Annotated in this window: 59 protein-coding genes, 2 tRNA genes and 1 riboswitch (1 of these 62 only partly in view); of the genes, 36 read left to right on the plus strand and 25 right to left on the minus strand. The window is 44.2% G+C overall.

Annotation, left to right across the window (positions count from 1 at the left end; translation table 11 throughout):
- Nucleotides 1-10, minus strand: the beginning of a protein-coding gene (locus KNQ12_RS15255) for a hypothetical protein (protein ID WP_023467130.1). 176 nt of this gene lie to the left of the window's left edge; the window shows 10 of its 186 coding nt (coding positions 1-10); the start codon lies at nt 8-10; the stop codon falls past the left edge of the window.
- A 111-nt stretch (nt 11-121) separates the two neighbouring features.
- Complete coding sequence (locus tag KNQ12_RS15260) at nt 122-661, minus strand: gamma carbonic anhydrase family protein (RefSeq protein WP_087682101.1); 540 nt, start codon at nt 659-661, stop codon at nt 122-124.
- 124 nt (nt 662-785) lie between these two features.
- On the opposite strand from KNQ12_RS15260, the gene ade reads away from it, so the two are divergent.
- Both ade and KNQ12_RS15270 read left to right on the plus strand, forming a co-directional pair.
- Nucleotides 786-2,519: an adenine deaminase gene (gene ade, locus KNQ12_RS15265; RefSeq protein ID WP_214749735.1), complete on the plus strand. Its 1,734-nt coding sequence runs from the start codon at nt 786-788 to the stop codon at nt 2,517-2,519.
- Nucleotides 2,520-2,781: 262 nt separating this feature from the next.
- A complete protein-coding gene (locus KNQ12_RS15270; protein ID WP_023467133.1) occupies nt 2,782-3,039 on the plus strand; it encodes a hypothetical protein in 258 nt (85 codons plus the stop codon).
- Nucleotides 3,040-3,155: 116 nt separating this feature from the next.
- On the opposite strand, the gene KNQ12_RS15275 is transcribed toward KNQ12_RS15270, so the two are convergent.
- Entirely contained in the window at nt 3,156-4,790 is a 1,635-nt protein-coding gene (locus tag KNQ12_RS15275) for a peptide ABC transporter substrate-binding protein (RefSeq protein WP_023467134.1), read from the minus strand.
- Between the two features lie 109 nt (nt 4,791-4,899).
- Nucleotides 4,900-5,583: an MgtC/SapB family protein gene (locus KNQ12_RS15280; protein WP_023467135.1), complete on the minus strand. Its 684-nt coding sequence runs from the start codon at nt 5,581-5,583 to the stop codon at nt 4,900-4,902.
- A 111-nt stretch (nt 5,584-5,694) separates the two neighbouring features.
- Between KNQ12_RS15280 and KNQ12_RS15285 the strand changes: the two genes are divergently transcribed.
- The gene (locus KNQ12_RS15285; RefSeq protein ID WP_200864055.1) at nt 5,695-7,092 is read left to right on the plus strand and encodes a basic amino acid/polyamine antiporter; all 1,398 of its coding nucleotides are present in this window, start codon (nt 5,695-5,697) and stop codon (nt 7,090-7,092) included.
- A 57-nt stretch (nt 7,093-7,149) separates the two neighbouring features.
- On the opposite strand, the gene KNQ12_RS15290 is transcribed toward KNQ12_RS15285, so the two are convergent.
- The gene (locus KNQ12_RS15290; protein ID WP_214749732.1) at nt 7,150-9,177 is read right to left on the minus strand and encodes an EAL domain-containing protein; all 2,028 of its coding nucleotides are present in this window, start codon (nt 9,175-9,177) and stop codon (nt 7,150-7,152) included.
- Nucleotides 9,178-9,362: 185 nt separating this feature from the next.
- Here KNQ12_RS15290 and KNQ12_RS15295 point away from each other — a divergent pair, with 185 nt between their 5' ends.
- The 3 genes from KNQ12_RS15295 (at nt 9,363) to nagE (ending at nt 12,637) form a co-directional block, all read left to right on the plus strand.
- Nucleotides 9,363-10,565 (plus strand): ornithine--oxo-acid transaminase, encoded by a 1,203-nt coding sequence (locus KNQ12_RS15295; RefSeq protein WP_023467138.1) that lies wholly within the window; start codon nt 9,363-9,365, stop codon nt 10,563-10,565.
- 153 nt (nt 10,566-10,718) lie between these two features.
- Nucleotides 10,719-10,916 carry a CsbD family protein gene (locus KNQ12_RS15300; protein WP_023467139.1) on the plus strand — a complete coding sequence of 66 codons (198 nt, stop codon included), beginning with the start codon at nt 10,719-10,721 and terminating at the stop codon, nt 10,914-10,916.
- Nucleotides 10,917-11,128: 212 nt separating this feature from the next.
- The gene (gene nagE / locus KNQ12_RS15305) at nt 11,129-12,637 is read left to right on the plus strand and encodes an N-acetylglucosamine-specific PTS transporter subunit IIBC (protein ID WP_064300856.1); all 1,509 of its coding nucleotides are present in this window, start codon (nt 11,129-11,131) and stop codon (nt 12,635-12,637) included.
- Nucleotides 12,638-12,660: 23 nt separating this feature from the next.
- On the opposite strand, the gene KNQ12_RS15310 is transcribed toward nagE, so the two are convergent.
- The 4 genes from KNQ12_RS15310 to yhfH form a co-directional block, all read right to left on the minus strand.
- On the minus strand, nt 12,661-13,563 hold the full coding sequence (locus KNQ12_RS15310; RefSeq protein WP_214749729.1) for an EamA family transporter: 903 nt from the start codon (nt 13,561-13,563) through the stop codon (nt 12,661-12,663).
- Nucleotides 13,564-13,663: 100 nt separating this feature from the next.
- Nucleotides 13,664-14,305 (minus strand): YkyA family protein, encoded by a 642-nt coding sequence (locus KNQ12_RS15315; RefSeq protein WP_214749726.1) that lies wholly within the window; start codon nt 14,303-14,305, stop codon nt 13,664-13,666.
- Nucleotides 14,306-14,320: 15 nt separating this feature from the next.
- A complete protein-coding gene (locus KNQ12_RS15320) occupies nt 14,321-15,166 on the minus strand; it encodes a polysaccharide deacetylase family protein (protein WP_214749723.1) in 846 nt (281 codons plus the stop codon).
- 191 nt (nt 15,167-15,357) lie between these two features.
- Nucleotides 15,358-15,504 (minus strand): protein YhfH, encoded by a 147-nt coding sequence (gene yhfH, locus KNQ12_RS15325; RefSeq protein WP_064505459.1) that lies wholly within the window; start codon nt 15,502-15,504, stop codon nt 15,358-15,360.
- 185 nt (nt 15,505-15,689) lie between these two features.
- Here yhfH and KNQ12_RS15330 point away from each other — a divergent pair, with 185 nt between their 5' ends.
- Together KNQ12_RS15330 and KNQ12_RS15335 are read left to right on the plus strand one after the other, a co-directional pair.
- On the plus strand, nt 15,690-16,316 hold the full coding sequence (locus KNQ12_RS15330; protein ID WP_050678080.1) for a nitroreductase family protein: 627 nt from the start codon (nt 15,690-15,692) through the stop codon (nt 16,314-16,316).
- Between the two features lie 139 nt (nt 16,317-16,455).
- Nucleotides 16,456-16,528, plus strand: a tRNA-Val gene (locus KNQ12_RS15335).
- Between the two features lie 46 nt (nt 16,529-16,574).
- Here the strand turns inward: KNQ12_RS15335 and KNQ12_RS15340 are convergent.
- On the minus strand, nt 16,575-17,126 hold the full coding sequence (locus KNQ12_RS15340; protein WP_214749720.1) for a YdhK family protein: 552 nt from the start codon (nt 17,124-17,126) through the stop codon (nt 16,575-16,577).
- A gap of 144 nt (nt 17,127-17,270) precedes the next feature.
- On the opposite strand from KNQ12_RS15340, the gene KNQ12_RS15345 reads away from it, so the two are divergent.
- The 3 genes from KNQ12_RS15345 to KNQ12_RS15355 are packed head-to-tail and all read left to right on the plus strand — an operon-like array spanning nt 17,271 to nt 19,855.
- Nucleotides 17,271-18,620 (plus strand): HAMP domain-containing sensor histidine kinase, encoded by a 1,350-nt coding sequence (locus KNQ12_RS15345; protein WP_214749717.1) that lies wholly within the window; start codon nt 17,271-17,273, stop codon nt 18,618-18,620.
- A 1-nt stretch (nt 18,621) separates the two neighbouring features.
- The gene (locus KNQ12_RS15350) at nt 18,622-19,272 is read left to right on the plus strand and encodes a response regulator transcription factor (protein ID WP_023467148.1); all 651 of its coding nucleotides are present in this window, start codon (nt 18,622-18,624) and stop codon (nt 19,270-19,272) included.
- A 16-nt stretch (nt 19,273-19,288) separates the two neighbouring features.
- On the plus strand, nt 19,289-19,855 hold the full coding sequence (locus KNQ12_RS15355; RefSeq protein WP_023467149.1) for a histidine phosphatase family protein: 567 nt from the start codon (nt 19,289-19,291) through the stop codon (nt 19,853-19,855).
- Between the two features lie 59 nt (nt 19,856-19,914).
- On the opposite strand, the gene KNQ12_RS15360 is transcribed toward KNQ12_RS15355, so the two are convergent.
- Both KNQ12_RS15360 and KNQ12_RS15365 read right to left on the minus strand, forming a co-directional pair.
- Nucleotides 19,915-21,402 (minus strand): phytoene desaturase family protein, encoded by a 1,488-nt coding sequence (locus tag KNQ12_RS15360; protein WP_023467150.1) that lies wholly within the window; start codon nt 21,400-21,402, stop codon nt 19,915-19,917.
- A 16-nt stretch (nt 21,403-21,418) separates the two neighbouring features.
- Nucleotides 21,419-21,964 (minus strand): methyltransferase family protein, encoded by a 546-nt coding sequence (locus KNQ12_RS15365; RefSeq protein ID WP_353047638.1) that lies wholly within the window; start codon nt 21,962-21,964, stop codon nt 21,419-21,421.
- Nucleotides 21,965-22,177: 213 nt separating this feature from the next.
- Here KNQ12_RS15365 and KNQ12_RS15370 point away from each other — a divergent pair, with 213 nt between their 5' ends.
- Together KNQ12_RS15370 and KNQ12_RS15375 are read left to right on the plus strand one after the other, a co-directional pair.
- Nucleotides 22,178-23,011 carry a M15 family metallopeptidase gene (locus tag KNQ12_RS15370; protein ID WP_251137755.1) on the plus strand — a complete coding sequence of 278 codons (834 nt, stop codon included), beginning with the start codon at nt 22,178-22,180 and terminating at the stop codon, nt 23,009-23,011.
- A 65-nt stretch (nt 23,012-23,076) separates the two neighbouring features.
- Nucleotides 23,077-23,553, plus strand: coding sequence for a hypothetical protein (locus KNQ12_RS15375; protein WP_050678087.1), 477 nt, complete (start codon nt 23,077-23,079; stop codon nt 23,551-23,553).
- Nucleotides 23,554-23,615: 62 nt separating this feature from the next.
- On the opposite strand, the gene KNQ12_RS15380 is transcribed toward KNQ12_RS15375, so the two are convergent.
- A complete protein-coding gene (locus tag KNQ12_RS15380) occupies nt 23,616-26,756 on the minus strand; it encodes an efflux RND transporter permease subunit (RefSeq protein WP_214749711.1) in 3,141 nt (1,046 codons plus the stop codon).
- A 185-nt stretch (nt 26,757-26,941) separates the two neighbouring features.
- Here KNQ12_RS15380 and KNQ12_RS15385 point away from each other — a divergent pair.
- A tRNA-Val gene (locus KNQ12_RS15385) sits at nt 26,942-27,014 on the plus strand.
- Between the two features lie 95 nt (nt 27,015-27,109).
- Here the strand turns inward: KNQ12_RS15385 and KNQ12_RS15390 are convergent.
- Nucleotides 27,110-28,132 (minus strand): PTS sugar transporter subunit IIC, encoded by a 1,023-nt coding sequence (locus KNQ12_RS15390; RefSeq protein ID WP_029340800.1) that lies wholly within the window; start codon nt 28,130-28,132, stop codon nt 27,110-27,112.
- A 362-nt stretch (nt 28,133-28,494) separates the two neighbouring features.
- Here KNQ12_RS15390 and KNQ12_RS15395 point away from each other — a divergent pair, with 362 nt between their 5' ends.
- Entirely contained in the window at nt 28,495-29,229 is a 735-nt protein-coding gene (locus tag KNQ12_RS15395) for a metallophosphoesterase family protein (protein WP_214749708.1), read from the plus strand.
- Between the two features lie 35 nt (nt 29,230-29,264).
- Here KNQ12_RS15395 and KNQ12_RS15400 read toward each other — a convergent pair whose 3' ends face one another.
- Nucleotides 29,265-29,543: a hypothetical protein gene (locus KNQ12_RS15400; RefSeq protein WP_214749705.1), complete on the minus strand. Its 279-nt coding sequence runs from the start codon at nt 29,541-29,543 to the stop codon at nt 29,265-29,267.
- Between the two features lie 125 nt (nt 29,544-29,668).
- On the opposite strand from KNQ12_RS15400, the gene KNQ12_RS15405 reads away from it, so the two are divergent.
- On the plus strand, nt 29,669-30,304 hold the full coding sequence (locus tag KNQ12_RS15405) for a sterol desaturase family protein (protein ID WP_058713857.1): 636 nt from the start codon (nt 29,669-29,671) through the stop codon (nt 30,302-30,304).
- A 16-nt stretch (nt 30,305-30,320) separates the two neighbouring features.
- Here the strand turns inward: KNQ12_RS15405 and KNQ12_RS15410 are convergent, their stop codons facing one another.
- From KNQ12_RS15410 to KNQ12_RS15420, 3 genes are all read right to left on the minus strand, one after another.
- On the minus strand, nt 30,321-30,875 hold the full coding sequence (locus tag KNQ12_RS15410) for a TetR/AcrR family transcriptional regulator (protein ID WP_214749702.1): 555 nt from the start codon (nt 30,873-30,875) through the stop codon (nt 30,321-30,323).
- Nucleotides 30,862-33,180, minus strand: a complete 2,319-nt coding sequence (locus KNQ12_RS15415; RefSeq protein WP_058265738.1) for a YhgE/Pip domain-containing protein — start codon at nt 33,178-33,180, stop codon at nt 30,862-30,864. Before KNQ12_RS15415 ends, KNQ12_RS15410 begins: the two co-directional genes overlap by 14 nt.
- A 152-nt stretch (nt 33,181-33,332) precedes the next feature.
- Nucleotides 33,333-34,298, minus strand: coding sequence for a quinone oxidoreductase family protein (locus tag KNQ12_RS15420; RefSeq protein ID WP_058265739.1), 966 nt, complete (start codon nt 34,296-34,298; stop codon nt 33,333-33,335).
- A 104-nt stretch (nt 34,299-34,402) separates the two neighbouring features.
- On the opposite strand from KNQ12_RS15420, the gene yidD reads away from it, so the two are divergent.
- Complete coding sequence (gene yidD, locus KNQ12_RS15425; RefSeq protein WP_058265740.1) at nt 34,403-34,687, plus strand: membrane protein insertion efficiency factor YidD; 285 nt, start codon at nt 34,403-34,405, stop codon at nt 34,685-34,687.
- Nucleotides 34,688-34,795: 108 nt separating this feature from the next.
- On the opposite strand, the gene KNQ12_RS15430 is transcribed toward yidD, so the two are convergent.
- Nucleotides 34,796-35,185 (minus strand): tautomerase family protein, encoded by a 390-nt coding sequence (locus KNQ12_RS15430; protein ID WP_035398885.1) that lies wholly within the window; start codon nt 35,183-35,185, stop codon nt 34,796-34,798.
- A 54-nt stretch (nt 35,186-35,239) separates the two neighbouring features.
- Nucleotides 35,240-36,724 (minus strand): aldehyde dehydrogenase family protein, encoded by a 1,485-nt coding sequence (locus KNQ12_RS15435; RefSeq protein ID WP_081637438.1) that lies wholly within the window; start codon nt 36,722-36,724, stop codon nt 35,240-35,242.
- A 181-nt stretch (nt 36,725-36,905) separates the two neighbouring features.
- Between KNQ12_RS15435 and KNQ12_RS15440 the strand changes: the two genes are divergently transcribed.
- From KNQ12_RS15440 to KNQ12_RS15465, 6 genes are all read left to right on the plus strand, one after another.
- Nucleotides 36,906-38,135: a DUF2254 domain-containing protein gene (locus tag KNQ12_RS15440; RefSeq protein ID WP_214749699.1), complete on the plus strand. Its 1,230-nt coding sequence runs from the start codon at nt 36,906-36,908 to the stop codon at nt 38,133-38,135.
- A 37-nt stretch (nt 38,136-38,172) separates the two neighbouring features.
- Complete coding sequence (locus tag KNQ12_RS15445) at nt 38,173-38,655, plus strand: DUF456 domain-containing protein (RefSeq protein ID WP_023467174.1); 483 nt, start codon at nt 38,173-38,175, stop codon at nt 38,653-38,655.
- Between the two features lie 192 nt (nt 38,656-38,847).
- Nucleotides 38,848-40,185 (plus strand): hemolysin family protein, encoded by a 1,338-nt coding sequence (locus KNQ12_RS15450; RefSeq protein WP_023467176.1) that lies wholly within the window; start codon nt 38,848-38,850, stop codon nt 40,183-40,185.
- Nucleotides 40,186-40,361: 176 nt separating this feature from the next.
- On the plus strand, nt 40,362-40,796 hold the full coding sequence (locus tag KNQ12_RS15455; protein WP_023467178.1) for an organic hydroperoxide resistance protein: 435 nt from the start codon (nt 40,362-40,364) through the stop codon (nt 40,794-40,796).
- Between the two features lie 32 nt (nt 40,797-40,828).
- The gene (locus KNQ12_RS15460) at nt 40,829-41,002 is read left to right on the plus strand and encodes a hypothetical protein (RefSeq protein ID WP_023467179.1); all 174 of its coding nucleotides are present in this window, start codon (nt 40,829-40,831) and stop codon (nt 41,000-41,002) included.
- 26 nt (nt 41,003-41,028) lie between these two features.
- Nucleotides 41,029-41,541, plus strand: coding sequence for a type 1 glutamine amidotransferase domain-containing protein (locus KNQ12_RS15465; RefSeq protein WP_029340809.1), 513 nt, complete (start codon nt 41,029-41,031; stop codon nt 41,539-41,541).
- 47 nt (nt 41,542-41,588) lie between these two features.
- Here the strand turns inward: KNQ12_RS15465 and mce are convergent, their stop codons facing one another.
- Nucleotides 41,589-41,999 (minus strand): methylmalonyl-CoA epimerase, encoded by a 411-nt coding sequence (gene mce, locus KNQ12_RS15470; protein ID WP_214749696.1) that lies wholly within the window; start codon nt 41,997-41,999, stop codon nt 41,589-41,591.
- A gap of 263 nt (nt 42,000-42,262) precedes the next feature.
- On the opposite strand from mce, the gene KNQ12_RS15475 reads away from it, so the two are divergent.
- The 7 genes from KNQ12_RS15475 (at nt 42,263) to KNQ12_RS15505 (ending at nt 48,527) form a co-directional block, all read left to right on the plus strand.
- The gene (locus KNQ12_RS15475; RefSeq protein ID WP_023467184.1) at nt 42,263-43,702 is read left to right on the plus strand and encodes a murein hydrolase activator EnvC family protein; all 1,440 of its coding nucleotides are present in this window, start codon (nt 42,263-42,265) and stop codon (nt 43,700-43,702) included.
- Nucleotides 43,703-43,901: 199 nt separating this feature from the next.
- Nucleotides 43,902-45,179 carry a murein hydrolase activator EnvC family protein gene (locus tag KNQ12_RS15480; protein ID WP_214749693.1) on the plus strand — a complete coding sequence of 426 codons (1,278 nt, stop codon included), beginning with the start codon at nt 43,902-43,904 and terminating at the stop codon, nt 45,177-45,179.
- 63 nt (nt 45,180-45,242) lie between these two features.
- Nucleotides 45,243-45,353, plus strand: a riboswitch (TPP riboswitch).
- 114 nt (nt 45,354-45,467) lie between these two features.
- On the plus strand, nt 45,468-46,271 hold the full coding sequence (gene thiD, locus KNQ12_RS15485; RefSeq protein ID WP_023467188.1) for a bifunctional hydroxymethylpyrimidine kinase/phosphomethylpyrimidine kinase: 804 nt from the start codon (nt 45,468-45,470) through the stop codon (nt 46,269-46,271).
- The gene (gene thiM / locus KNQ12_RS15490; RefSeq protein ID WP_214749690.1) at nt 46,252-47,019 is read left to right on the plus strand and encodes a hydroxyethylthiazole kinase; all 768 of its coding nucleotides are present in this window, start codon (nt 46,252-46,254) and stop codon (nt 47,017-47,019) included. Before thiD ends, thiM begins: the two co-directional genes overlap by 20 nt.
- A complete protein-coding gene (gene thiE / locus KNQ12_RS15495) occupies nt 47,009-47,647 on the plus strand; it encodes a thiamine phosphate synthase (protein ID WP_214749688.1) in 639 nt (212 codons plus the stop codon). Before thiM ends, thiE begins: the two co-directional genes overlap by 11 nt.
- Before the next feature lie 11 nt (nt 47,648-47,658).
- The gene (locus KNQ12_RS15500) at nt 47,659-48,102 is read left to right on the plus strand and encodes a hypothetical protein (protein WP_353047637.1); all 444 of its coding nucleotides are present in this window, start codon (nt 47,659-47,661) and stop codon (nt 48,100-48,102) included.
- A 56-nt stretch (nt 48,103-48,158) separates the two neighbouring features.
- Nucleotides 48,159-48,527, plus strand: a complete 369-nt coding sequence (locus KNQ12_RS15505; protein ID WP_214749685.1) for an ArsR/SmtB family transcription factor — start codon at nt 48,159-48,161, stop codon at nt 48,525-48,527.
- A gap of 370 nt (nt 48,528-48,897) precedes the next feature.
- Here KNQ12_RS15505 and KNQ12_RS15510 read toward each other — a convergent pair whose 3' ends face one another.
- Together KNQ12_RS15510 and KNQ12_RS15515 are read right to left on the minus strand one after the other, a co-directional pair.
- Entirely contained in the window at nt 48,898-49,536 is a 639-nt protein-coding gene (locus KNQ12_RS15510; RefSeq protein ID WP_035398843.1) for a CHASE3 domain-containing protein, read from the minus strand.
- Between the two features lie 191 nt (nt 49,537-49,727).
- Entirely contained in the window at nt 49,728-50,594 is an 867-nt protein-coding gene (locus KNQ12_RS15515; RefSeq protein WP_023467195.1) for a YitT family protein, read from the minus strand.
- Nucleotides 50,595-50,730: 136 nt separating this feature from the next.
- Here KNQ12_RS15515 and KNQ12_RS15520 point away from each other — a divergent pair, with 136 nt between their 5' ends.
- Together KNQ12_RS15520 and KNQ12_RS15525 are read left to right on the plus strand one after the other, a co-directional pair.
- Nucleotides 50,731-51,333: a hypothetical protein gene (locus KNQ12_RS15520; RefSeq protein WP_035398841.1), complete on the plus strand. Its 603-nt coding sequence runs from the start codon at nt 50,731-50,733 to the stop codon at nt 51,331-51,333.
- 183 nt (nt 51,334-51,516) lie between these two features.
- Entirely contained in the window at nt 51,517-52,353 is an 837-nt protein-coding gene (locus tag KNQ12_RS15525; protein WP_214749682.1) for a formate/nitrite transporter family protein, read from the plus strand.
- A gap of 35 nt (nt 52,354-52,388) precedes the next feature.
- Here the strand turns inward: KNQ12_RS15525 and KNQ12_RS15530 are convergent, their stop codons facing one another.
- Nucleotides 52,389-52,808 (minus strand): YkvA family protein, encoded by a 420-nt coding sequence (locus tag KNQ12_RS15530; protein WP_023467198.1) that lies wholly within the window; start codon nt 52,806-52,808, stop codon nt 52,389-52,391.
- 98 nt (nt 52,809-52,906) lie between these two features.
- Between KNQ12_RS15530 and KNQ12_RS15535 the strand changes: the two genes are divergently transcribed.
- Nucleotides 52,907-54,130 (plus strand): aminopeptidase, encoded by a 1,224-nt coding sequence (locus KNQ12_RS15535; protein ID WP_214749679.1) that lies wholly within the window; start codon nt 52,907-52,909, stop codon nt 54,128-54,130.
- A gap of 55 nt (nt 54,131-54,185) precedes the next feature.
- Here the strand turns inward: KNQ12_RS15535 and murB are convergent, their stop codons facing one another.
- Nucleotides 54,186-55,097, minus strand: coding sequence for a UDP-N-acetylmuramate dehydrogenase (gene murB / locus KNQ12_RS15540; protein ID WP_035398835.1), 912 nt, complete (start codon nt 55,095-55,097; stop codon nt 54,186-54,188).
- A 247-nt stretch (nt 55,098-55,344) separates the two neighbouring features.
- On the opposite strand from murB, the gene KNQ12_RS15545 reads away from it, so the two are divergent.
- From KNQ12_RS15545 to KNQ12_RS15555, 3 genes are read left to right on the plus strand one after another with little or no spacing between them, the layout of a single operon-like run.
- Nucleotides 55,345-55,860, plus strand: a complete 516-nt coding sequence (locus tag KNQ12_RS15545) for a GNAT family N-acetyltransferase (protein WP_035398833.1) — start codon at nt 55,345-55,347, stop codon at nt 55,858-55,860.
- Nucleotides 55,861-55,874: 14 nt separating this feature from the next.
- Complete coding sequence (locus KNQ12_RS15550; RefSeq protein WP_052017207.1) at nt 55,875-56,360, plus strand: GNAT family N-acetyltransferase; 486 nt, start codon at nt 55,875-55,877, stop codon at nt 56,358-56,360.
- A 28-nt stretch (nt 56,361-56,388) separates the two neighbouring features.
- Nucleotides 56,389-56,748: a hypothetical protein gene (locus KNQ12_RS15555; RefSeq protein WP_050678267.1), complete on the plus strand. Its 360-nt coding sequence runs from the start codon at nt 56,389-56,391 to the stop codon at nt 56,746-56,748.
- Nucleotides 56,749-56,762 lie beyond the last annotated feature (14 nt).

The following is a 56,762-nucleotide window of genomic DNA, read 5'->3' on the forward strand; positions in this document are numbered from 1 at the left end:
CTGGAATCATATAAAATCCCCTCTCTGTGTCTTGATTCATCTCTTACACTTTTAGTGTACGAAAGAATTGTAAAGACGAAAGAGGGGAGGTGTTAAGAACCCGTGAACTTTGTAAACGTTTTCACAATCTTGTCAAATCATCTTCAATGGCTTCGCAACCTGCTGCGTATTGTTGACCCCGTTTGACATATTTCCGTACTGTTCGTTCCATGATGAATCGATCATGGTCACTGATATCCCGGACGATTTTTGCAGGAACACCCATGACCATCGCGCCGGCAGGTACCTTCATTTTTGGCGGCACAAGGCTTCCGGCAGCAACGAATGCTCCTTCTCCGATTTCGGCTTCATCGAGGATCGTCGCCGACATTCCGATTAACGCTCCTTTTCGAATGATTCCGCCGTGAATCATCGCCATATGACCAATCGTCACTTCATCTTCAATGATGGTCGGATATCCTTCATACTGATGAATCATCGAACCATCTTGGATGTTGACGCGTTCCCCGATGTGAATCGGACCTTCATCTCCCCGGATGACCGTATTGAACCAGACAGATGAGTCTTTTCCGATCGTGACCTCTCCGATGACTTTAGATCCGTCTGCTAAATAAACGGATGGATCGATGTTTGGAACAAGTGAACCGACACGATATTTCATGCGTTTTTCCCCCTCAGACATTAAATCGATACTCTTTCATCTTGACGTTACAAAAAATAAATTGCAACAGCTTCCAAACTAATTGTAAGATGGTAAAAATACGCTTACAACAGGAGGAGACAGGATGGAACAAACAGTGCGTGAACGATTGATCGCGATTGCTGCCAAAAAAGAGAAAGCAGCCGTCGTCTATCAGAATATTTCAGTCATTGATGTCATGACACGTGAGACATATACAGCAGATGTAGCGATTGATTCAGGTTATATTGCTGCTGTCGGAGAGGGGTATGACGGAATCGAGAATCGTTCGGGAGAAAGACTTTTCATCGCACCAAGTTTCGTCGATGCCCATGTCCATATTGAATCATCGATGGTGCCGCCAAGTGAGTATGAGCAAGCGATTCTACCGTTAGGTGTCACGACGATTATCGCCGATCCGCATGAGATCGCGAATGTCAAAGGAGCAGAAGGATTATCCTTTATGCTAGACGATGCTGAAGGTCTCGCGCTTGATGTCCGTATGATGTTACCGAGCTGCGTACCGGCGACTTCGTTTGAACACGCGGGAGCATCACTTGATGCGGCGGCACTTGCACCATTCGTCAATCATCCTGGTGTCCATGGTTTAGGAGAAGTCATGGATTATCCAGCGGTCGAACGAGCCAATCGCGATATGCTCCAAAAAATTAAACAGATCGAAGACGCAGGAAAACTGGTCGATGGTCATGCTGCGGGACTTGGACCACGCGAAATTAACATTTATGGTGTCGCCGGAATTCGAACGGATCATGAATCTGTCAGTAAGGAAGATGCGATCGCCCGAGCGCGTCTTGGTCTGTATGTCGAAGTGCGGGAAGGATCAGCTGCCCGAAACTTGAAGGAAGTACTCGATGCTGTGACGGAAAGCAACGCGAGCCGTTTCCTCTTCTGTACGGACGATAAACATTTGGATGATACGTTACGAGAGGGGACGATCGACTATAATATCCGCTATGCGATTCGTCATGGAATTAAACGCGAAACAGCGTATGCGATGGCATCGTTGCATGCGACGAATGCCTATCGTCTGGACGATCGTGGAGCTATCGTGCCGGGACGCCGGGCGGACTTCGTCCTGTTATCCGATGCCGATAAAGTCGTGATTGACGAGGTTTATATTAAAGGTGAGTGTGTCGCACGAGCAGGAAAAACGACCCGAACAGTACGACGCGCGCATGTTCCAGAATCGTTACGAGGTGCATTGAATACAAAACCGATTACACCAGAAGTATTTGCCCTTCCACTTGAATCATCACGGGCGCATGTGATCGGAGTCATTCCGAAAAGCATCGTCACGGAACATCTGGTTCTCGACGTTCCGCTTCAAGACGGACATTTCGTGCCTGTACCGGAGCAGGATCTCTTAAAGATTGCTGTCATTGAACGGCATCACGGCACATCCTTCTCGGCAGTCGGGATCGTCAAAGGTTTCAAGATGAAACGCGGAGCGATTGCGGCGACTGTTGCCCATGATTCGCACAACCTCGTCATCGTTGGCGCATCAGACGAAGAGATGCAACTCGCTGCGGAACGTCTCGTCCAAGCGGGTGGGGGAGTCATTGCCGTCAATGGGCAAGAGGTACTTGCTGAGTTACCGCTTGAAATCGCTGGACTGATGACGAATCGTCCCTTCCAAGAAGTTGGAGATACACTCGAAGCATTGAATGATGCCCTCGATGTGTTAGAGGCGGATCGTTCCTTTAATCCCTATTTAACGATGTCATTCCTTTGCTTACCGGTCATTCCGGAATTAAAGCTGACCGACAGTGGATTATTCGATGTGAAACACTTCCAGCATATTTCAGTACAAGCAGACTGATGTCCGTCGCGAGTCTGAGTCTCTTTCCGGGACTCAGACCGTTTTGTGTTAGGAATAGATGATCTAAAATCAAAGAAAGGAACTTTACAAAACGGCTAAAATTCCTTGATGAAACTTAATAGTTTGGATGTTGAATCATTTTGGAAAGCTTGTTATAGTAAGGTCTATATCATTTGTGAGAAATCTCACTTTCTATGAAACTTTTATCTAAAAGGTTCGTAGAAAACAGTAGGACAACAAGGTTAGAAAGGAGATCATCATTATGGATAAGACATATTTTGAAGGGCACGAAGCTTTGATTGCGGATGTCTATCGTTCATTTACGCGTCAGTTCCATGCGTTACCAACACATCGACGAACAAAACGTCAGTTGCGAAATCTTGCATTCTCCGTCATTCGTCAAGCTCGACCAACGTATGAGGAACGCACCGTTCTTTATGCTTACTTCGCTGAGTTCTTCCGAGCAGTTGAGGAAGGACAGGATGAAGAGATTGCTTTTTATAAACAAATCGCACAGTAAAGACCCCCGATGGCTCCGTCAGAAGGGGTCTTTGTTGTTTTCTGAGAACCGCGTGGGAAAATAAAAAAACAAGTAGGGAACGAGATCCGCTACTTGTTCATCAATATTCTAAAGGGTTATTTTAATTCCATCCATTTAAAGCTCATATCGGCACCGAATGGGTGACGGTATAATTTATCAATGTTTGTCCGTTGCAAGTAAGCTTCACCTTTTTGGTAGATCGGCGCAATCGCGTAGTCATCTGTTAGCAAGATTTTTTCAGCTTCTTGCATATCAGACCAACGCTTCGCTTCATCGGCTTGTTGTTTCGCTCCTTTGATGAGATCATCGAACTTTTTGTTCGAGTATTCCATCCGGTTGAAGCTTCCGCCTGTCAACCACATGTCGAGGAACGTCATTGGATCCTGATAGTCAGGTCCCCATCCAGCTGCAGAAATGTCATAATCACCCTTCGATTCGAGATCGAGGAAGTTTTTGAATGGTTGTTGTTTGATATTGATCGTCAAACCAGGAAGATGTTTCTCTAGGTCACCTTTTAAGTACTCAGAGACTTTCTTGAAAGCATCTTCATCCCGTGAGAGCATGCTGAGTTCAACTGTTTTGACACCAAGTTCCTTCAAACCAGCATCCCAAGCTTTTTTCGCTGCATCTGCATCGTAGCTTTGAAGATCCGGATACTTCGTACGGAAGTCTTCGCCATCTGGTGTAAATGTGAAATCCTTCGCAACGATAAAGTTCGCTGGTTTTGATCCATCGTTTAGGATGACATCGGTAATCCCTTGCTTCTCAAAACCGAGTGCAAGTGCTTTACGAATGTTTTTGTTTTTCAATGCTTTATTCTTTTGGTTAAAGCGAAGGAAGTTGATCCGAGCATCTGGACGAGTCTTGTAATCCTCTGATTTTTCGTACTGTGAGACGAACTCCGATGTAATCGGTGCAAAATCGACTTCTTTTGATTCAAAGAGGTTGACGCCAGTCGAAATCTCTTTGACGACTTTAACGTTAATTTGATCCATCTTGACGCTTGCTTTATCCCAGTAATCCGGATTTTTCTTATATGTCCACCCAGCGTTCGCTTGCCACTTATCGAGTACGAAAGGTCCGTTGAAGACCATTGTATCAACACTTGTCGCAAACTTATCGCCTTTATCTTCGACGAATGATTGCTTTAATGGTAAGTACGTTGGGAAACTCGTTAAGCCAAGGAAGTAAGGAGCAGGAGCTTCGAGTTGTACTTCAAGTGTTTGGTCATCGACTTTCTTGACACCGAGTTCATCGAGTTCAGCGTCTCCAGCCATGATTTTATTGGCGTTTTTCAAATCTTGTAAAATGTACGCGTATTCTGCTGCTGTCTTTGGATCAAGTGCACGTTTCCAAGCATAAATGAAATCATCTGCTGTGACGGCTGATCCATCTGACCATTTCGCATCTTTACGCAATTTGAACGTGTATGTTTTTTTATCGTCTGATACTTCGACACTTTCTGCGATTCCAGGTGTTGGCTTGTTATCGCCGTCAAGACGATAGAGTCCTTCAAAGACGTTGTTCGTAACAATGATGGAAGTCGAGTCCGTCGTTTTCGTCGGATCGAGCTGAGGTACATCTGTCGTCGAAACGAGCGTGACTTCCTTTTTCTTATTTTTCGAATCCGAGCCGCTTGCATTCTCATCATTTCCTTGCCCGCATGCAGCGACAGCAAGTAGTGCAATGCTGGATAGTCCAGCAAAAGCAATTTTCGATGGTTTATTCATGGAACGATGACCCCCCGAGAGTTAGTTTTAAATATTTCAGAAAAATGTGAACATATTGTTAATTTAAGTGAAAGTGATTAAAAATGCAACATAAATTTTCAGATAATTCTTACTGATCAAGGTCTATATCCTTAATTCCAAGTGATTTTAAATAGTCATAAAGTAGGAATAGGGTCAGCGAATGAGGGGAATACATCCGTAATGTTAATCGAATTGGATTTCCTCGCATGCGTATATTCGTAATCCGAACACCTTTTTGTTCAAGGGCGAAGATGATGTCGGATGGATCAAGATCGGCGGGAAGAAGTAAATGTGCGACGAGGACGTTCGCTTCAAATCGACTATTGTTGATGTGACGCATCACCCAAGTCAGACCTTCTAATAGGAAAAAGAGAAAGAGAACGAGAAAAATCGATTCCCAAATGAATCCGGCACCGACAGCAATCCCAATCCCACTTGCACTCCATATAATGGCGGCAGTTGTTAGTCCGCTGACGATATCATGTGGTCGTCGTAAGATGACACCAGCTCCGATGAATCCGATTCCGGTAATGATTTGCGCGACAAGGCGCATCGGATCCATCTGGACATGAGTCGCCATATCGTGATAGAGCAGGACGGATTTTATAGAGACAATGGTTAAAAGACAGCTGATGAGGGTAATTACGAGGCTAGTGCGTATACCGACCGGTTTATTTTTAATTTCACGCTCGAATCCGATGAAAATTCCAAGTGTAGCAGCCAATAGGAGTTTTAGAAGGTCTTCGAGCTGAAATACATGAATCCAGTTCATTCGTCTCAAATCCTTTCTTTACTTTAGAAGGTGATTTGTTATAATGACTTTTGTGTCTTTCGAATGAATATACGTAAGATGTAATAGATATACGGAAAAAGGAAGTGTCTCATCATGAATCAGCAAAAAATCGGCTTCTTTGCGCTCGCGGCAATGGTCATCGGGTCCATGGTCGGTGGAGGAGCTTTTAACCTCCCTGGTGCAATGGCCCAAAGTGCAAGTGCAGGACCTATCCTCATCGGATGGAGTATAACGGGGATCGGAATGATCATGCTCGCGTTAGTATTCCAGCATCTCGCCAATAGTAAACCAGAGCTCGAAGGCGGCATTTATGCCTATGCGCGTGAAGGATTTGGACGTTTTGTCGGCTTTAACAGTGCGTGGGGATACTGGGTATCTGCGTGGATTGGAACGGTTGCGAATATCACGCTCGTGTTTAATGCGATTAGTTATTTCTTCCCGATTTTCGCAGCAGAAAATCGAATATTCCTCCTTTTGATGAGTGTGGTCGTCATTTGGGGATTGTTCTGGCTCGTCTCAAGCGGAATCAAGGAAGCGACACTCGTCAATTTGATTACGACGATTGCAAAGCTCGTTCCGATTTTGATTTTCATCCTTTTAGTAGGAATTGCCTTTAATATCAAAACGTTTAATTTAGATATTTGGGGAAAGGGAACAGAACTCGGTTCGATCTTCGATCAGGTAAAAGGAACGATGCTCGTCACGCTTTGGGCGTTCGTTGGTATTGAAGGGGCAGTCGTCTTATCAAGCCGTGCCAAAAACCGAAGTGATGTCGGAAAAGCGACGGTAACAGGACTCGTTGGCGTGTTAGTCATCTATATCTTGATTTCTGTTCTATCACTCGGAGTGCTTAGTCAAGAACAACTAGCTGGATTAAAAGAACCGACGATGGCGTATGTATTAGAAGCAGCGATTGGACCAATCGGTGCGACGATCATCATGATCGGTTTGATTATTTCACTATCTGGCGCACTTCTCGGATGGACGATTCTCGCATCAGAAATATCGTATCTTGTGGCGAAAGACGGTGCGTTTCCGAAAGCATTCGCAAAAACGAATCGAAAAGGAGCTCCAGTCGGTGCGCTGTTGATTACACAGATCGCGACACAAGTCGTCGCAGGAATCGCGCTTTTCTCAGCGCAAACCTATCTTGTCTTATCGAGTATCGCCGGGATTTGTGCGTTATTACCGTACCTATTATCAGCGTTGTATAGCATTCGGACATCGCGCGAAGAACGCAATCAGAAAATGTTACTTTTCTCTGTCATCGCATCAGCGTATTCGATTTGGCTCGTCTATGCGTCGGGTATCTGGTACATCGTCATCGCGGCATTAGTCTATGCTCCAGGGATTCTCGCGTACGCGTTAGCAGAGCGAGAACAGCAACGGACGGGCATGTCACGTTATGAGTGGATTGCTAGTATGATCCTCGTTGTCTTAGCAGGAGTAGCCGTTTACGGAATGGTTGTAGGAGAAATTCAGTTGTAAGAAATGATATGCAAAAGAAGTCACGGTGATTGTTATCCACCGTGACTTCTTTTTTGATTAAGGTGCTAAGAATCGTTTTTCGATATCCTGTACAGATAGAGGTTCAGAGAAAATAAACCCTTGCATATGCTGACACGATGTTGTTTTTAGATAATCTAACGCGTGTTCTGTCTCAACACCTTCAGCGACAAGATTCAACTCTAAGTTGTGACCAAGTTGAATGATGGAATCCAGCAAGGCATGGTCATTTTTCGCCAGACCATCAATGAATACTTTATCAATTTTTAATTCGTCGATTGGAAAAGCACTGAGATACTGTAAAGAAGAATAACCGGTACCGAAATCATCGATCGATAAACGGAAGCCGAACGACTTGATGAGGTGCATACGTTCGACCGTTCGTTGCGTCTGTAAAATCGCAATATTCTCTGTCATCTCCAGCGTAACGGAAGATGGTGAAACGAATCGCTCCGTTACGATATGTTGCAACGTTCGAATAAAAGAGTCACTTTGGAACTGATGCGGTGAAATATTGATTGCCATCGTCAGTTCAGGATTAATCGTCTGTTGCCACTTCGCGAGCTGTTCACATGCTTCAATGATGACCCAGTTGTTGATTGGTGTGATTAGTGAAGCTTCTTCAGCGAGTGGGATGAATTCATCTGGTGGAATACTCCCGAGTGCCGTGTGATTCCAGCGTAATAACGCTTCGAAGCCTTTAACGGCTTGTGTCTGAATTTCAATGATTGGTTGATAAGCAAGATATAGGGATTGATCTTCGAGTGCCGTGAAGAGGGAACGTTCGAGTTGGATTTTCCGTGTGAACTGTGTGTCCATCTCGTGTGTTAAGTACTGAATCGTTCCGGTACCAATTGATTTTCCTGCATATAGAGCAGTTTCAGAGCGGCGGTATAAATCTTCCAGTGTTTTTGCTTCCGACGGATAGACGGTGATCCCGAATGTACAAGAAACGATGAGTGAATGACCGTTAATATAATAAGGACGCTGCACTGCTTGTTGTAACTTTCGAGCATACTGAAAAAGTAGATTGCTCGACGGTGCAGGTAACAAGACACCAAACAGATCACTCGTCGGATGAAAAGCAAGTACATCTGTCGTATGTTGCAAAAGACGCGTTGCCATTGCTTGAAGAAGTTGATCGCCGACATGTGTTCCAAACGAATCGTTGATGACTTTGAAACGATCGATATCGAACAAAATGAGTGCAACGGGATCATGTGATCCAGCAGAGCGGAATAAGGATTCTCCTTCGCGTAAAAATCCACGTTTATTCAATAAATGCGTCATCTCATGATGATGCACTAAAAAATCAAGTTCTTCTTCAAGCGCAGTTGTTTCCGTGATGTCGTTGCCGATGAACAGGTGCTGAAAACGAACGCCGTTCGCATCATAAATTGGAATCAATGTCGCTTGGAGATGTTTTCGTTCGCCCGTTTGCGAAGTGAGGCTAAGGCGACCAGACCAGGCTTTTCGTTCACGAAGTTGTGCACGAATCTCCGAAACGACGGGACTGGATGGGTCTAAGATGAGCGACCATGGTTGGTTGAGAAGCATCTCAGAACAATATCCTGTCACATCGATGAGTTGATCATTCGCGTACGTGATCGTTCCTCGTGCATCGAAGACAGCGACAGAAGCAATCTGATCGAATGCATAGCGCAAATCCATCAATCCTTGGAAGAGTGGTTTCATGTTCGTTTGTTGCTCAGCTGAAGGGATACAGCAAGCAAAAGCGGCAATAACGGTTCCTGTATCATCAAGTAAAGGAGACAGAAGGAGAGTTGATGTTACAGAAGTGCCCGTCTTATGCAATAAGGAGGCATTCGGTAATTGGACCGATTGACGGCGTTCCAAGAAGGCACGCCAAATCTGATGACTGAATGCCATGTCTTCCTGTTCAAGAAGTGGAACAGTCTGATCCACGACTTCTTGTTGTGTCCAGCCCCACTGGCTTTCGGCTAGTTCATTCCAAGAACGGATGGTCAAATCAGTATTCAGGATGAAAGCGGGTAAAGGGAATTCTTGAATGACGACTTCATAGGAATCAATGGTCGAACGATCCATTACGTGCGCACGCTCCTTTATGATGAAAAGAGATGACGGTTCCTTGTCTTGTCTTTTCCCAATATATTCAATTCTTACGCATCGTAATCCTCTAGGTTATACATTTTTTAGATGAAGATTATACAAGAAAATCTGCTATAATGATTTTGAAAGCGTTTTCTAAAGAGCTATAAGGGGGAATCTCGATGAATCAAACAGAGAAAATCATTCAACAGACAGAACAGTTCGGAGCACATAACTACCATCCACTCCCGATCGTCATTTCAGAAGCAGAGGGTGTCTTCGTAACGGATCCGGAAGGACGTCGTTATATGGATATGTTGAGCGCTTACTCAGCTGTCAACCAAGGGCATCGTCATCCGAAAATCATCGAGGCTCTAAAACGACAGGCGGATAAGATCACGTTGACGTCACGCGCCTTCCACAATGATCAACTGGGCTTTTTCTATGAAAAAGTAGCACAACTGACGGGTAAAGACATGGTATTACCGATGAATACAGGTGCGGAAGCTGTTGAGACAGCAGTAAAAGCAGCACGACGCTGGGCATATGAAGTCAAACAAATCCCAGGTGATGCTGAAATCATCGTTTGTGAAGGAAACTTCCATGGTCGGACGATGACAGCCGTCTCAATGTCAACGGAAGCAGAATACCAACGGGGATTTGGACCGCTTCTTCCTGGAATCAAGACGATTCCATACGGCGATCTTGAGGCATTAAAACAGGCGATCACTGAGAATACAGCGGCATTCATCTTGGAACCAATTCAAGGCGAAGCAGGCATCTTAATTCCTTACGATGGTTTCTTAAAAGATGCGCAAGAAGTTTGTCGTGCGCAGAATGTTCTGCTCGTATCGGATGAGATTCAATCTGGACTCGGCCGTTCTGGCAAATGGTTCGCCTCTGATTGGGACGAAGTGACGCCAGATATGTATATCCTCGGTAAAGCACTGGGTGGTGGTGTATTCCCGATCTCATGTGTGGCTGCGAATAAAGATGTCCTTTCCGTCTTCAATCCAGGATCACACGGCTCGACGTTCGGTGGAAATCCACTCGCTTGTGCCGTCTCGATTGCTTCACTTGAAGTATTAGAAGACGAAAAGTTACCGGAACGTTCACTCGAACTCGGTACGTACTTCATGGAGAAATTAAAACAAATCAACAACCCGATGATTAAAGAAGTACGTGGACGTGGATTATTCATTGGTGTTGAATTAACAGAAGCAGCGCGACCATATTGCGAAGCGTTGAAGGAAAAAGGCTTGCTCTGTAAAGAAACACATGAGACAGTCATTCGTTTTGCACCACCGCTCGTCATCACAAAAGAAGAGTTGGATTGGGCGTTCGAACGGATTGAACAAGTATTAGGTGTTTCCGTCGCCCAGTAAAAAGAATAGCTTTAGATTAAACAACAGTGGACAGGACGTTCACTGTTGTTTTTGTTTAGGTAAGTGTCGGTTTTGATACAGGAAACGTTTGAAAATCAGTGACAAGGGAACAGACAACTATCGCAAAAAAACTTTTAAATGGGGGTAATGGTTATGTCAAACAACAGTGGTCTCAATAAAAAAGTAGATGGTCTCGTCGATAAAGTAGCGGGTAAAGCAAAAGAAGCGCTTGGGAAAGCAACAGGCGATAAATCGACAGAGCGCGAAGGTAAAAAAGATCAAGTAAAAGGCGAGGCGAAGAAAACAGTCGGTAACGTCCAACAAAATTTTGAAGATACAAATCGCCGCTAAGACCGTTGAAATTAAATAGAAAAACCGGACTGGAGAATGACTCTAGTCCGGTTTTTAGCGTCTGCTATAATGAATTTTTATATCAATAAAAAAAGATAATAAATAATTTGTATAAAGGTCTAGTCATTTAGATATTTATGTGGAATAATAAAAATCGTAAAAGCGTTTACATTGTTCTGTCATTATCGTTTATTCAAGAAAGGGTGAAAGGTATGTTGCAGTTTCTACAACGCATTGGTAAAGCCTTGATGTTACCAATCGCAGTATTACCGGCTGCCGGAATCGTACTCCGATTAGGTTCAGCGGATATGTTAGATATTCCGTTGATGGTAGCAGCAGGAGGGGCTATTTTTGATAACCTTCCACTGATTTTTGCCATTGGTGTTGCGATTGGTCTATCGATCGATGCGAGTGGGGCAGCGGGTCTTGCAGGGGCCATCGGGTATCTCGTCTTAAAGAATGGCGTCGACTCGATGAACAAGGATTATTCCAGCGCACAGATTCAGGCGAAGTATGATGCGATCGCTGCGATCGTCAATGATTCCTCGACCAAGGTCGACGGAGCGACACTTGGTTCGATCGCGAATCAGGCGACACTCGGTTCGACCGTTAATATGGCGGTATTCGGTGGAATCATCGCGGGTATCGTCGCAGGACTTCTATACAATCGGTTCTATAACATTAAGTTACCGGATTGGTTAGCATTCTTTGGTGGTCGTCGTTTCGTTCCAATCATTACATCAGCGGTCATGCTTGTACTTGCTTTCATCTTTGGTTATGTCTGGCCGTTCATCGAGCAAGGCATCAACGGTGCTGGTGAATGGATGGTTGGTCTTGGTGCAGGAGGCGCTGCTCTGTTTGGATTCTTTAACCGTCTCTTGATTCCTGTCGGCTTACACCACGTCTTAAATAATATTTTCTGGTTCGTCTTCGGTTCATATGAAAAAGCAGATGGTACGGTCGCGAACGGTGACATCGCGCGCTTCTTCGCTGGAGATCCGACAGCTGGGATTTATCAAGCGGGCTTCTTCCCAATCATGATGTTCGCCTTACCGGCTGCAGCTTTTGCGATTGTCATGGCTGCGCGTAAGGAAAATCGAAAAGCAGTTGCTGGAGCGATGATTGGTCTTGGACTGACGTCCTTCTTGACAGGTATCACGGAACCAATCGAGTTCTCGTTCATGTTCTTATCACCTGTTTTATATGTCATTCATGCGGTTTTAACAGGTCTATCGATGGCCATCGTTAACTTACTAGGTATTTTACATGGCTTCTCCTTCTCGGCTGGTTTCATTGATTATGCCTTGAACTTCGGTATTGCCACAAAACCATTACTTCTCATCCCGGTTGGTCTCGCGTTCGCGGTCGTCTACTACTTCCTGTTCTACTTCATGATCACGAAATTTGATTTGAAGACACCAGGTCGTGAAGATGAATCGCTCGTCACAGACACGGGAGTCGTTCTGACAGATTCAGACGATAAATATGAGCAACAAGCAGCTCAAATTTTTGCCGGATTGAAAGGAACAGAAAATGTCACGTCGATTGATAACTGTGCGACACGTTTACGTCTTCAAGTCAAAGATCCAAGCATCATTGACGAAGCGGCGATTAAAGCGGCTGGAGCAAAAGGTGTCATGAAGATGGGCGCGACCAGCGTGCAAATCATCATTGGAACAGACGTCGAATTCGTTGCGGATGCGATGAAGCGACAGAAGTAAAGAAAAAACGACCTTTCCTGAACTCAGGAAAGGTCGTTTTGTTGTACGTTCGCAACAGGTGCTGTTTTGCTGGAGCGATAGATTGGATAAAAAATTCCGATCAAGATGATGACGATCCCAATCCATTGGGAACTCATCAGATGTTCTCCTAAAATTAAGACGGAACAGATGACTGCTGTCGGTAGTTCAGCCGCTCCGAGCAAAGAAACGCTTGCTGGAGACAGATGAGGGGCGCCTGCAGCAAATAAGAGCGGTGGTAAAATCAATGCGAACAGACCGAGCGGAATCGCGTATAACAGAAGTCCATTTTCGAAGTTCGCAGAGGACAAGAATGTCGTCGGTGGATACATGGTCATGACGAAAGCAAGACCACCTGTCATCATATAAAAACTTTTCTTGATGACGGGTAAATGATTGGCGATGCGTCCACTAGCGAGTAAGAAAATTGAGAAGCTGACAGCTGCTCCAAGACCGAATAATGTTCCACGTAAATCGAGTGGACTCGAGTAAGCGGCACTCGCAAGAATGGCTCCGCCAATTAGTAGAATCGCGGACAGAAAGTGCGCACGACTGGGGAAACGTCTGAATGCGAGCGCATCGATGATGACACCAATCCAAGTGAATTGGAATAAGAGAATGATCGCAACGGATGCGGATACAGTCTGAAGACTTTGATAGTACAGATAACCGGTTGTACCACTTGAGATACCGATCAGCATGAGCAGACCAGCTGTCTTGAGATCGAGACGAAGATTTTTCGTAAATAAGGCAAGTCCGAAAATCATCAGCCAGCCGAAGAAAAATTGACTACCTGAAACGGCTGCTGAGTTAAATCCAGCGGCATAAGCGAGTTTGACGATCGTTGAGAGGACACCATAACTGATAGCGCCAATCAGAACGAATAAGGTTGCTTTTGAACGATGCATGAATAAATTCCCTCCATTTTTAATAAAAACCACACAAAAAAGGTTGCAACAGGGCCTTGTCCAGGTTTTTTGGACAGGGTTTGGTTGCAACCTGTGTGATTTATTGAGTTGATGTGTCGAGCAAACGATACAGCCGGGTTTTCGTTTGATTATACTGAACGGTCAGCGCATTCCACTTCTTTAATGACGCGGTAGCTTTCCGTGTTAAACGATTTAAATCCGCTGTTGACTCATCAATCTTAACGAAATCCGGTTTTTTCGTCAAGCGTGAAAGCACTCTCTTTTCAGCGTCCATCGCTTGTCGATACGTTTTCGAGAACGTTTGAAATGTCTGCTCGCGTTCCTTGATGATTGTCACTAAGGCAGTTCCTTCTGTTTTTGCTTTACCATCAAGTTTGTTGACAGCATCCTTCAATTCTTCAAGATCGAGTGCAGCGTACGTTTCCTTACGTAACGTTTCTTCTTGTTTCAATAAAGCAAGCCGTTCGTCATTTAAGGCTTCTAATTCCTCTCGTTCATTTTGAGAGCGTTTGATTTCTTCAGCACCTGCATCAAGAACGGCTTGGTACGTATTAACTGAAATTTCATCCTTACGAGCACGTTGATCAGCTAGCGTGAATGCTTTCTCTTCACCTTTCACTTGTTGCTCTAGCTGTTCATGAAGAGAGGCTGGTGAATCGTTGGAACAGGCAGCGAGTCCAAAGCTCGACAGGAACAGTACTGCTACGAATGTTTTTTTCATCTGGATAGTAACTCCTTATAAATTCGAGTGTTGCGCGAAGTTGTACGGAATATGGAAATCTTCATCATAAATCGCGAATTGATAGCCTTTTTTCTGAAGTCCGGCAACAATGGCTGGAAGTGCTTTGATGGCTTGTGGTTGTTCATGTAAGAGAATGATTTCAAACGGACGCTCTGCTCGCCGAATGACCGTATTCGCTACTTCTTTTGCACTATCTTTGTAATACCAGTCCATTGAATCGATTGACCAGTCCCACACGCGGAAGTCTGCTGAATGAATGGCAGATGCCATTTTTTTCGTGATGCCTGGATCAGAGCCATAAGGTGGTCGTGTCAAATGTGGTGTTAGCTTCGTCAACTCATGGATTTTCTTCTGAACACTTTGCATCTCTGAGACATACTTTCCTTTTTCGTACAATGTATCGTAATCGTGTGTTTCCCCGTGTAATCCGATATAGTGTCCAGCTTTAGCAGCAGCTTTGACTTCTTGCGGAAAAGCATCTATTTGTGTTCCGAGATAAAAGAAAGTGGCACGAGTCTGAAGTTGATCCAATGTTCGAAGTAAGTCCGGTGTTAATGCGGATGGACCATCCTCGAATGTTAAATAAGCGACTTTTTTCGTCACACCATTCCATTTTTCCACGCGTGCTTTTTCCATATTGACGACAGGGACTTCAGTAATGGATTTACCTGTCGTAATGGATTGTTGTTCAGGAGTAAATACGTATCGATAAGCGATATATCCCCCAACTCCGAGAAAGACAAGTGTGAGAAGTAAGAAGAACCGAGGGAAAAACTTTCTTTTTTTTGTACGCGGTCGTGGACCGAGTTCGCTAGCGTGGCTTGAGGTAAATGGATCCATCGTTGTCTGTCGCTCCTTTTGTCAAAAATATCATATACAGATAATGTAACATTCTGACTGTTTCTTTTGTAACAAACAGATGACAAAAAGATGACGAAAAATCGATTTTTCTAAAAAATATCGATTTATTTAGAAGAAGTTTGTAAGAAATAAAAAAACAACCACTGAATAAGTGATTGTTTCATGTGTTATTAGTGTTCTGTTACAGCACACTCATCGCATTCCGTTTGATAGGATTCACATTGTTCATCCATCTCTTTTCCGCAATGGGCACACGTCTTGACGGGAAGTTCACGATAGAATGCAGCAGATGCTTCTTGGTAAAGGGGTTGTTCCATGTGTTTTTCCTCCTTCAAAATAAACGCAATGATCTTTTTTCTTGTTTTTATTGTATTAGTACAGAGGTTTAATGTCAACTGTTGTTTTATAACAGTAAATTCGTTTGAAGTATTGATAGAGGACAATAAAAAAGAGACATGCTACGATATCTAAGTAATCTGATAATAATAAGGGGGATTTACACATGACACAGGCAACACTTGATACAATGCGTGTCTTAACAGAAAGACGTTCGGTTCGTCATTACGACGAAACGTTCAAACTTTCAAAACAGGAAGTGGAAGAACTATTAGAATGGACGACAGCGGCGCCGAGTGCTTGGAATTTGCAACACTGGCATTTCACGGTCTTCCATTCAGAAGAAGCGAAGCAACAGCTTGCACCGATCGCATACAATCAGCCGGCTATCACTTCGGCTTCAGCAGTCATTGCGATCTTAGGTGATGTTCAAGCTAATCGAAACTACAATCCGGTGTACGGTCCAGCAGTAGAAGCAGGTGGCATGACAGAGGATTTATTTGATTCGATCAAGGCACAGGTAGAAGGCGCTTATCAAAGTGAAGCCTATGGGCGCGATGCGGCAATGTCGAATGCGAGCCTTGCTGCGATGCAATTGATGCTTGCGGCAGAAGCGCGTGGATTATCAACACTCGCAATGGGTGGATTCGATCATCAACGTTTTGCGGAAACGTTCATTACCGAGTCACGGTATGTACCGGTCATGTTGATTGCTGTCGGAAAAGCGGTTGAAGATGCGAAAAAGCGTCCGGCACTACGTTTACCGATTGATCAAGTGTCGACCTTCCTGTAAGTCATTCAAAATGGAGGAAGCGGGGTTCAATTCCTCCATTTTAATTTTTTTATTTTTTTTCAGAAAAAGACTTGTCAGCCTTTTAGTTTCTTGATATATTAATACATGTCCTAGCAAGTACATAACGTACTGCAAACATGATTCTGTAGCTCAGCTGGGAGAGCGCTACCTTGACAGGGTAGAGGTCGCTGGTTCGAGCCCAGTCAGAATCATACCGAAAGCCCGCTTTTCCTTTATAGGAAAAGCGGGCTTTTTTTATTATTTCTTTATCTCATCCTCTGTGACCCATTTATGGTTTTTCACCATCTCTCCACCGTCCGTCGGTTCATAGTTCACCATGTAGACCGTCGTTTCCTTTACTTCATCAATCGTCGCTTTTGCTCCATCCATACCTTTCATATGATCCGCTTTGACAGTCGTTTCATCACCAACTTGCAGTGGCTTAGTTGGAACGGGATCGAGTTCTTCCTGAATGACCCATTTATGATTTTTCACCATCTTTCCACCAGTAGTCGGTTTGTAACTGATCGCATAGACGACGGTATCGTAAGCTCCCGCAATCGTTGCTTTAGCTCCGTCCATACCGTCCATATGATCCGTCGTCAACGTGACGTTTCTTCCTTTCGGATAAGTCGGATCACTGGCTTCCTTTAAACCGGATGGTAGCTTTCCGTCGCTCGAATGCATCATATCTCCATGAGACATATCGTGTGAGTCACTATTACTTCCATCGTTATTGGCGGATCCACATGCACCGAGCCAAAGCGTAGAACTAAGAGCAAGTGCGGTTAATGTCAATGATTTTTTCATATAAAACCCTCCTGAAGTCACTAGTCTTCTTTACTATACCCAGCGTATGTGCAAATCGTGTGCAGATGAGGTGACAGTTTTGTTTGTCAGCGTCGATCGTGTTTTTTTCGCTATACTAAAGTGAAGAGAAAGGGAGGAAATGTCATGCGTCGTATTTCATACTCGGTCGGAGGAATCGTGCTTGCGGCATTTTTAATTTGTGGCAGTGTGTTGTTTGGGACGTTGTATTATCAGTTATCTCAAACACGAACGCAGGAAGTAGTGGACGGTTTATTGAACCGAGGAAATACCCATCGTGATGTCCTTGTCGATTCCTATGACCAAACGACAATGCGCCATGTCAGCATGATGGAAGCAGATTCATCTTTTACTGTGGTGATCACTGATGCAGATGGAAAACAACTCGAAGCGTCACGACCTTTGTCGAATGAGATGAAAAGTGTGCTAGAGCATACGGATTTCGATTACCGTCAACAAGGAAAAATCGTGACGATGCGTGACTTTTTAATGACGGACAGTCCCATTACCATCGACGGGAAACATCGGGGGCATGTCTTCATGTTCGCTTCTAAAGCAATCGTAGATCACGTACTTGATCCGTTGAAACAGCAGTTTTTCCAAGTGGGTCTGCTCGCACTATTATTAGCAGGTGCGGCAAGTATTTGGACGACCCGACTCATCTCTCGTCCGTTGATTCAGATGGAAAAAGCGACGGCACGCCTATTAGATGGAGAAGGTGGAGAGTTGCCGATTGATCGACAAGACGAACTGGGACAATTGGCGCGTTCGATTCAGCAATTAAAACAGGATCTCGATTTTTTGAATCGAGAACGATCCGAATTTTTAGCAAGCGTATCTCATGAATTACGCACACCATTGACATATATAAAGGGATACGCGGATATTCTCGAACGCCAAACGTTGACGCCGGATGAGCAACAACGCTACATTACGATCATTCGAGAAGAAAGTCAGCAAATGAATGAATGGATTGAGCAATTATTTTGGCTAGCACGCATTGATGCGAATGCTTTTATGATGGAACGAAAACCTGTCGATGTCGAAGACTTGATTCATCAAGTGATACGATTGATGCGTCCAGACATCGAACAAGAAAATGTTTCGTTCGAGATAGAAGGTGAGCGATTAGAAGTGATGGGTGACGCTCAGCAGCTCCGTCAGATGATCGTGAATATCATTGAAAATGCACGACGACATACGACGTCGGGAAAAATTATCGTTCGTTATGGTGTCAACGCAGTAGGGGCTTTCATTCAAATCGAAGATACAGGAGAAGGAATCGCTGCAGAATCTTTACCTCATGTAACGAAACGGCTCTACCGAACGGAAGCATCTCGTTCTCGAAAACATGGAGGAACTGGAATCGGACTCTCCATCGTTGAAGCAATTGCTCAGACACATGGAGCAGAATTGAACATCAAGAGTCAGCTTGGACATGGAACACAAGTGACACTGCAGTGGAAGGAGAAATAAAATGCCGCATGTATTGATCGTAGATGATGAACCAAGAATGCTTGAACTGCTCAAACTGTATATTCAGCCGTATGGGTACACGTGTCAGCTTGTAGATTCTGCGCAACAAGCTCTTGATCTCTGCCGTCAGCACGTATTCGACCTGATTTTACTAGATGTCATGATGCCGGATATGGATGGCTGGACATGTTGTCGTCTCATTCGAGAACACTCTAACATCCCAATCTTGATGGTTACGGCTCGGAATCAGCGGGAAGACATCATTCGGACACGAGAAGTAGGAGCGAATGATTACATATCAAAACCGATTCAAGAAGGGGAACTGATCGGGCGAATGGAAGTTTTATTACAGCAACAGTATGATGGTCTATCCTATGACCGGGAAAGCTATCGTTGTAGTTACCTCCAACAAAAGATTTCGTTAACGAAGACGGAGTTTGAGTTGTTAGGTGTATTTTTAGATTCTCCACGACGTGTTTGGACACGCGATCAACTAACGACGATGTTATGGGGAGCGGAAGCGTCTGTAGACGAGCGGACGATCGACTCGCATATCAGACATTTAAGAGAAAAACTACGTGTTTGCGGTTTTCCGATTGAACAGCATCTCGAAACAGTTCGCGGAATCGGATACCGATGGACACACCAATAAAGGGGAAAATCAAAACATGACGACACTCTATTTCGTACGGCACGCACACTCGACATATTCACCAGATGAACGGAAACGACCACTTTCCGATAAAGGACGAGCAGATGCGATACGTTTACTTGAAACGTTTCAAGAAATTCCAATCGACAGGTTCTACAGCAGCCCGTATCAACGGGCGATCGAGACGATTGCACCGCTTGCAGAGGCACGTCAACAACCAATCATTGAGGTAGAGGAACTACGAGAGCGATTGTTAGCACCGGGAGAGCTTGACGATTTTCAAGCAGCGGTCACATATGTATGGCAACATCCGAATGAAAATCCGTATGGAGGCGAAACGAACAACGAAGCGTCGCAACGCATTCGGCCATTCATCGACGAACTAGTGGAGAAGCATCCTGACGAAATAGTCGTTCTTGGAACACACGGAAACATCATGGTGTTACTCTTAGAAACATTTGATTCGACGTTTGATTACGCATTTTGGAAATCCTTACCAATGCCAGCCGTATGTCGAATGGATGTGAGATTAGGAGAAAAGGCGGACATTCATGTCGTACCACTTTTGACGAATACAAAGTAAAAAAAGAGACGGAACTGATGAGTGAATCAGTTTCCGTCTCTTTTGTAATTGGAGAAATCTTAAGGCGTAGGAACAGCACCTTCATGTTTTCGGATCAAATCAGCTGTTAATTGACCGGACAAGGTGACCATTGGTACACCGCCGCCTGGATGTGTCGACCCACCAACGAAATAAAGTCCTTCGTACAAGTCACTCTTCGATGGAATCTTGAATCCACCATTTTTCTTCCGATCGGCTGCGACACCATAAATCGATCCACCGTTTGGACCGTATAATTCTTTCAAATCCTCTGGGGTAAAGCGATATTCAAACTCGATCGATTCCCGAAGTCCATGAAGTCCCATCCGCTCCAGTTTATCGAGAACGACTTCGCGGTACGCATCCCAGTCGACCTCACCTTTTTGAAGTGTTAGCGGTGGAACGTGTGTCAAGACGAATAAGTTATCCTTCCCTTCAGGAGCTTGGGAAGCGTCGGATTTTGACGAGACACCGACATAAATCGTTGGATCCTCTGGAGGAGTACCTTCTTTGAACATTTGGGCGAATTCACGCTCTGGATTTTCTGAGAAAAAGAAATTATGATGCGCCAGCCCGCGATACTCACGATTTACACCGAGCAATAGGACAAGACCTGAAACGGAAGGGGCAAACGACGCTTGTAATTTTTTTGCCTGTTTCCGGGCTTTTTTCTCCGGAACGATCCGTTCGTAAGTCGGGATGACCTCAAGGTTTGAGACGACGATGTCGGCTGCATGGAATGTTCCGTTTGATAGAACGCCCACCGCTTTTTTATTTTCAAGGACGATTTGTTCAACGGGGGAGTTGAGGTGAACTGTGACACGGAGCTCATCAAGTAACCGTTTCATGGCACGCGCGATTTGATACATCCCACCTTTGACATAATAGATACCGAGACCCATTTGAACATAAATCATCTGATTGAAGACAGCAGGTGCCTGATATGGATTGGAACCGACATACATGACCATATAGTTGAATAGCTGTTCGAGATACGGATCATTGAGATGTTTTTTGGTTCCGGTCGCAACGGTATTCATCGGGTCCATCTTTAATAAATCAGACATCGTATGGTATTTTTTTAAGTCCTTTAAATCTTCAAGACTGTATTTATAAAAACTGTCGAGACACAAGTCGTACATTTGTTTAGAGTACCGGAACAATTCGACAAAATCAGCCCGTGACGAGACGTGCTCGACTTCTTCGAGCATTCCAGGTAAGTCACCTTTGACATCGATCTTTGTTCCATCCTCAAAGAATGTACGCCATTGCGGTTCAATGCGCTCGATTTCTAAGTAATCATCCAAGTTACGATGAACGCTTGAGAAGAGTTGTTCGAGTACCCAAGGCATCGTTAAGATAGAAGGACCTGTATCGAAAGTAAATCCCTTTCCACTACGTTGATTCAGTTTCCCTCCAACGTTCGCATTCTTTTCAAGCATCGTGACTGCATAACCATCTCCAGCCAAACGAATGGCAGCAGACATACCAGCAAGACCAGCTCCAATGACGATTGCACGTTTCTTCAAATGGATCACTTCTCCTTTAGTAGATGAATGGAATCAATCGTTTTCGTTCTGCAGCCCATACCGTATAGGCGGGTCCAAAACCTTTCGTTAACATCGCTTCTTCGATTCGAATCCGGTAGAGCAAGAAAATGAACATCAGAAGTCCGGAGAGAATGAAAAGTCCGAACTGACCGGTGAACAGGGGGAAGCTCATCGTAATCAACAACAACCCACTGTATAACGGGTGACGTAAAAAGCGATAGGGACCGCTACTGACGAGCTGATCACCAGACGCCACGACGACATGACGAGTGAACTGTTGTTTTAAGTGGAGAATTCCCCATAGGCGTAAGGAAACACCACACCATAATAAAATGCATGAAGAGATGCGCATGACAGAAGAAACAGTTTCATTCGCAAAGAGGAAAGCGCAGACGATCGTTCCGCTTAGGACAAGGAAAATCAAATAAAAACTAACTTGTTCTGCTGCGCCTGACTTAGACTCGGAGCGATTCCGGAAACGAATCATCTCGCCAATCCAGCAGATGCTACCGATACTGAAAATCCATTCCCAAAGTGACACGTACGCTACTCCTTTCTACATCAGAATCATGTTTCGAAAACGCATACATCGTTATTTACCCATTGTAATTCGTCCTTAAGCTACATCTAGAAAACTTCAGAAATACTTCATTTTCATGACAAGCATTCCGAAAGAACCATGTTTGAAAAAAAGAATGGTATTCTAATCTAAAATATGGAATGTAAATATTATTAGATGGAGTGAAAATCGAAAATGAAGAGAAAACAGATATTCATCATGACATTGGCAGTGATAGCTACGGTTACGTCCACGACGACTTACATACCAGCAGTCGATGCATCAACATCTTCTTATCGTCAAGCCAAGACATCCCTTCATTTACGTCAAGGGGCATCACTCGAGCAACCGAGTCTTGCGGTTATTCCGACGGGGATCTATGTGACGGAACTTTCAAAAGTCGGTACGTGGTCAAAAGTACAATATGGTACGAAGATTGGTTATGCGAGTACGAAGTATCTACTGACGGATGAACAAATCGGTGGAAAACGGATCGGTAAGACCCTCATCGCGAATAAGAACTTAGCGCTCCGCTCGACGTACGCTCCTGGTGAGAATCAACAAGCAAGAGCTGCGTTTGAGAAAATGCGTGTAGCGGCTAAAAAAGCGGGGATTACGCTCGTTGCGTTTAGTACATATCGCTCCTATGCCTATCAAAAAACGTTGTTTGATAAATATGTTGCGCGTGATGGATATGAGAAGGCGAGTACGTATAGTGCGGAACCTGGGAAAAGTGAACACCAAACAGGTCTTGCGTTTGATATCGGAGGCGCTGATTCAACAAAATACGCCACGTTTAGCTTTTCAAAAACAAAAGAGGCAAAATGGTTGTTTGCGAATGCTCACCGCTACGGTTTCCATCTCCGCTATCCATCTGGTAAAGAATCTTGGACGGGTTATACGTATGAGAGCTGGCACTATCGGTATGTCGGAGCAACGCTTGCCGCTCGTCTAAAAGTCAGTGGATTAACAATGGAGGAGTATTTCCATCTCGCACCATGGAAACCAGTAAAGGTTTCGACTTCTTAAAAACATGGTAAATAGAGGATGTTGACTTAGTCGGTTATTCGTCTCAGGTGAAAGAGGTGGAACGAATGGCAAAAAAAGATGCGAAACATCACATCATGACGTTTACGTTCAAAGAAGAAGCGACATCTTATCAAGTGTTCAGTGAATTGAAGAAATATCATGCGCGAGGTCAAGTCGATTTCGAACAGATTGCTGTTATCAAGCGAAATGAGAATGGTGCTTTTTCGTTTGAAGATGCTGTGGACCTAAGTGGATCGAATCGCGCCGTCAAAGGTTCATTGATCGGAATGGCCGTCGGTATCTTAGGTGGACCGTTTGGCATCTTGCTTGGTTCAATGACGGGCATGCTGATTGGTGGCTCGAAGGACATGAAGGAAAATCAAGAAATCCAAGAAACATTCAAACGAACACTCGGTGTCATTCCACCTGGAAAAACAGGAATCATCGCGATCGGTGAAGAATTTGAACCATCCGTTCTCGACGGATTAGTGGCGCAACATGATGGTACATTGGAACGAACAGATGAACAGTTAGAGTCGTAAGGTCTTATAGAATCAAAAGGAGCCTATCGCTTTGGTCGCGATAGGCTCCTTTTGATGTGCATTTACTTAGTTATACGTTCTTTTTTTGCTTTTTTGAAGAAGAACAATTCATAGACGACAGGAACGATGATGAGCGTCAACAACGTAGAGGTAGTTAATCCACCGATGACCGTCAAGGCAAGACCTTTTGAGATCAATGTTCCTGAAGAAGTCGTTAATGCGAGTGGCACCAATGCCATGATTGTTGCAAATGCGGTCATCAGGATTGGGCGTAATCGCGTTTTACCAGCTTCAATCAATGATTCTCGAATCGGCATACCACGTCCGACGTTTTGACCGATGCGGTCGACGAGAACGATTGCGTTCGTGGTGACGATTCCGATCAACATCAGGAAGCCGATCATGACACTGACAGACAATGGTTCATTTGCAAGGAAGAGCGTGACGAGTGAACCAATCGGAACAAAGATCAGAGAGGACAAGATGATGAACGGAATCCGAGCTTTTCCGAATGTGATCAACATTGTCAGGTACACGAGTCCGATGGCAACGACAATCGCAATTCCGAGTGATTGGAAGATTTCGACCGTATCATCATTTCCACCACCACTTGTCAGTGAGACACCGTCTGGTAAATCGATTTTTTCGACGTCAGCTTTTACGGCATTCGATACGTTTTGAACGTCGTCTCCTTTGACTTGTCCAGATACGCGAGCATATACTTTTCCGTCGAGTTTCTGAATCGATGTGAAGGTCTCGACTTCATTGACGTTCGCGACATCTTTCAAAGCAACAGGACCGTTTGCTGAGAAGAGTTGGACGTCTTCGAGATCTTCTTTCGAGACGAGTCCTTCTTCATAAGATAATTGTACGTCTTGATCCTTATTATCGAGATTGAGCGTTCCGACCGTGACTGGCTTCGTTTGATCGTTGACGGTACCGAGAATCTGGAAACCAGATAGTCCACGATCACTTGCTTTCTCAGGATCGATTTCTACGAGATACTGCTTTTGTTTTTCGCTGAAGTTGTTCGTGATATATTTCAAATCATTATTTTTCGACATGTTATCCTCGACGAGTTTTGCCGCCTCTTGAAGGGCTTCGAGATCGTTCGAGAACAAGTCGACATCGACGTTGTTATTCGATGGAGGACCACCTGTCGATAGTTCAGCCACACTGATTTTGACATCGACGTTTTCATCTTGAGCAATGTCTTCCATCTGTGTCTCAAGTGATTTGATCGTTTTCTCGACGTTTACGCCGTCTTTTAGATTCAAGAAGTAACTTGCTTTATTATCGAGACGTAAGCCTGTCGTGAAGTCACGCGCTCCGACAGAAGTCGTCACGTCAGCAATGGCTTTTTCTTTATCAAACATTTTTTCCATCTCAAACGAGACGTCACTTGTTTTTTCAAGTGATGTCGCAGCCGGAAGTTCAAGCGATGCCGTCAAGGTCTTCGATGCCTCGTTCGGAATGAACGTAAAGCCGAGACGCGGTACGATCGCTAGGGAACCACCGAGAAGGATGAACGATACGACCAAGATAATCGCCTTGTGCGAGAGTGATTTTTCAATCAGCTTGCCATACCAACGTTGGAGAGCGCCTTCTTTTTCTTCTGCTGGTACCTTTTTGAAGGCAAACTTCGCGAGAATCGGTACGATCGTGATCGCAACGAGTAGTGAAGCAAGTAATGAGAAAATAATCGTCAAAGCGAACGGTAAGAAGAACTTACCAGTAATCCCACCGACAAATCCAATCGGTAGGAAGACGACGACGGTCGTCAGCGTCGATGACGTGATTGCTTTTAGAATCTCTTTTGTCGATTGTTCGATGATCTCATCCGTCATACCAGATTCGGATTTTCGGACGCGCCGGAAGATGTTCTCGATGACAACGATACTATCATCGACGACACGACCGACTGCAACAGCCATCCCACCAAGTGTCATGATGTTCAGGGAGATATCTTGCCAGTTCAAGAAGATAGCGGCGATGAGTAATGACAATGGAATCGAGACGATGGCGATGATCGTCGCGCGGATGTTCCGCAAGAATAAGAGTACAGCGAGTGATGCGAAGAGGGCACCAAGTAATCCTTCTTTGACGAGTGTCGCAACGGACTCCTCGATATCCTTCGCTGAATCAATCCCAATCGTATAGTCGACTTGGTCGTCATATTTATTGAGGATCTTCGTGACTTCATCTGCGATTTCGACCGTATTGGCATCTTGTTTTTTCGTGATCGCCATCGATAAGGAATCTTTTAAATCGTAACGTGTTTTTTCACTTTGTTGTGAGACGGCTTCGATTTTTGCGATATCCTCTAGGCGAATCGGTTCTACAGGTTCAGAAGCCTGATCTGCAGCTGCACCACCTGTTGTACTTGGTGGTCCTTGCGTTGCCCCTTGTGGTGGACCGCCAGCAGATGAACCACCTGTTTGACCGTTACTTGATGAACTAGCCGCACCTGCAGCAGGTGTCAATTGTAGATTTTTTAGTTTATCTAGATTTTCTAGTTTTTCCTCAACGCGAATCGGAATTTTCGAATCGTTTTCTGATAGTTGACCAGATGGGAACGAGACATACTTTCCATTGATTTGTTCCTTGATGCTTGAGAGCGAGAGACCCGCTTCCGTCGCTTTCTCCTTATCGACGGTGATTTGAACGAGATCATCCTTATAGCCACCAACCGAAACGCTGTTGATTCCTGGAATCTTATTAAGTTCAGGTTCGATATCTTCCTTTAGGATTTTTTCGATGTCTTTACCATCCTTACTAAAGAAAGAGATGTTATAGATCGGGAATGAACCAAATGACAGACGATTTAATTTCGTCGTTGCTTCCTCCGGTAGATTCGCATCTTGGATGGCAGCATCGATTTGTTGTTCGACCTTATCCATATCGGTATCGAACGGGAATTCGATGTTTAAGATACCGATACTTTCATAAGAAGAACTCGTTAGCTTGGTAGCCCCTTCAATTCCTTTAAGGGAAGTTTCAAGCTTTGAGACGACTTGTTTATCGACGTCGTCAGGAGATGCACCAGGGTAAACCGCTTCGATTGAAATCTGAGGAAACTCGATTTCCGGGAACTGATCGACTTTTAATTGTGAGAAGGAATACACGCCTCCTAAAATCAATAGGATTGCAATGATGAAGACAGCAACCGAGTTCTTCAAACTAAATCGGGTTAAAAAGTTCATATGAACGCTCCTTTCTTTTATATGTGCTTATTTACATAGTAGAGGACACTCATAGAACCCGCAACTTTAAAACTGTTTTTATTTAAAAAGATCTTTTTGAAAAAAGATGAATTTTTTTGTGAAAAAGGCTTTACACTTTTCGATATGCTGCTATAATAAAAACATACCCAGTAACAACACAGCATGATTCTGTAGCTCAGCTGGGAGAGCGCTACCTTGACAGGGTAGAGGTCGCTGGTTCGAGCCCAGTCAGAATCATACCGAAATCGTTCCTTTTCGAAGGAGCGATTTTTTTGCGTTAAAAAACTATTCCCGAAATCAATCAGGAATAGTTGGAAGGGAGGTAAATTGTTTTATTGAATTTCGAGGTGAAGATCGCCACGCTTCGTCCACCCTGCGACGGTCGTCAATCGATAGAAGACGAGCGTCAAGACGCCAGGTAGAACGACACCAGTCAAGAAGAAGACGAGGAACGCCTGAGGACCTTGGTTGACGAAGATATTGAGTGGGGCAATCATCGAATTTAATCCAAGTCCTGCGAGTTCGTACGGTACTTTCAAAGAGAGAAGAAGCGTCGCGACAGGAGCTGAAATCATCGCTGCGAGAAACGGTGCAACGACAAGACGTGGATTTTTAACGATATTCGGGAATTGTACTTTAGGTGTTACAAAGAATGAAGCAATCAAACCACCTGGATCCGTCTGACGGTATGCCATCAACGTGAAGCCGACGAATTGAGCGGAACAGCCAATCAGTGCAGCGGCACTTGCTACAGGATCAAGTTGCAAAGCGATAGCGAGTGCAGCGGACGAAGCAGGAGACATCAATAAGACACTAAAGATGAGTGCAATGACAAGAGAAGTTGCGATTGGAGATGATTCAACGGATGCTGTGATCATGGCACTGAATTTTGTAAGGAGTGGTGTCGTGACGGCAGCAGCACCGATTCCAGTCACGCCGCCAGCAAGGACAGCGCTCATCGGGATGACCATCATGTCAAATTTCGTTTTTCCAGTCATGCGTTTTCCGACGTATACAGCGACGGCAGCTGCGAGTAACGCACTGATCGGCTGACCGGGTACAAGAACGAGTCCAGAAGCAGTTGATTGAAGAGCGGCACCACCGATCGTCGCTGCGATCATCGCGCTGAACAGAACAAGTGTATTTCCTCCGAGCTGAAAGGCAATACCGGCACCAAGTGCAGGGGCGAGTAGTACTTTTGCGACACCACCAATCGTCAGTAGCATTTGGATATGTAGAAGATTTCCGAGTGTCTCAATCAGGAGTCCGACACCGAGTGTTACAAGAACGGCATTTGCCATTCCAGCTGATACTTTTACCATTCGATCCATCGCATATTCTTTCAACGTTGTCATCCTCTCTCTATCTATCTCTATTTTTTGCCATGAAAAAAGCCTATCCGTTTTTGGGATAGGCGCCACTCATTCTGTGCGGGCGCCTCATTCGATGCATCGAAAGAAGGGCCCAAAAATCATTTCCGTTTCATCATCGGAAAAGTTTTCAGTCCCTCATGCATAGAATAATCAGTCGTCCGGCTTGGTTAAATGGCTGTTGCGTCGGAATCATTTGATCGTGCCCCTCTCTGTGAATTTTTCTAAGCCTAACATGCTCTTGAATAATAATCAATATTTTCTGACAATTTATTTTTTCCTGAAATCTGACAGGAATTCACGGTATCATCTGGAAATCCTAATGTACCAACAATGGAGGCGTTTACATGAAAGTCATGCTTTTTACAGATATTCACGGCAATGCATCAGCTTTGCGTGCGGTTTTGTCCTATCTTGATCAACAATCAGATATCGATGCCGTCTATTGTCTCGGTGATCTTGTCGGCATTGGACCAGAACATAATGAAGTCATTGATCTATTGAAGCAACGACCTGATATTCAAACGATTTCTGGGAACCATGATGAATGTGTCCTTGCTTTAATCCATGGGGAGACCTATCCCGATAGTTACCGCCATGCGAAAGAGCACCACCAATGGATCGTGGATACGTTGACACAAGAAAATAAAAAGTATTTGGAACGTTTACCACGTGTTTTAAATGTCATGCATCAGGAACAATCGATGCACCTGACGCACTATGCTTATGCCGATCAGACGAAGAAGATTGGTGAAGAACCCTTAAAGCAAGCAATGGATGGAACAAAAGATAACTTATCCGCCTTGTTTGCTGGAAGTGAGGCGCGGATCATTGGTTTCGGTCATCATCATCCAGCGCAACAAGTCGAGACAGAGCAAACGCTCTTTATTAATCCAGGTGCACTTGGATGTCAGCAAACAGCTATTGCTCCAGTAGCAATTATTGATTGGGAGAAGGATCAAGTCCGTTCAGAAATCCTGAAGCTTTCATATGATGATCGACCATTTTTAGACGTCCTCAATACGACGGAGATGCCGGAACGTGAGTTGATGCGCCGACTCTTCTTCGGTAGTAGGACATGAAAAAACCTTCATGAGTAGTTCATGAAGGAATTCAATCAAGACGACAGTTTTGTCATGATTGAGATGAGACATACGACAATCAGTAATACGATACCGATGTTTCGTTTCAATGGATGGCGTGACCAGTAAAAGAATAGAGCAAGGACAGGGACCACAAAAAAGGCAACGATGAGACTGATTAATGTTGCAAGAAACAATACAAACATCCAAAGTTTGCTCGTTATCCGGTATACCTGCCACATGTCGTAAAGCGACATGAGTGTATAGGCGAGTAACACGAAGATGATTCCGGTCGATAAACTCAAAGTGATCATCACTCCATTCTCTATTTAGTATAAGGGAGGAAGCGAGAATGATTACACGACTTGAAGTAAAAAACGTGACGAATCGATGAACGTACGATTATATGCTGTAACGAAAGAGAAAGGGGAAGGCACCTATGTTAAATATCTATCGTCGTTTTTTTCTGTTTCCGGATATTTTGATCATGCTCGTATTACTGATTGCGGTCAGTAGTTATGTCCTTGCTCAGCCGTTTCATTGGTCAATTTTACTGTTCTTTTGTCTTGGATTGATCGTCTTTAGTTTCAGTGAATATTTGACGCATCGTTTTTTGTTCCATTTACCACCGCCTAAAAATGTGCTTGGACGAAAATTATTGAAACGACTTCATTACGATCATCATGCGCATCCGAATGAACTGCATCTGTTGTTTTTACCGGTCTGGTATTCCTTGCCGAATCTTGGTTTCTTTGCGGCGCTGACCTATTTTCTGACGCAATCTGTCGTTTCGACAGCTGCAGCCGCGAGTGGATTGATCGTCATGTTGCTTGTGTATGAATGGAAACATTACGTGGCACACGTTCCGCTGAAACCGAGAACACGCTTTGGGAAATGGATGAAAAAGACGCATCTGTTACATCATTTCAAAAATGAACACTATTGGTTTGGTGTATCGAATCCGGTGGGAGATTGGTTATTTGGTACTTTGAAGGATGAAAAAACAGTTACTTCTAGTCAAACGGCACGGAATTTAGAAAAGAATCGAGAATATGAAAAACCGCCGATCCACTGACCGGCGGTTTTTTGATTCATAAAATACGTAGCATGGCACGACGAATCGTATCGAGCTCAAGTGGATGCGCAATCGATGGCCATTCGGCAATCAATGCGATATACGTCCGGAAAATCAGAAATGCTGTGACATCTACTGGTACGTCACGATCATTTTGTCCAAGGCGAGTCTCAAGGAGCGTTTTAAGATATTCGACGACATGCCGTTCGATACGTGTCCGTAGTTCCTGCATTTCTTGTAATTTGAGATTACGTGTTTCTTCAATGATTTGAAGAATGAACAAATGTTGTTGCTGATGATAGACGATAGCATCGATCATTGCTTGCTTATTTTCTTCTACCGTCGCATGTTCGACGTAAGCGCGTTCTGCTTCTTCTTTCATCTCTTGCAGCACACGGGTTACGAGCGATTCGAACAAATTGAGTTTACTTTCAAACAGTTGGTAGACGGTCGGTTTCCCGACATGAGCGCGTCGAGCGACACGCTCGATCGTCGTACCTTTATAACCGAGTTCAGAAAAGCAAGCCATCGCTGAGTCTAGTATCAGTATTTCTTTATCAGACTGTGTCATGTTGTTTTCGTCTCACTTTCGTTGAGAGTAAAATCCGCTTGGCTCCGAGCCCTCCAACGAAGCTGATGAGCAACGCGACGACTAGGATGGTCGCGAGGACTTGACTGTTTGAGATGAGGGTGTCCGTCACACCAAGTCCAAGGGCTTCACGGAATCCACCGACTGAATACGTCATTGGTAAGAAGGCGTGAATCGCTTGGAAGAAGCTTGGCGTCATCTCGACTGGGAACGTACCGCCACTACCACCGATTTGAAGCAGAAGTAGTAGGAAGGCAAGGAATTGTCCGACGCGACCGAGTAGCATCGCGAGCGTGAACAGAATCGTGATGAACGTCATACCTGTTAAGGCGGCGAATCCGTAGAGTGCAGGAACGCTCGCGACATCAGAATCGAGAACATAGACGATGGCCGTAGCCGCTGCGACACCTTGTAATGCGCCGATCGGTAAGATGAGTGATAATTTACCGACAAGGAAGCGCCATGTCAGACTCTCACCATGTTCTGGACGAATCTGGTAGACAGACGAGAACATCAAGGCACCTGCGAATAAGGCGATACTAAGGATGTAAGCTGATAAACCAGAACCGTAGTTGTTGACCGTCGAATAGTCATGTTCTTTTAAGACGACAGGTTCTGCGAGCATATTGTCCCGCTCTTTCGTTGGCTTGACAGTGGCGTCTTTAGCTCCTTTGCTAAGCTCGTCCTTCAACGTTTTAGCCCCATCTTCAAGTTTCGTATTGGCATCCGCGATTTTTGAAGCCCCATCGGTCGTTTTACCGATACCGTCTGTAATCGTAGTTGAACCAGATGCCAATTGACCTAACCCGTTAGTTAACGCGCTAGCTCCTGTTTGGAGTTGGTGTGTGCCATCTGAAAGTTGATTAGCTCCGTCAGCCAGTTGTGTACCGCCTGTTGCCGCTTTGTGCACGCCTGCAGTATATTGACCGAGTTTTTCATTGAATGTCTTTTGTCCGCTTGCTAATTGTTGTGCGCCAGATTCGACTTGCTTCGCACCGTCGACGAGTTTTACTTGACCTGCGTTCAGTTGCGATACGGCGGACTCGACTTGCTTACCGCCAGCAGCAAGTTGACCGATTTTTTTCGTCGCTTCGGTTGCTTGAGCAAGACTTTGATCGATTGCCCCTTCTTGCGCAGCGAGGCTTTTAATATTTTCTTCTAACGTTCCAATTGTTCCAAGTAACGTTTGTTTCTCCTCATCTGATAATTGATCAGAAGCGGAAATAACTTGTTTTAGTTGAGCGGCATTTGCTTCAAGCGCTTCTCGACGCGCACGTAGATCTTGTTTAGATTGTGCAGCATCTTGATTCAATTGATTTAATAATGCATTAGCTGCCTGAGCTTTCTCGTCCAGTTGATTTAATCCGTCCGTCAACTGAGGAATTTTTTCGTTGAGCTGAGCCGTACCCGCAGCCAGTTGCTCTGCCCCTTGACGGACTTGTGTCGAGCCACCGCTGAGTTTTGTTGCTCCGTCTTCTAGTTGCGCGGCACCGGCTTGCAACTTACCACCATTTTCGTCTAGCGTGTTCAACCCAGAAGACAACTCACCCGTTTTTTGAGCGAAGAGAGCAGTTTTTTCGTCGAGTGTCGTGACACCGTCACTGAGTTTTTTTGAACCTTGATTTGCTTCCCCGAGCTTTTCAGATAGTGTCAGACTGCCATCCGCAAGTTTTCCGAGGTTCGTAGCCAGTGTTTTAGCACCATCCGCTGTTTTGTGGTTGCCATCTTCTAGTTTAGAAGAACCGTCCGATGCCTTTTCCATACCGTTTGCAATTTTCTTTAACGCACCGAAGATCGCACTACTGTATTGTTTTGTCACGGATTTACGGATCTTTTCGTTTAATTGTTTGGCAGCCGTACTCGAAATTTGTGTGCCCGAGTAGTTTTTGGCTGGGTTCAAGTAATATTCCAACTCAATCTTTTTTGGATGATCATCGAGTAGTGTCGTTGCATTTTTAGAGAAATTCTTCGGGATGACAACCGTCATGTAGACTTTTCCGTCGCGTAGTTCTTTTTCGGCTTTGTCCTGAGACAAGAACTGCCAATCAAAATCATCATTTTTTTTGAGTTTGTCGACGAACTGATCCCCGATGTCGACTTTTTCTCCTTTAAACTTCGTTGCTTTGTCTTCGTTGACGATAGCAACCTTAATATCTTCTGTACGACCGTATGGGTCCCAGAATGCAGATAAGAAGATGGAGTTGTAGAGAAACGGTACGAGGATGAGGGCGAGAATGACGACAATCATCATCGGACTCTTCAATTTCTTCCATTCTGAGCGAAACATAAATACAAATCCCCTTTCTAAAACTCAAAACTAATTTGAGTTTTAGGTTTTGATGAGGTTTACTTTACTCTCTTCATTAAAAAAAAGCAATCGATAATCTTGATTTCACATAAAAAAGACGACTCGCAGGGAGTCGTCTCGAAAAAAGCGAGTTAAGGGAGCAAAAGTAGTTTTCCTGTGCTGCGTCGGCTTTCCAAAAAGTCATGTGCTGCTTTGCCATCAGATAATCTGAATGTTGTAGGCGAAGACAGGGTGAGATGGTCGGATAGAATCCAATCAAACAGTTCACCCGATCTACGGATGCGTTCTTCAGAAGATGTTAATACGTTCCAAAGATCACCACCCGTCAATGTTTTGGACATATCCATCAAAAAGCGGGGATCAACAGGTGCAGGATCACCGCCTGCCATACCGTAGAAGACAACTGTTCCATGGACTTTCGTGACATGGAAACTATCCATTAAGGTAGAACCGATAGACTCATAAACGACATCGACCCCTTTACCAGAAGTTTGCGCGAGTACGTGCTCGACCCAGTTCTCTGAATATAAATAGACAGATTCACAGCCAGCAGTTTTAGCGATCCGTGCTTTCTCAGGAGAAGACGTCAATCCAATCGGAGTTGCCCCAAGCAAGCGAATGAGCTGTGTCAACAACTGCCCAACGCCACCGGCAGCGGCATGCACTAAGACGACATCTCCCGGTTGGACATGATAGCTATCTCGAGTTAAATAATGCGCTGTTAACCCTTGTAATAAGACAGAAGCTGCTGTTTCGTATGAGATACCATCAGGAAGCGGAATCAATTTATCAACGGGTGCTGCGACGTACTCAGCATTCGCAAGCGGGACATCCGCAAAAGCAACTCGTTGACCTACGTGGAACGTTGAAACAGCAGCACCGATTGCGGTGATGACTCCTGCACCTTCATACCCTAAAATATAGGGAGGCTGTCCTTCTAAATGATAGTTTCCTTTTCGGCGATAGATGTCTGCAAAATTCAAACCGATCGCTTTCATTTCAATCAGAACTTCCTGTTCAGTAATTGTTGGCGTTGGCACGTCTTCGAAGCGTAATACATCAGAACCTCCAAATTCGTGGAAAGTTAATGCCTTCATCTCAACACATCCTTCTTTTAAATCTGCTTTTAGTATAAGGCAGAACATCTGAAAATGATGGACAGATGCGTTACACTAGAAAAAAAGAGGAAAGAAGGGACGTTATGAAACGTGTCTTAATGGGAGGAATTCGTTTTTATCAGAAAGTCATCTCTCCCATGAAGCCAGCCACATGTCGATTTTATCCAACATGCTCCCATTACGGGATGGAGGCGATTGAACGTCATGGTGCAGTAAAAGGGAGTTATTTGACGACGCGTCGATTGTTACGGTGCCAACCGTTTCATCCAGGTGGTCTCGATTTCATTCCAGAACCTGATCAATTTAGTTGGAAAGCACCGCTGCAACGGGAAAATCCGCGGGAGAAGGCGGAAGAAACGAAGGAGTAAGTCATGTGAAGGTTCTCTTTTGTTTAATGAAGTAAGAACAAATAAAGGGACGTATGTTACCGGAAATTACCGATAACATACGTCCCTTTTTGTTCTATTTACAGACGATCATAGTTTACCCGTTAAAAACTGTGCTTCGCCAAGACCGAAGCTCCAGTCGGCTGCATCATTTTCGACGATCGACACCATCAAATCAGTCGGTGCGAGTCCGCAGTTTGCTTGTAAGCGTTCGGCGAGTAAGTGGTAGAGACGTTGTTTTTTCTCTTCCGTCCGCGTTTTACTCGTTACACTAATAAGAACGATATCTTTACTCCGTTCAAATCCAAGTCCTGTATCTTGAATGACCATCTCATGTGCTTTATGCGTATGCACGATTTGATAACGATCGCGCTCCGGCACATCAAATGCTTCGACCATCGCATCGTGTGCGGTGTCGAGTAACGTTTTTAACTCTTCTTCTGAACGTCCTTCAATGACGTCGAATCGTAATAACGGCATGTGAAATCACTCCTTAACAAAAGTATGTAGAGTAGGGAAGACCCTACTCATATATTACTCGAAGAATGGTTTGTATTGACGACGATCGTGCATGACAGACAACCATTGGACAGTCGAGAATTCTTCAAGTACCCACTCACCGTTGAAGCGACCGAGTCCTGAATCTTTTTCACCACCAAATGGCATATGTGGCTCATCGTTGACCGATTGATCGTTGATGTGAATCATACCTGTCTCGACTTCAAGCGCAAAGGCAGTCGCGCGTTCAATAGAAGAACCATGGACAGCGCCACTCAATCCGTATGGAAGTGAGTTCGCGATTTCGAGTGCCTCTTCATCCGTATCGAACGGGATGATGACAGCAACCGGTCCAAAGATTTCATTTTTAGCGAGTGGCATATCATTCGTAACACCAGTGACGACAGTAGGTGCGATGACGTTATCTTTTGCTTCGCCGCCGACACGAACGGTTGCACCCGCAGCTTTTGTTTTCTCGAGATCTTCAAGAATTCGTTCAACCTGTGATTGGTTGATGAGCGGTCCGACTTGTGTCCGCTCATGTGATGGATCACCGTATTGTAGCTCTTTTACACGAGCGACGTATTTCTCGACGAATTCATCATGAATCGAAGAAGCGACGAGAATTCGGTTCGTCGACATACAAATTTGACCTTGGTGATAGAACTTGCTGTAGACAGCAGATTCGACCGCGCGATCGAGATCAGCATCATCAAGTACGACGAAGACGTTGTTTCCGCCAAGTTCAAGCGCTGTTTTCTTTAGATGTTTACCAGCAAGTTCACCGATATGACGACCTACTTCAGTTGATCCTGTGAATGAAATCAAACGTGGTACAGGATGTTCGACGATAGCATCACCGATTTCTGAACCGCGACCGACGATGACATTCAAGACACCTTTTGGCAATCCAGCTTTTTCAAACAGACTAGCAAAAATCAATCCGCCTGAAACAGGTGTGTCCGTAGCTGGTTTGACAACGACTGCGTTCCCGATGGCAATAGCAGTAGCGATCGACCGTACAGCTAAGTGGAACGGGAAGTTCCATGGACTGATGACACCGATGACGCCAAGTGCTTTACGGTAGATCCGGTTTTCTTTGCCTGGTACGACCGATGGACGAATTTCACCGTGCATCCGAAGTGGGAATGTCGCAGCTTCCTTGACGATCAAGACAGAAGCAAGGAATTCGCCTTCCGCTTTAATACGTGTACTTCCTGACTCTTTAATCAACCATTCGATGATCGTTTCTTTCTCCTCGTACAAGACTTTCAAGAAGTTTTCGATCAAGCCTTGGCGTTTTAAGGCAGGAACTTTCGCCCAGTCTTTTTGAGCGACTTGAGCCGCTTCATATGCGTCATCTAAATCTTGTTGATTCGCTGCAGAGATTGTAAAGAGCTCTTCACCCGTGAAAGGATTCGTGTTCGTCATGTTGCTGTCACTTGCGCCTGTGCGCCACTGACCGTCAATATAAATTTTCGTGAAATCTGTATGCAATGTAGCTTCGTTTTGTTGAGCCATATTATTTCATCTCCCATTCGTTTTCATAACAATTAAGTTATTCACGTTATGAAAAGAAGTAAAACACATCCGTGCACTTCGACCAAACATATTGCTCAAAGTCAGTCAGTCAGATGGGTTTTAAAGCGCTTTAAATCAGGAAATCAATCAGTATAGTGCTATAAAAAGGAGGAATTTTATTTTGAAGAAGCTGAAAGTCCTGTCTCGAGAAATCAATTGGTGGTGGCCATTGTTATATGGTCTCATTGGGATTGGTTTGACGGGAATCGTGACGTGGTTAGATGTGTATATATCAGACTGGTTTCCAAAAGAGTGGCAAACGACACTTGGCTTAGCGCAGACAATCCATAGTTCGGTCTTTACCGGACTGCTCGCCATGATGACATTCACGTTCTCGACCATCCTGGTTGTATTGACGACCTATTCATCACAATTCTCACCTCGGACATTGCCTAATTTCATCGAGAATCGACAGGTGCAACACATCTTTGGCATATTCATTGGAGCGGTCAGTTACTCGATGACGATGCTCTTTTTCCTTCGTCCGGCTTTGAAGACGAGTATCGTCGCTTCAACAGTAGCGGTTCTCGTCGTGTTGATATCGATCGTGGCATTCGTCGCATTCATTCATATCGTCAGCCAGTCGATTCGCGTGACGACATTACTGGATCGATTACACGAAGAAGGGAACGAATTATTGAAACGGCAAGTCGAACATCTAGAATCGGGAGAACAAAAGATTACTGAAAGAAAGATGACGACAAATTATCCACATCTTATTCAGGCAACTCGAACCGGATATATTCAAGCAGTCGATTATGATGCTTTTGATCAGAAAGACCGCGTGTATATTGATCGAACGGTCGGCTCATTCGTAACAGAGGGAGAAGCCATCGGACGGGCGACTTGCCGGGATATCAATGAAAGTATCTTAATTGGACCGACGAAATCTTCAGAACAGGATTTTGCATTTGTTCTTGAAAAATTAAGTGAAGTTGCTTTACGTGCGATTTCTCCAGGAATCAATGATCCGAATACAGCGAGACATGCGGTTCGGATCATTGGTGACTTAATGCGACAGTATGCCGTAATACCAGATGGTGTACTAGTTGTTGGAAAGGACCAGCAACATATCGTCGTCAGGGAAACCTACCAACAATTGTTGTACACGACGTTTTATCAACTCCGACATTACGGAGCAGAGGATATTTCAGTTCTCGCGACGATGCTCGAGTCGCTTGGAACGATGAAGCGACAAGCCTTACCTGCTCACTATGAAACGATTCAACGATTCATTCCATACATCTGTTCGGAAGTACATTTTGAAACAATGAACGACTGGGATCGTGATTTTTTACAAAATCAAATCCATCGGGCGTTGAATGAAACTTTTGTCTCCCCTTCGACGTAAAAAGGGCAAGAGAATCAAAAGAAGGGAGGAATAGAAAGTGACAATCTTGTTATGGAGTCTGATCGTCGTCTGTTTTCTAGTCGCTTTTGCAGGTCTCGTGTATCCGATCATCCCAAGTGCGCCGATTTTAGTAGTTGGTTTTTTGATTTATGGATTCGGATTCGGGTTCTCTGAACTATCGATTAGTTTTTGGGTGATTCAAGCGATTTTCATCATTCTCTTATTTACGCTCGATTATCTCGTCAGCGCCTACACCGTCGATCGACGAGGAGGCTCACAAGCGGCTAAGATTGCAACGACAGTCGGATTGATTGCGGGACCGTTTATTTTGCCAGGTATCGGATTATTAATTTTCCCGTTCGTCTTTGCCATCTTGACGGAAAAAATCATTAGTAAAAAAACGTGGCAAACCTCGGTTTCAGTCGGGATCGGAACAGTCCTCGGTATCTTATCAAGTGCCTTGTTAAAGGGAATCGCGATGTTACTCATGATCGTAATCTTTATTCTCTATGTCGTCTGACGGTCTGAAATGATGTCTTCAAGTACACATTTTATGAAAGTTCCGTTATAGTATGAATATGAAAAAGTAGGGAAGCTTTGAAAGTCTGAAGCTTCTTTTTGCTGTAAACCACCAGATGCCTCGGCATCTGGCTTTATATTAATGGAGGTGAATCCCCTTTCTTCGGGGAAACGATTGGACAGTACACACTCAATGGAGACATTCGACACGACGACGATCATCATTCGGCTACTCGTCATTGCACTACTCATCGTCTTAACCGCTTTTTTTGTAGCTGCCGAATTTTCGGTCGTCAAAATGCGAATGTCTCGAATCGATCAGTTGATTACAGAAGGAAGCAAGACTGCGAAAGTAGCGAAGAGGCTACTTGAGAATTTGGATTATTATTTATCGGCCTGTCAACTTGGAATTACCGTGACAGCCCTCGGTCTCGGGTGGTTAGGAGAATCAACGGTAGGTGCGATTCTCGGTATGTTGTTCGAAGAGATTGACATTCCGAACTCCGTCTCGACGATCATTTCGTTCGTTCTTGCATTCTCGATTGTAACGTTTCTTCATGTCGTGCTTGGAGAACTTGCTCCAAAATCCTTAGCGATTCAAAAAACAGAAGCGATCACGATGTTACTCGCGCCACCACTATATTGGTTCGGTAAAATCATGAAACCTTTCATCTGGACATTGAACGGTTCAGCACGAATCATTCTTCGGTTGTTTGGCGTCGAGCCAGCGGGACACGAAGAAGTCCATTCTGAAGAAGAGATTAAAATCATCATGACGCAGAGTTATAAGAGTGGAGAAATCAACCAGACTGAGCTTTCCTACATGCAGAACATCTTCTCGTTCGATGAGCGGATCGCGAAAGACATCATGTTACCGCGGACGGACTTAATCACGATCTCGAACGATGCATCGATGGAGGACATCATTCGCCTCGTTGAAGAGTATCAGTTCACACGTTACCCAGTAGCGGAAGAAGGAGATAAGGATAAAATCCTTGGCTTCATCAATGCGAAACAATTATTTACGGATCATATGGCGAACAAAGGAAAAGCATTAAGCTATTACATCCACAACTTGCCGATTGTATCCGAATATTCGCCGCTTCAAGATGCCATGCTGAAAATGCAGGTGGAACGGACACCGATGGCACTCGTCATCGATGAATACGGTGGTACAGCCGGTGTGATTACGATGGAAGACATCTTGGAAGAAATCGTCGGAGAAATCCGAGATGAATTCGATAAAGATGAGAAAGCAGATATCGAACAAATTCATGAGCGATTATACCGCATCTCAGGCCGTGTCTTGATTGATGACCTAAATGAACGCTTTAACTTAGGAATCGAAGAAGAAGACATCGATACGATTGGTGGCTGGGTCATGGCACAGGATACGGAAGTGTCGAGTGGTCAAGAATTCCGCTATCAGGAATACACGATCAAAGTCATGGAAGTCGATAATCATCAAGTGAAATCGATTTATCTTCAATTGCCTGATCAAGAAGAAACTGCAACAGAAGAGATTGGATAAGAAATAGAATGTGCAAGACGATGAACTTCGAGTTCATCGTCTTTTTTTGTCTACTTAAAAAATGATTAGCTAAGGTGATAGACACATCTTGTGTTTATCTCCCTCAGTGACGGGTATTACTGTCTATGTGGCAAAAAAAGCATTTTTTAATTCAACAGGAAAAGGGGTTTTCTATCATGTCAAACGTCATTCTTACTTCACGTGCATCTGCAGTCGGTGGTCGCGACGGGAAAGTCGCTTCAGACGATAACGTCATTAATCTCGATTTAGTCATGCCAGGAACAAAAGGCAAAGAAGACATTCCGACATCAAACCCGGAACAGTTATTCGCAGCAGGATATGCCGCTTGTTTTGATGGTGCCTATAACTTAATGGCGCGCCAAGCAAAAAAACGAGTCGAGACGCGGACGAATTCAGAAGTCAGCCTCTTACAGGATGAAGCGGATAACGGTGTAAAAATTGCAGCGAAACTCGTCGTCGAGGTCGTTGGCGTATCGCAGGAAGAAGCCGAAGACTTACTAGAGAAGACACACAATTTCTGCCCGTACTCAAAAGCGACACGTGGCAACATTGATGTTGATCTTTCTGTTAAAGTCGTCGATTCACTATAAGCATAATCGACGAATCATAAGGAGGGTTTTCCATGGCACCGAAAGAAACCGATCGTCCAAATGAAGAGTTTGAAGATGAACGGGATCGTCTGTCGGATAAAGAACGGAAACTGACAGAGGAGCAACAAAAGGAAATCCTAAAAGGAAAAGACGAAATGCCAGATGATACGGTTTCTCCACGAGATCGCGGAGAAGATCCGATTTAAATCAAACAACTTGGGGGATGAATCACATGTCTAAAAAAGTAGCAGTCGTACTCGCCGATCATTTTGAAGATGTAGAATTCACAGGACCGGTTGATGCATTAAAAGAAGCAGGGCACGAGATCACTGTCATTGGTGCTAAAAAAGGTGCAGAACTCGTCGGCAAACAGGAAGAGGCAAAAGTAAATGTTGATCTCTCGATTGATGAGACTTCAGCAGCAGACTACGATGCTCTCCTTATTCCAGGCGGTTTTTCACCAGATTTACTTCGAGAAGACGAGCGTTTTGTCTCATTCGTCGAAGAATTCGATATGTCGAAAAAACCAATTTTCTCAATCTGCCATGGACCACAATTGATGATTAATGCAAAAATCGTCAAAGGAAGAAAAATGACAGGTTATAAATCAATTCGAATTGATTTAGAAAATGCTGGTGTGGACTTTGCAGATGAAGAAGTCGTCGTCGATGATAATTTCGTCTCAAGTCGTCAACCAGATGATATTCCTGCATTCAATCGGGAAATCGTTGCAAAACTTGGCTAATGGTATAGAACAAAAATCAGCACTGCGATAACGCAGTGCTGATTTTTTTAGGGGTTTTTTGGATAATCACAGAGTTCCGTAATGACGCCGTGTGAATGACGAGGATTCATATAAATCAGTCGTCGTCCGAACGGCGTCGTTCGATACGTATCTTCTAAAAATGTTAAGCCTTGTTTTTTTGCTTCTTCAATCGCTTGATCTAAATTCTCTACGCGATAAGCAATATGGTGGACACCTTTCCCACGTTGTTTTAAAAAACGAGCGATTGGACTATCCGGACTTGTTGGCGTTAACAACTCGATGTGCGCATCATTGAACTCGATGACCGCAATATTGGAAGCAACACCAGGCGCAGGATTCGAGTACTCTTTTGTTAAGGTTCCTCCAAGTACGTTTGTATAAAATGAAATGGCTTCCTGCATGTCGCGAACGGCAATTCCAGTGTGGTCTAATTTCATATGACATCCTCCTTCTGTTCGCTTCAGTTTCCCAAAAACACTCCAAAGTTGCAACGATGAGTTACCTTCCAAATGTTTCTATTACATAGAAGAGGAAAGATTTATTTAAATTGAAATATCACTGAAATATTATGTAAGAGGAATGAATGCTATAATCAAAAACGTTCTTATAAAAAAGAAAAAAGATTACAGAATTTAAATTTAACTTAAATATTCTACGATAAATCATAAAACATATACTACAGAAAAAGAGGGAATACTACATGAAAAAAACGTTCGCGTCGCTCATCGTTTCTGCACTGGTTCTTTCATCAGCACCTCATTTTGCAGCAGCAGACGATTTAAGTGAACAGAAAGCCAAAAACGAACAACAGCAACAAGACAATGCTAAAAAGCAAAAAAACTTAGAGTCTTCTGTTAATCAAGAAGGTAAAAAAATCTCTAAAACACAACAAGAAGTCAATCGACTAGACGAAGCGTTGAACGAAAAAATCTTTGCTGTCGAAACAAAAGATCGTCAAATCAAAGCAACAGAACGTGAAATCGTGGAGCTTGGAAAAGAAATCGAGAAATATAAAGCGAAACTAAAACGCCAAGAAAAACTACTCGGGGATCGTCTTCGTGTCATGCAAGAGAATGATGGAAACTCAATCAAATGGGAAGAAGTCATCTTTGGCGCTAAAAACGTTGGTGACCTCGTAAGCCGTGTCATGGCAGGGAAATCCATTTCAAAACAAGATGATAAAATGATCACGGATTACCAAAATACGCAAAAACAATTAGCGGATGCGCAGCAAAAAGTAAAAGAAAAGAAAGCGCAGTTGGTCGTTGAGAAAAAAGAATTAAAACGTCAACAAGCGGATCTTGAATCACAATTAAAAGAGCGGAACAAACGCTTAAAAGAACTACGTAAGAAAAAAGAAAAGTTCGAAACACAATTGATGGATGCAAAAGAAGTCCAGCAAATTTTGATCGCTCAAGAAAAAGCGATTGCAGCTGAAAAAGCAGCGCGTGAACGAGAAGCTCGAATCGAAAAAGAGCGTCAAGCTCAAGCGGCACGTGAAGCAAAAGCACGGGCAGAGGCTGAAGCAGCTCAAGCAGCAGCTCAGAAAGAAGCGGAACAACAAGCAGCTAAAGAAGCGGCAGCTCAGCAAGCAGCACAAGAGAAGGCAGCGCAGTCAGCAAAACCTTCTGGTTCGACGAAACAATCGGCACCAAAACCATCTACACCAGCACCAACTGCGCCAGCACCGTCAGCTCCTGCGACACCTAAACCGTCACCATCATCAGGCGGACTCTTCATTCATCCAACTGCTGGTGCTGTGACACAAGGGTATGGTTCTGCAGGCGGAGAAAACGGTTATACGTTCCATAACGGGATTGATTTCGGTGGTCCAGTTGGCACGCCAATCGTGGCAGCTGCAACTGGTACAGTCATTACAGCATCAGGTGGCGGACCTTACGGAAATCACATCATGATTGCTCACCAATTGAACGGGAAGACATATACGACAGTCTATGCACATATGAGTTCATTGAACGCTAGTGCAGGTCAACGCGTCAGCCAAGGTCAACAAATCGGTACACGTGGTAGCACAGGAAACTCAACAGGTCCACACTTGCACTTCGAAATTCACGTTGGTGGATACAGCTACAGTGCAACAGGTCCAGCTAACTCAGTAAATCCAATGACTATGTTTTAAACAGTTAAGAATCGTTGCATATGCAACGATTCTTTTTTTATATTTGATAAGAAATATATATATTACAAAAAAACGTTTTCACTTGAAATGTAAATGAAATTTTTTTGAAACGATTAGGGTGCTATAATCTATTTCAGATATGAGAGAAACTTGAATACTATAATAAAAAATGAAAATACATAAGTGAGGAAAACGATATATGCTAAAAAAACTAATTTCTACCATTGTTTTAGGGGCATTACTTACAACAGGTACACAACCGATCGCGGCAGCAACGATTAAAGAAAAAAAGGCTGAAAATGCCGCTGAACAACGTAAATTAGAAAAAGAGATTAAAAAGCAAGAAGCTAAAATTTCAAAAGAACAACGTCAAATCAATCGAATCGACGCAGCGATTAACGAAAAGATTTTCCAAGTTTCCGAAAAAAATAAACAAATTAAACAGTTAAGCAATCGAATCGATGAGTTAAAGGCAGACATCGTTCGTTACGAGGAGATGCTACAGAAGCAGGAAGAACTACTCGGTGATCGTTTACGTGTTTTCCAAGAAAACGATGGAAACTCGATTAAGTGGGAAGAAGTCATTTTTGGATCAAAGGATTTAGGTGATTTATTCAGCCGTGTCATGGCGGGTAAAAAGATTGCTGAACAAGATGATAAAATGATTTCAGATTACATCGCGACGCAACAAAAATTAGCAGAAGCAAAGCAAGCACTCGTTGAGAAAAAAGCGGAGCAAATGCAAGAAAAGAAAGTATTGCTTGAACAAAAAAAAGCGTTGAAAGCTCAAATGAAAGAGCGTAGTGCTACACTCAAAAAATTACGAAAAGGGAAGACGAAGTTTACGACAGAACTGTTAGACGCAAAAGAACTGCAAGCGACTCTCGAAGCGCAAGAACGTGCGATTGCGGCAGCGAAGGCAGCGGCTAAAGCAGCGGCTGAAAAAGCAGCAGCAGAGAAAGCGGCAGCTGAAAAAGCTGCTAAAGCAAGTGCTCAAGCAGCAAAACAAGCCAATAAGAATACAGAATCAACAAGTTCAGATACAACACCAATCGCTTCAGGTGGTGGGAAATTTGTCCGACCATCTTCTGGTGGGGTATCACAAGGATTCGGACCAGCTAGTGGAGCAAACGGTTATACATTCCATAATGGCGTCGATTTCAAAGGTCCCGTCGGATCTCCGATCGTCGCAGCAGCAGCCGGAACCGTCATTACAGCATCAGGTGGTGGACCTTACGGAAACCACGTCATGATTTCGCATTTCTTGGATGGAAAAGTCTATACGACGGTTTACGCTCATATGAGCTCATTATCTGTTCATGCAGGACAAACGGTCTCTCAAGGTCAGCAAGTCGGAACACTTGGTAGTACAGGGAATTCAACAGGACCACACTTACATTTCGAACTACATGTCGGAGGCTATCAATACAGTGCTTCTTCTCCTTTAAATGCAGTCAATCCATTGGCATATCTGTAATCAAAACGGGCTTCGGCTCGTTTTTTTTTCTTTCCTATGCTACAGTTAAGGCGAAACGAATACTTGAGCAACTAGGGGAGCTGGAGGAATCCGGCTGAGAGGAAAACCAATCTGTTTTCGACCCTATTACCTGAACTGGATAATACCAGCGTAGGAAAGTTGAGCCGAACGGATACCGGAATGCGTGTATAACGCTTTCGTATAGCGTCGACTGCTTTTTTACAGCGGTTGACGCTTTTTTGTCGGTCACGACTCCCTTATATTGCTCGATGGGAAGGTGAAAAGAATATGAAACATGTACTGACGATTGCGGGATCCGACTCCGGTGGTGGAGCTGGGATTCAAGCAGATTTAAAAACATTTTCAGCTTTAGGCGTTTATGGAATGAGCGTCCTGACAGCTGTCACGGCGCAAAATACGTTGGGTGTTCAAGCGGTGGAAGAGTTATCTCCAGAAATCGTAGATGCCCAGTTAACGTCGATTTTTTCAGACATTCGTGTCGATGCGATCAAAATCGGAATGGTCTCGAATGCGCAGACGATTCGTGTCATTGCTACACATCTCCGCAAACAGACAGTTCCGATCATATTAGATCCCGTCATGGTCGCTAAAGGGGGACATGCCTTATTACGGACGGAGGCTGAACAAGCATTGATTTCGGAGCTTTTACCGCTTGCGACACTCGTCACACCAAATTTACCGGAAGCGGAGCGTTTAACAGGACGATCGGTCACCAATCTAGATGAAATGCGACTGGCGATGCATCAATTAGCTACACAGACAGGGGCAGTATTACTAAAAGGTGGACATCTCTCAGGAGCTGCGACGGATTTGTTGTTTGATGGGGAAGTAGAACACCGCTTCACATCGGAACGGTTAGACAATCAACATACTCATGGAACTGGTTGTACCTTATCTGCGGCGATTGCGGCGCGGATGGCGCTTGGAGAAGATTTGACAGATAGTGTAAGACAAGCAAAGAGCTATGTCACGGAGGCGATTCGTCATGGATTTGCTCTCGGACAAGGTATTGGACCGACACATCATTTTCATTCACTTTGGAGGGATACACATGTTTACGACCATTCTTGAACACAAACCACTCATTCACCATCTGACGAACACGGTGACGATCAATGACTGCGCAAACGTCACACTCGCTGTTGGAGCATCACCCGTCATGGCGGAAGATATTCGCGAAGTAGAAGAAATGGTTAGACTCGCGCAAGCTCTTGTCTTAAACATTGGTACGATCGATTCAGACATGCAAGCAGCTCAACGACTTGCAGCCGGTGAAGCGGGACGTTTGAATGTCCCGATCGTTCTTGATCCAGTTGGAGCAGGGGCAACGACATTACGTACTGCCTTTTCTAAAGAACTCATTGATCTCGGGTGTACGGTCATCAAAGGAAATACTTCTGAAATCAAGACGTTACTTGGGGAAGACGGACGAACTAAGGGAGTCGATGCTGCGGGAGATGCAATGATGGATCGAGAAAGTATTCGTGCATTCGCTCGCAAACACAAATCTGTCCTCGTCGTGACAGGTCCGAACGACTATATCACGGATGGAACGCGCGAAATGGAATTACATGTAGGAACACCTCGTCTAGGAGACATCACGGGTACGGGCTGTATGACGGCTTCCTTGATTGCGAGCTTCCTCGGCGCAGGATATACGGCGTTTGAGGCGGCTGTTCACGGAACATTCGTCATGGGAAAAGCAGGAGAACAAGCAGTCTCTGCGCAAGGTCTTGGTGATTTTAAACGAGAATTGTTCAATGCGATCAGCCTCATGACGGAGCAAGAACTGGTGGAGGTGACAGAACGTGTCAATTGATTACTCCATCTATGCAGTGACGGATCGTCGGTACCATCCTGGCGTCGCGATCGAGACGGTCGTTGAGGAAGCTGTTTTAGGTGGTGCGACGATCGTGCAACTACGAGAAAAAACCGCACAAGGAAAGGAATTCTACGATCAGGCAGTTCGGTTGAAAAGACTGACGGATCGACACGACATTCCTTTGATCATCAATGACCGGATCGATATCGCGTTACTCGTCGAAGCTGGTTTGCATATCGGACAAGAAGACATTCCTTTAACCGCAGCACGTCAACTTTTACCAGATGCCGTGATTGGTGTGTCGGTAGCCACTGTTGCACAAGCGATTGAAGCAGAGCGAGACGGAGCATCTTATTTAGGCGTGGGGTCTCTATTTGCGACGTCATCCAAAGCAGACGCTGATTCCATGTCGCATACGATGCTTCAGGCGATTCGGGAAGCCGTACGATTACCTTTAATCGGTATTGGTGGAATCACAGCAACAAATGTCTCCACCCTTCCCATCCCGCTAGAAGGGTACGCCGTCATTTCAGAAATTTTCGCTAAAGAAGATCGGCAACTCGCTGCGCAGCAAATGACAGATGCTGTGCGAGAATGGCATCAATCACTTCAGAACAGGGTATAATCCGTTCAGAGGTGATTGTATTGAAATGGCAGACGATCCGTTTTCGCGGCTATTGGATTCGATATCGGTTAGAACCACAAATCATTCGAGTCGATAATCAGGGGATCTACCATCTAGGAAAAGTCTTATTTCCGCGTCCTAATCGTATATCTTATGAGATGGCCCTTTTATTGAAAGAAAAGTATGAAAGACGCTACAAACGTCCGTTGTATATTAAAACGAGCTCGATTGCGACGGAAATTTGGGGACATACTCATTTAGACATCTATTACCGGGCACTTCTTCGTCTACCGATTCCGACTCGGCTACGACAGCGCTATTCGAACCGATTAGAGAGTACGAAAATCATTGATATCGGCGTACGCGCTGTCGATCAAAATCGAATCGTCTGGGATATCGGAGATTATGTTGGAGGATGGTTCGTATTTTGGCTCATTCGTAGGCGCATGCGCTAAACTTGCAATGTTCTGTTTTCCCATGGTGCAATATAGGTAAAAACGAGGTGACGGACATGGATATTCCCCGTTGTGAAACGATTGCGATTGACGAACAACGTGCGTCTGAAATCGGACAAGTCTTGGATACGATCCCAACACTTGAAATCGGAAAGCTATTTAAGATTCTTTCGGATGCGACACGACTGCGAATCGTTTATGCGTTGACGATTGAAGAAGAACTATGCGTTTGTGATGTCTCAGCCTCTGTCGACTGTTCGATTGCGACGGCGTCTCATCATCTTCGGTCTTTGTTGAAACAAGGACTCGTCAAGTTCCGAAAAGAAGGCAAAGTCGTCTATTATTCCCTGGATGATCATCATGTCTCATCGCTTGTGCATATGGCTATGGAACATGTGCATGAGGGAAAAGCAGTACGTGAATGATTCTTTAGAATAACGAAAAGCGTAGCTATTGCTGCGCTTTTTTTGTTCATCTCGGATCGTTTTCCTAGGACAAGCATCGACCTCGTCCTGTCAATCAAGATGACGCCTCTATAATCTGAAGAGGCTGACTCGAAAAAAGAATAACTCATCTTTTCAGACCCTTTCCTCAGGCGAGACACAAGCTGGCTTTCTTGCTTCATTCCAGCAGAAAAGCGGGTCTCGTTCGTCTCTGATAGCGCAAAATCGCGCTTGTTCCTGTAGAAGTGACGTGTGACGCATCATTCTTTTTGTTACGAGATAAGGGTGGCAGAATGATGATCTGCCACCCTTATCTTTGTAAAGACTGACTTTTGAGTCAGCTCCTTTTTGTTTATTCTTGTGCTGATTTCTCTGATATGGCAGGAACGAAGCGATGGAAGAAAAAAATCGTTGCACTAATCATCAAAAAGGACAGAATTGACAGGCCGAGGCACATCCATTTATATGTAGCAATTAACGCATCCGATTGTTGTAATTTTGCCTGAAGCGTTCGATATAAATCATCTTTTACACGTGATAAGTCTTCAAGGATCGTCTGAGTCGTTTGAGTCGATTGTCTGGCGAGACGTTTTGCTGCTGCTGGACTTTGGCGTTCATATACGACGAAAACCCGTTCGATTTCTGACTCCCAGACATTGTTGCGACGAAGAAGATCTTTAATTGTTCCTGGAGTAGTCGAAGATTGATTCAGACTATTACGTAAGTCATGAATTTTCGAAGTCGAAAAATAATATTGTTCAATATAACGATTATCTTCGTACAATAAGAGGCCGCGGACTGCGTTTGCTCGATCTCGATTATGTTCAACCAACTGATCGACTTGATTAATTAACGGTATATCATGATCCTTCATCTGCGCTGTCATCGCCGCAATTGTCCGATAACCAGATAAGGCATAAATGATTGGTATAGAGGCAAATAAACTGATCAAAAGAATCAGCAGAACACGCTGACGCCATAGTGAGTGCATGCAATCATTCCTTTAAATAAAAAGACATGTCATTAGCTTAACTACTATTACAAGAAAAGTGAAGCCTGTCTATTTTTTGAATAGGGATAGGAAAGTAAGAAGTCAGTATTCTGAATAAAAAAGCAGGAAAGCTAGTGCAATCCGAGAAGCTGTTTTATGTAGAAGAAAAAGCGCAGCTTGGCTGCGCTTGGTTAAAACGAATAGGAATGTTCCTTATAGTTTCCGAAAACCGTATGAATTTCTGAGAATGTAACGAATGCATTTGGCTCAACGGAAGAGACGATCTCCTGCAAACGGACGATTTCATTATTTTGAACGACGACATAGACCATTTTTTTCGTTCGGTTGGAATATCCTCCACGTGCATCGAGAATCGTGACACCACGACCGAGTTCTTTTGTAATGACTTCATTGATTTCATCTGCTTTCTCACAAATGATGATACATTGCTTAGAAGCAGAATAGAAACTGTAAACCGTCTGAAGGGCTTTGGCGCGAACGAAGCTCATGATGAGCGCGTACATAACGTGTTTTAAGTCAAACACCCACCAAACAAGGATGTAGATGACAAGATCTTGCATCAGAAATATGCGAGGAAGTGGCCAGTTATGAAAACGAGCGAAGAAAAACTTTCCAAGAATATCAAGCCCTCCAGTTGAAGCACCACCGAAGAAGATCAATGCCATCGCAAGTCCAGAGACTAGACCGGCAAAGATGGAGGCGACGAGCGGATCATTTAAAGATTCCGGAACAATTTGAGTCGGAATCCAGTCGATTAAAAAAGAGGAAGCAACGACGATGATGCCGGATAAGAACATGAACCGTTTACGCAGAAAACGAAAACCTAAAAGGAAGAGTGGGATGTTTAAAAGCAATTGCGTTAAACCGATTGGCGTGTGGAAGAGCTCTTGGATGATGAGTGTGATCCCCATGATACCACCTGATCCGATATCATTTGGAGATAGTAGTAAACTGATGTAAAGGGAATAAAGCAATGTACCGATGATTAAAAAACTAATTTTTTCAACTCTCTTTTTCTGTGGGTGTGTTGTAGTCATGGCAATATGATGAGTGACCTCATGCTCCTCCTTCTGTGAGTATCTGCCTGCAAGAGTACGCCCATATGCATAAAATTTCAACCCTTCTTATGAAAAAAGATGAAAAAGGGTACGTTTTTTTAGGAAGGTGATGAAAATGAAAAAAACGTTCTTGCTTATTGGTTGTATTTGTTTAGTAATACTAATTGGTATTCGCATTTTTCAACCATCGGATGAAGAAAATCGAACGTCTATTTGGCATGATGGAGATCTCGTAGCGAGACAAGTGGGTGCTTCGATGATGAATACGGTAGCGGTTCGTCAATTAGCCGAACAACTTCCGTTCTCATCAGAATTAAAACAGGTAGATGTCGAAGGGGAATCGTTGCGGCTTGTTTATGAGGTTACAGGAAAAGAGCGACAAGCCTGGATTGGTACCGATACTGGAACACTACAAGTGAATCAGGATTTTTTGAAAGCTCGGTTATCTAAAGTGCTGATGCATCATACACTTGTTTTATTTTCAACGATTCCTGATTTGACCGATCTCGAAATTTACTACACGGATCCGTATTCAGGTGCAGATTTTACGATGGACCGGAAAACATTCGACGCCTACACTCCGACCGATATTGAACGAGCTACTTCCTCTTCTAGACGCTTTAATCGGGTCGTCATTGATGGTTATGTGCTCGATGCATCAAGGCGAAATACTTTCTTTGAACGCTTCGCATCACGACTACGAATTCAAACTAATTAGTTGTATAAAGCAAGAAAAGGCATTTTTCACAATCTCGACACAATGATATCGTTTACATCTCGTTCTTTTATAAAAACGATAAAACAGGTCTATTCAATACTTGAACATCTTTTAAGATGGAAGTATGATAATAAATGAACAAACATTGTGAAGTGTTGAACAAAAGAAAGAGAGGTTTCTACGATGAACGAGGTAGAAGCATTAGAAGGATTACGGAATAAAGCAATCAAGTCGACGTGCATGCTACAAATGCGTCCTCTCGAGTACTTAGTTCGTGCCATGCTAGCAGGGATTTTCATTGGATTTGCAATTATTTTTACCTTAAAAGCAATTAACGGTCTATATATGGCGGAGTCACCTGTTGCGACACTTGTTGGTGGACTGACCTTCGGAGTGGCACTCGTCCTGATCGTTTACGGTGGGGCAGAGCTGTTCACAGGAAATACGATGTATTTCACGACGGCGACGATGCGCGGCTATACGACGAAGATGGATACGATGAAGGTCTGGTTGATCTGTCTGATTGGAAATGGACTTGGAGGATTAGCATTTGCGCTACTCTTTTCTCAAACAGGAATCATCCAAGAGCTTGGTATGAACAACTGGTTATTTTCTGTCTCAGAAACGAAGATCCACCATACGACGTGGGAAATCTTCACACGAGCTATCTTCTGTAACTGGATGGTCTGTTTAGCGATTTTCATTCCAAAGAACATGAAGAATGAGTTGGCGCAGATCATGATGATGATGGTACTGGTCGCAGTCTTCTTCGCATCTGGATTTGATCACGTCATCGCCAATATGGCCTTGTTCTCCATTGCGTTAGTCGTACCACATCCGGATACGATCACATTTGCCGGAGCGATGCACAACCTGTTGCCAGCTTTAGCCGGTAACATCATTGGTGGAGCAGTCTTCATGGGAATGATCTATACGTGGCTGAATAAAGAAAAATTAGAAGTAGATGAATCACGTCAATCCACGACACCTGTTCATATTGCTTCGAAACAAAATGCATAAAAAAGAGCAGCTGTCGCGACAGCTGCTTTTTTCATTCATTCCATATGTTGAAAGCGATCGACGTCTGCAGCCAGTTCTTCGTAAATCGTCTCGACGATTTGTGCATCATCGAAGAGCCCGAGGACGTTATCGTCCGGTAAGGCGTCAACAGGAGACGTGAAGTACAGAACGGCCGTCAATAACAATTGTTCCTGCTCCGCATGCATTTCGAATTTTTTCTGATAGAGAGCACGAAGCATTTCAAGCAGTTGTTTTAATTGAAAATAAAGGACGAGTTCTGCCTCGCGTTCGATGTCCGAGCTTTCTGTAGACGCGATATCTTGCGTCAAGTGCGCAAGTCCGATTTCTGCTCGAACTAACAATTCTTGCTGTGCTTTTTCATCACCAACGAGGTCGAGTGCCTGTCGGTGAAAATACGTATAAGCCGATTTAAAATCGCCGGGTGTGAATTCCATGGTGATGCCTCCTTCTCTTCTCTTTCTAGTTTCGCCTTATTTCTTGCAAAATTGCAACTATTTCGTGAAAATAAAGATACAAGAAAGGGGATTACATAATGCCGACACAAGCAGAATTAAAACAATACGCGTCTTTAGCCGTGCGTACGGGAATTAATCTACAACCAGGACAACAACTCGAGGTGCGTGCAGGAATCGAAAATTTGCCGCTCGTTCGTGAAATCACGCGTGTCGCCTACGAAGTAGGAGCTACGCAAGTATATGTACAATGGTCAGATGATGAGATGACGAAAATCCGTTATTTCGATGCACCGGAAGAGTCGTTTGATACGTTCCCGGATTGGTTAAAAGCACGTTACGACCAACTGGCAGAAGAAAAGACAGCGTTCTTATCGGTCGTCAGTGAAGATCCGGATTTATTGAATGGCGTGGACTCGAGCCGAATCGCACGTGCGAATAAAGCAGCCGGTGTCGCTCTTGCTAATTGGCGGAAGTTCGTCATGAGTGACAATGTCAGCTGGTGTGTCGTAGCAGCACCTTCTGAAAGCTGGGCGAAGAAAGTATTCCCTGATTCAGAGAATGCTGTTGAAGAGCTCTGGTCAGCTATTTTAAAGGCTACACGTGCCGATCAAGCGGATCCGGTCGCTGCATGGGCGGATCATGATCATAATCTGCGTTCAAAAGCAAAATTCCTGACAGAGAAGAAATACAAAACATTGCACTACACAGCTCCAGGAACAGAATTATCAATCGAATTACCAGAACGTCATGTTTGGTTAGGTGGCGGTGGTCCGAATGCAGATGGTGTTGATTTCATCGCGAATCTGCCGACAGAAGAAGTGTTCACGTTACCGAAAAAGACAGGAGTCAACGGACACGTCTCGAGCACAAAACCGCTTAGCTATAGTGGGAACTTGATTGATGAGTTCACACTCTGGTTCGAGAACGGAAAAATCGTTAAAGCGGAAGCGAAACAGGGTCAAGAAGCATTAGATGACTTGATTTCACTTGATGAAGGTGCACGTTATCTTGGAGAAGTTGCGCTCGTGCCACACCGTTCGCCGATTTCTGACTCGGGTATCCTATTCTATAATACATTGTTTGATGAAAATGCTTCATGCCACTTAGCGATTGGTCGTGCGTACTCGACGTGTCTCGAAAGTGGTCCTAGCCTTTCAGCAGAAGAACTAGAAGCACAAGGCGCGAACGACTCGATGACGCATGTCGACTTCATGATTGGATCAGCGGATCTATCGATTGAAGGAGAACTTGCAGACGGAACGCGTGAATCAGTCATGCGTGACGGAAACTGGTCAATCTAAACGAACAAAAAGGTGAGTCCGAATACGGAGCTCACCTTTTCTTGTAAGATTCTTGTTATGCTTCTTCACCGATAATTTTCACTTCTGTCTCAAGTAAGATACCGAATTTTTCTTGAACCGTTTCTTGGACATGACGAATGAGCGCGATATAGTCGGATGCTGACGCATTCTCGACGTTGACGATGAAACCAGCGTGTTTCTTGGACACTTCAGCGCCACCGATGCGTGTTCCCTGTAAGTTGCTATCTTGAATCAGCTTCCCTGCAAAATAGCCTTCTGGACGTTTAAAGACGCTACCACAAGAAGGGTACTCGAGTGGTTGTTTCGTTTCTCGCTTATGCGTCAAATCATCCATGACTTCCTTGATTAGTGCTGGGTCACCCTCTGTTAAGGCAAATCGACCTTCGAGGATGATGTATTCTTTCTTCGAGAAGCAACTTGTCCGGTATCCCAGTTCGAGTTCATCATGCGAAATGTTCAACAGTTCTCCTTGTCGTGTCAATACAGTAGCGCTATGGAGGCAATCCTTGACTTCACCACCGTATGCTCCCGCATTCATGATCAATGCGCCACCAATCGTTCCTGGAATCCCACAAGCGAATTCAAGACCGCTGAGCTGATGCGCGTAAGCTACACGAGACGCTTCGATGATTGCTGCACCACTTTGAGCAACGAGTTCATGTCCTTCAACCGAGATATCGGTTAACTTCTCAAAGGAGAGGACAATGCCGCGGATGCCGCCGTCACGTACGACAAGATTCGATCCGTTTCCAAGCAACGTCAAGGGAATACCTTGTTCGTAAGCATATCGGACGACAAAAGCCGTTTCTTCATAAGAGGTTGGAATGATGAATAAATCCGCGATTCCTCCCATTTTTGTATACGTATGATATTTTAAAGGTTCATTGATTAGTACGGACTCTTTTGAAATGCCTTCATACAGTCCCGTCATTACTTGTTCAGTCATTATGGTCTCAGTCCTTTTCATGAATTCCTACCAGCGCTCATGCGCTCAAAATATATTTTAACATTAATCGTGCGGTCGTTGTTCAACATACTGTTCCCAAAATACCGACTTATGCCGGGAATTGCAAGCACTAGGGAGTGAATGTCATCGATTAGTAATGAAAAATGTCACAAGGAAAGCAGGGGCAGGAAGAGGAATGAAGCGAAAAGAACTCGGGAAAAGAGAAGTATAGAAGGAGGCGATGACGATGGAAAGTGAACGTTTATGGATGCGACCGTTTGAAGAAGAAGATTTCAGTTTTTATAAGTCACTTGTTCAAAATGAGCAAGTCATGCGTTATATCAATGGAGGCATTGCCTTGAGTGAAGATGAGGCACGAGAGTGGTTCGAACGGCAATTGGAGCGATACTCGGATGAGCGACAAACTGGTTTTTTACTGTTGTTCATAAAAGAAACGAATGAACCGATTGGCTTCGCCGGATTATTGATGCAGGAAGTCGATGGGAAAGAAGAGTTAGAGGTCGGTTATTGGCTCGAACCAAAGCACTGGAAAGTCGGTTATGGTCGTGAAGCAGCAAAACAATTAATGATGGAGGCGTTCAATCGAGGGCATGATCGAATCATCTCGATCATTCATCCCGATAATCATGCTTCGCAAAACGTCGCTCGTGCCAACGGACTGAACTGGGAAAAAGATACGGTGTTTAGAGGCATTCCTGTCACGATTTACGCTGGACAACTATCACGACTTTGTCGTAACTAAAGAGGAGAGTTTTTATGTACGAATTTAACTTCGCGTCTTTTCACTCCATGACACCTGATACCTTATATGCACTTTTGAAATTACGGACGGATATCTTCGTCGTCGAGCAGGAGTGCGCGTATCCGGAGCTAGATGATCAAGATCAACAAGCGACACACCTAATCGTCCGGAGTGAGAGTGGTCAAATCGTCGGATGTCTTCGGATGTACGATCACCCGACAAAAGGAGTCGCGATTGGACGGGTAGCTGTTCACCATGCTCACCGATCGGTTGGGTTAGCGAGACAAATGATGGAGAGAGCGATGGTGCATTTGCAGAAAGAAGCTGCGATCTACTTACAGGCACAAGCACACCTAGAAGGGTTTTACGGATCGTTTGGTTTCGAAACCGTATCCGACCCTTATTTAGAAGATGATATTCCACATGTGGACATGCAGTTTCACGCAAAGGATTCAAAAAAAGACTTCACGTCGACGATCGATGAACCGATGAATAAGTAGAATGAACTTTTTCGGAGGTGGATCAGTCATGAAGAAAGTGCTGGTCATTTTCGCTCTTAGTCTAATTGGTATCCTATCTTTAGGAGTCGGTATTTCGTATGCTCAATTGCAGGGGAACTATCGTGACTCTGAAAAAGAGTTGATGACGATTTTAGAGCGGCAACATGATTTATCAGCTTCCTCCTTTCTTGAAGTGCGCGCATCATTCTCTTTAAGACATCGACAAATCATACACGTTCGACTTCGGGGTGAACCTGCTATCACATATGAGTTCATTCAGCCAAAGGATGAAATCGAATACCTGGGATCTGTCGGAACAAGTGTTGAAAAGACAGGAAAACAAGATGCCGTCTTTCGAAACGCTCATTTAAAAGTCGGTAAAAAATAAAAAATGGAGAATCT

The organism is Exiguobacterium sp. s11 (assembly GCF_018619015.1).
In the GTDB taxonomy this organism is placed as follows: Bacteria; Bacillota; Bacilli; order Exiguobacteriales; family Exiguobacteriaceae; genus Exiguobacterium_A; species Exiguobacterium_A indicum.

Coding starts and splice junctions, on each gene's coding strand:
- KNQ12_RS15260 (WP_087682101.1), bottom strand. CDS start 661: ATGAAATATCGTGTCGGTTCACTTGTTCCAAACATCGATCCATCCGTT.
- ade (WP_214749735.1), top strand. CDS start 786: ATGGAACAAACAGTGCGTGAACGATTGATCGCGATTGCTGCCAAAAAA.
- KNQ12_RS15270 (WP_023467133.1), top strand. CDS start 2,782: ATGGATAAGACATATTTTGAAGGGCACGAAGCTTTGATTGCGGATGTC.
- KNQ12_RS15275 (WP_023467134.1), bottom strand. CDS start 4,790: ATGAATAAACCATCGAAAATTGCTTTTGCTGGACTATCCAGCATTGCA.
- KNQ12_RS15280 (WP_023467135.1), bottom strand. CDS start 5,583: ATGAACTGGATTCATGTATTTCAGCTCGAAGACCTTCTAAAACTCCTA.
- KNQ12_RS15290 (WP_214749732.1), bottom strand. CDS start 9,177: ATGGATCGTTCGACCATTGATTCCTATGAAGTCGTCATTCAAGAATTC.
- KNQ12_RS15295 (WP_023467138.1), top strand. CDS start 9,363: ATGAATCAAACAGAGAAAATCATTCAACAGACAGAACAGTTCGGAGCA.
- KNQ12_RS15300 (WP_023467139.1), top strand. CDS start 10,719: ATGTCAAACAACAGTGGTCTCAATAAAAAAGTAGATGGTCTCGTCGAT.
- nagE (WP_064300856.1), top strand. CDS start 11,129: ATGTTGCAGTTTCTACAACGCATTGGTAAAGCCTTGATGTTACCAATC.
- KNQ12_RS15310 (WP_214749729.1), bottom strand. CDS start 13,563: ATGCATCGTTCAAAAGCAACCTTATTCGTTCTGATTGGCGCTATCAGT.
- KNQ12_RS15315 (WP_214749726.1), bottom strand. CDS start 14,305: ATGAAAAAAACATTCGTAGCAGTACTGTTCCTGTCGAGCTTTGGACTC.
- KNQ12_RS15320 (WP_214749723.1), bottom strand. CDS start 15,166: ATGGATCCATTTACCTCAAGCCACGCTAGCGAACTCGGTCCACGACCG.
- yhfH (WP_064505459.1), bottom strand. CDS start 15,504: ATGGAACAACCCCTTTACCAAGAAGCATCTGCTGCATTCTATCGTGAA.
- KNQ12_RS15330 (WP_050678080.1), top strand. CDS start 15,690: ATGACACAGGCAACACTTGATACAATGCGTGTCTTAACAGAAAGACGT.
- KNQ12_RS15340 (WP_214749720.1), bottom strand. CDS start 17,126: ATGAAAAAATCATTGACATTAACCGCACTTGCTCTTAGTTCTACGCTT.
- KNQ12_RS15345 (WP_214749717.1), top strand. CDS start 17,271: ATGCGTCGTATTTCATACTCGGTCGGAGGAATCGTGCTTGCGGCATTT.
- KNQ12_RS15350 (WP_023467148.1), top strand. CDS start 18,622: ATGCCGCATGTATTGATCGTAGATGATGAACCAAGAATGCTTGAACTG.
- KNQ12_RS15355 (WP_023467149.1), top strand. CDS start 19,289: ATGACGACACTCTATTTCGTACGGCACGCACACTCGACATATTCACCA.
- KNQ12_RS15370 (WP_251137755.1), top strand. CDS start 22,178: ATGAAGAGAAAACAGATATTCATCATGACATTGGCAGTGATAGCTACG.
- KNQ12_RS15375 (WP_050678087.1), top strand. CDS start 23,077: ATGGCAAAAAAAGATGCGAAACATCACATCATGACGTTTACGTTCAAA.
- KNQ12_RS15380 (WP_214749711.1), bottom strand. CDS start 26,756: ATGAACTTTTTAACCCGATTTAGTTTGAAGAACTCGGTTGCTGTCTTC.
- KNQ12_RS15390 (WP_029340800.1), bottom strand. CDS start 28,132: ATGACAACGTTGAAAGAATATGCGATGGATCGAATGGTAAAAGTATCA.
- KNQ12_RS15395 (WP_214749708.1), top strand. CDS start 28,495: ATGAAAGTCATGCTTTTTACAGATATTCACGGCAATGCATCAGCTTTG.
- KNQ12_RS15400 (WP_214749705.1), bottom strand. CDS start 29,543: ATGATCACTTTGAGTTTATCGACCGGAATCATCTTCGTGTTACTCGCC.
- KNQ12_RS15405 (WP_058713857.1), top strand. CDS start 29,669: ATGTTAAATATCTATCGTCGTTTTTTTCTGTTTCCGGATATTTTGATC.
- KNQ12_RS15410 (WP_214749702.1), bottom strand. CDS start 30,875: ATGACACAGTCTGATAAAGAAATACTGATACTAGACTCAGCGATGGCT.
- KNQ12_RS15415 (WP_058265738.1), bottom strand. CDS start 33,180: ATGTTTCGCTCAGAATGGAAGAAATTGAAGAGTCCGATGATGATTGTC.
- KNQ12_RS15420 (WP_058265739.1), bottom strand. CDS start 34,298: ATGAAGGCATTAACTTTCCACGAATTTGGAGGTTCTGATGTATTACGC.
- yidD (WP_058265740.1), top strand. CDS start 34,403: ATGAAACGTGTCTTAATGGGAGGAATTCGTTTTTATCAGAAAGTCATC.
- KNQ12_RS15430 (WP_035398885.1), bottom strand. CDS start 35,185: ATGCCGTTATTACGATTCGACGTCATTGAAGGACGTTCAGAAGAAGAG.
- KNQ12_RS15435 (WP_081637438.1), bottom strand. CDS start 36,724: ATGGCTCAACAAAACGAAGCTACATTGCATACAGATTTCACGAAAATT.
- KNQ12_RS15450 (WP_023467176.1), top strand. CDS start 38,848: ATGGAGACATTCGACACGACGACGATCATCATTCGGCTACTCGTCATT.
- KNQ12_RS15455 (WP_023467178.1), top strand. CDS start 40,362: ATGTCAAACGTCATTCTTACTTCACGTGCATCTGCAGTCGGTGGTCGC.
- KNQ12_RS15460 (WP_023467179.1), top strand. CDS start 40,829: ATGGCACCGAAAGAAACCGATCGTCCAAATGAAGAGTTTGAAGATGAA.
- KNQ12_RS15465 (WP_029340809.1), top strand. CDS start 41,029: ATGTCTAAAAAAGTAGCAGTCGTACTCGCCGATCATTTTGAAGATGTA.
- mce (WP_214749696.1), bottom strand. CDS start 41,999: ATGAAATTAGACCACACTGGAATTGCCGTTCGCGACATGCAGGAAGCC.
- KNQ12_RS15475 (WP_023467184.1), top strand. CDS start 42,263: ATGAAAAAAACGTTCGCGTCGCTCATCGTTTCTGCACTGGTTCTTTCA.
- KNQ12_RS15480 (WP_214749693.1), top strand. CDS start 43,902: ATGCTAAAAAAACTAATTTCTACCATTGTTTTAGGGGCATTACTTACA.
- thiD (WP_023467188.1), top strand. CDS start 45,468: ATGAAACATGTACTGACGATTGCGGGATCCGACTCCGGTGGTGGAGCT.
- thiM (WP_214749690.1), top strand. CDS start 46,252: ATGTTTACGACCATTCTTGAACACAAACCACTCATTCACCATCTGACG.
- KNQ12_RS15505 (WP_214749685.1), top strand. CDS start 48,159: ATGGATATTCCCCGTTGTGAAACGATTGCGATTGACGAACAACGTGCG.
- KNQ12_RS15510 (WP_035398843.1), bottom strand. CDS start 49,536: ATGCACTCACTATGGCGTCAGCGTGTTCTGCTGATTCTTTTGATCAGT.
- KNQ12_RS15515 (WP_023467195.1), bottom strand. CDS start 50,594: ATGACTACAACACACCCACAGAAAAAGAGAGTTGAAAAAATTAGTTTT.
- KNQ12_RS15520 (WP_035398841.1), top strand. CDS start 50,731: ATGAAAAAAACGTTCTTGCTTATTGGTTGTATTTGTTTAGTAATACTA.
- KNQ12_RS15525 (WP_214749682.1), top strand. CDS start 51,517: ATGAACGAGGTAGAAGCATTAGAAGGATTACGGAATAAAGCAATCAAG.
- KNQ12_RS15530 (WP_023467198.1), bottom strand. CDS start 52,808: ATGGAATTCACACCCGGCGATTTTAAATCGGCTTATACGTATTTTCAC.
- KNQ12_RS15535 (WP_214749679.1), top strand. CDS start 52,907: ATGCCGACACAAGCAGAATTAAAACAATACGCGTCTTTAGCCGTGCGT.
- murB (WP_035398835.1), bottom strand. CDS start 55,097: ATGACTGAACAAGTAATGACGGGACTGTATGAAGGCATTTCAAAAGAG.
- KNQ12_RS15545 (WP_035398833.1), top strand. CDS start 55,345: ATGGAAAGTGAACGTTTATGGATGCGACCGTTTGAAGAAGAAGATTTC.
- KNQ12_RS15550 (WP_052017207.1), top strand. CDS start 55,875: ATGTACGAATTTAACTTCGCGTCTTTTCACTCCATGACACCTGATACC.
- KNQ12_RS15555 (WP_050678267.1), top strand. CDS start 56,389: ATGAAGAAAGTGCTGGTCATTTTCGCTCTTAGTCTAATTGGTATCCTA.